This window comes from Bariatricus sp. TF06-38A, assembly GCF_027690675.1.
GTDB lineage: Bacteria > Bacillota > Clostridia > Lachnospirales > Lachnospiraceae > Allocoprococcus > Allocoprococcus comes.
Map to the genome: position 1 here is coordinate 1 of NZ_JAQFCE010000009.1, position 57,671 is coordinate 57,671.

The window sequence follows — 57,671 nt, forward strand, 5'->3', positions numbered from 1 at the left end:
GGCATAACCAAGAAGGTAGGACAGGGTAAGGAAGAATGGATGGAGTAAAGATTTAAATTTGTATGTGGTTTTGAAGGTACATGAAAAAAGTAAGGGAGCTGTAGACCGTAAGGGTTTGCAGTTTTTTTATTGCTTAGAGGTGATCAGCCTGGCAAAAAATGCAGAAGAGTCATTCATGCTGTTTAATAAAGATGCAGACTACCAGCTGCATCTTCCACAATTTGTACATGGTATGCAGTTCTTTTTTTTAATAACAGGATACCACGGCTTTACCTGCAGATCCGGTAAGTTATTGAGTTCTAAAATTATAGAATGATAATGATCAGAAAGAGTAATCCGGTCTGAATCATGCTGTTCGATAGTCAGCGGGTAGATGGTTTTTTGATCAGGAGACATACAATTTTGATGTAAAAGAGGGGTATAGATATCTGTACCAATTTGGATAAATTGATCGATGGTGATGATTTTGTAATCATCAGAAGATAACGAAATGATTGCAGGAGACACAGCCAAAGTGTCTCCTGCAGGAATTTTATAAGAGTCAGTAGTAAATTCTCCAATTGGAGTTTCTAGTTTCATCATGTTTTAGCACTTCCTTTAATATCTTATAAATGAAGATTACTCGTTTTTCAGTTCTTCTTTCATGGCGCTGTCTTTTCCCTGCATAAAATGGTCTTTTTTTAGGATTGCAAAAGCTCGCTCATAATCATTTTTACGCATATATTTAACCATTTTTTTCAAATTCTCATTCGTTGGAACGATCCGCATGCCATTTTTCAGCGAATACATACCCACTCTTACCAGCTCTGATAAATTGGATTCATAGAATTTGGTGATCCGGTCATTATTGAAAATGCTGACGATTTCCAGATGCATCTGCGTATCAGCAAGCTCCCACTTGTAAACATCGGAAGCAACCGCACACATATGTACCACTTTTTCTTCAATTCGATAGGAATATTCTTCCGCTTTTCCACCTTCAAAGATCAGTTTAAATGCACTGCCCTCTAAGAGTTCGCGGAGCTGATAAAGTTCATTGATATCTTTATCGGTGATTTCTTTTACAGTCATGGATTTATAATAATCGGTAACGATCAGACCTTCAGACTGCAGCATTTTGAGTGCAGTGCGTACTGGATTACGGCTCATACCGAGCTCTTCTGTCAGAAGTGCTTCGGTAAGAGGCATTCCTGGTGGATAAGTCAGATTCATAATGTTATTTTTGATAATTTCATAAGCCTGATCGGCAAGTGATTTCTTTTTTTCAGCCATGTGAAATCCCCCTCTGTCTGGTGAATATATTAAGTATAACACATTAAAACGGGGTTTGTAAAAAATAAAATTAGGTATATGTAAAGTTGCGTTTAATATAAGAGTACAGACTGATAATTGTATACAATGGTGCATGTATTTTCGACGAAAAACGGCATTTTCTATTGTGAAAATGTTGACTTTAAACAGAGGAAGTGATACATTGAATGCAGAAAGAAATTTGTATACAACTTAAATGATTGTATACAAATTAAAAACGAAAATGTATAAGGTTTTAAGTTCATCAGGAGGAGAAAGACTATGAAATTAGGATTTATCGGAACAGGTAATATGGCAGGAGCAATTATGGGAGGCGTTATTAAAAGTAACGTATTCAAATCGGAAGAAATCATCGGAGCAGATCTTTTTGCACCAGGTCGCGAAAAAGTAAAAGAACTTTATGGAATCAATGTAACTGATAGCAATAAAGAAGTAATTGAAAAGTCAGAAGTTGTTATTTTTTCTGTAAAACCACAGTTTTATGCAGATGTCATTCAGGAAGTAAAAGATCTGGTAAGACCGGAACAGCTTATTATCACGATCGCACCAGGAAAGACACTTGCATGGCTTGCCGAACAGTTTGGAAAAGATGTTAAGATTGTTCGTACAATGCCGAACACTCCGGCTATGGTTGGAGAAGGTATGACAGCTGCCACACCGAATGAACATGTAACAAAAGAAGAACTTGATTATGCATGCAAGATTCTTTCTGCATTTGGTAAAGTAGAAGTTGTGACAGAGCATATGATGGATGCAGTTGTTGCAGTAAGCGGAAGTTCACCGGCATATGTATTTATGTTTATTGAAGCAATGGCAGATGCTGCTGTTGCAGAGGGAATGCCGAGAGCACAGGCATACAAATTTGCAGCACAGGCAGTTCTTGGAAGTGCGAAGATGGTTCTTGAAACAGGAAAGCATCCGGGAGAACTTAAAGACATGGTATGCTCACCGGCAGGAACAACGATTGAAGCCGTAGGTGTATTGGAAGAACACGGATTCAGAAGTGCGGTCATTGATGCAATGAAGGCATGTGTTGATGTTGCAAAAGGAATGTAGATACGATATACTTGTTTACGGGGAAAAACATGTCCACGTAAACCTGAGAAGGACCGGGGCGTATGACGCAGCCGGTCTTTTTTTATCTATTAAGAAAGGTCTTTCCTGATAATAAAAAACGCTCCGCGTGGAACATGATACCATAGGAGGTAGATAGATGGCAGCAAAACAGAATGTAAAGCGGCGGATTGTAGATGCCGCATGGGAATTGTTCTATGAAAAAGGATATGATGATACAACAGTAGATGATATCATTCGTCTTTCTGAGACATCAAAAGGATCGTTCTATTATTATTTCAGCAGCAAAGATTCTCTGCTTGATACATTGTCAACTATTCTGGATGAGAATTATGCAAAGCTTGAAGATGAACTGGATCCGGAAATGAACAGTTTTGATAAACTGATGTATCTCAATTACCGGTCGCATTCATTTATGGAGCAAAAGATTGATGTAGCATTGTTATCATCCTTATATTCAACACAATTGATTGCCAAGGGAGACAGGAATCTTCTGGATCAGAACCGTACTTATTACAAGCTGATCAGCAGGATCATAGAAGAGGGGCATGTGCGAAATCAGATCAGCAGAGAGAAGAGTATCCAGGAGATTACCAAGTATTATTCACTCTGTGAGCGGGCACTGGTATCAGACTGGTGTCTGAATAGGGGAAATTATTCGCTTGGAGAATACAGTAAGGAATATATGCCGATTTTAATGGAACATTTCCGGGTAGATCAGCCTGAATAGAGAAAGGTTTTCATATGAAAGAGAGTCAGAGAAAAGGTTTAATTTCAGTACATGTTGCTGTGGCATTGTTTGGTTTTGTCGGACTGTTTGCCAAGCTGGTAGATCTGCCTGCAGTGATCATCGTGCTTGGAAGGGTATTTTTTTCATCTATTTTCCTCTGGATTTTTCTGCGTTTAAAAAAGCAGAAAATTCGCCTGGAGGAGAAAAGTGATTATTTGTGGATGGTCGGAGCAGGTGCAGTTTTAGCAATACACTGGAGTTGTTATATGCAGTCGATCCAGAGTTCGACGGTTGCAGTTGGTACGCTTACGGTATCAACTTTTCCGGTATTTGTTATTTTTCTGGAGCCATATCTGTTCCATGAAAAACTGAAGAAATCGGATGTGTTTTGTACACTGATGATGCTGGTCGGAGTATTCTTTATCGTACCCGCATTTCAGATGGATAATCAGATTACACAGGGAGTTCTGTGGGGACTTCTGAGTGCATTTACCTATGCAATATTGTCACTGATGAATCGCCGTTTTTCCAGCAGATATCCGGCAACACTGGTGTCGCTTTATGAACAGGGAACTGCAACGATCGTGTTGATCCCGATGATGTTTGTGTTGAAGCCGGTGATTACACTTGCAGATGCAGGCGTATTGATGATGCTTGGAATTATTTTTACAGCAGTTGCACATTCTTTATTTATCAGTGGACTTCGGACTGTGAAGGTAAGGATTGCCGGAATTTTATCCGGACTGGAACCGGTGTATGGGACTTTAAGCGCATTTCTGTTTCTGAAAGAAGTTCCAAGTTTCAGAGAGTGCCTTGGTGGTGTTATCATTCTGGCTGCTGTGTTTTTATCGACACTGAAACCGGAGGAGAAAGCATCTGATGCTCCGGCATGAGAATAAAGAGAAGTTTGAGGATTTTATCTGGCACTGGTTTCTGGTGATCGGATATTGTCTGGAAAATGTATAAAGACTTTCTAAAAACTATTTACGGACGGGAAAAGTTCCGTTACAATAGTTAGAGAAATCAATGAAAAGGAGATTGTATAAAATGGCAAATCCAGTAGTAACATTTGAAATGGCAAATGGCGATGTGATCAAAGCGGAATTATATCCGGAAATCGCACCGAATACAGTAAATAACTTTGTATCTCTTGTAAATAAGGGATTTTATGATGGACTGATCTTCCACCGTGTCATCAGTGGATTCATGATCCAGGGTGGATGCCCGGATGGAACCGGAATGGGTGGCCCTGGATACAGTATCAAAGGAGAATTTAAGCAGAACGGTTTTGCAAATGATCTGAAGCATGAACCGGGCGTTCTTTCTATGGCGCGTGCAATGCATCCGGATTCGGCAGGATCACAGTTTTTCATCATGCATAAGACTTCACCACATCTTGACGGCGCATATGCAGCTTTTGGTAAAGTTACAGAAGGTATGGATGTTGTAAATAAAATTGCTGAGACGGCAACAGACTACAGTGACAGACCGCTGGAAGAACAGAAGATGAAAAAAGTGACTGTTGAAACTTTTGGAGAGGCTTATCCAGAACCAGAGAGAGTTTAACAGGAGTTACAAAGCAGACAACACTTGGAGAGACAGAATAATAAAGACGGGGGAGCCGGTGAAAGACAGACTGAGAGGAAGCAAAAGAGCATCGCTCCTTTTTACCTGATACGGATCATGCCGTTGCAGGAAGTCATATTGATTTTTTTCAGAGACACTTGTGCATGGCAGGTGTTTCTTTTATTTCATAGGAAATTCCGAAGGAACTTCCTATGAAATAAAAGGCACTGCGTGCCGGAGATGCGCACTCGCACGAAGATGAAGAATGTCGCAAGCGACCGTGCTCGGCGCGAGAATGTGCCAAGGCACATTCTTTTTATACAAAATATTTAGGACAATTATGGAAAAAGAGAGGAAGAGAGTTAAATGAGAACAGCACTTACAATTGCAGGAAGCGATTCAAGCGGAGGAGCAGGTATCCAGGCAGATATCAAAACAATGATCAGTAACGGAGTCTATGCTATGAGCGCAATTACGGCTCTTACTGCACAGAATACAACCGGAGTTACCGGAATTATGGAGGTAACGCCGGAATTCCTAGGAGAACAGCTGGATAATATTTTCACGGATATTTACCCGGATGCAGTGAAGATTGGAATGGTATCTTCAAGTGGTCTGATCACAAAGATCGCAGACAAATTAAAAGAATATGATGCGAAAAATATTGTAGTTGATCCGGTTATGGTAGCAACAAGTGGAGCAAGACTGATCAGCGAGGAAGCGATTGATGCGCTGAAGAGCTGCCTGCTTCCGATGGCAACCGTTCTGACTCCGAATATCCCGGAAGCAGAAGTGCTTGCAGGTATGAAAATCCAGTCGCAGGCGGATATGATAAGAGCAGCAGAAGAGATCGGTACCAAATATCACTGTGCAGTTCTTTGTAAGGGTGGGCATCAACTGAACGATGCCAATGATCTGCTGTGGAGAGATGGTGGATATAAGTGGTTCTACGGAGAGCGGATCGACAATCCGAACACGCACGGAACAGGATGTACTTTATCCAGTGCGATCGCATCAAATCTTGCAAAAGAATATGATTTGGATGAGTCAGTAGAACGTGCGAAGAAATATATTTCCGGAGCACTTGCAGCAATGCTGGATCTTGGTAAGGGCAGTGGTCCGATGAATCACGGATTTGCAATTAAAAATGAATATACAGAAAGCAAAGTGGAGGAATAGAAGTATGAATGAAAAGAGAACCTCTATCTTTGAAAATGGACTGATCTGGTTTGGGGCAGGCGTGTCCCTTGCAGAGATCCTGACCGGTACTTACTTTGCGCCGCTTGGTTTTTCGAAGGGACTTCTGGCAATCATTGTCGGACATATTATCGGATGTACGATGCTGTTTCTTGCCGGTGTGATTGGTGGAAAGACAAGGCGCAGTGCGATGGAAACCGTAAAAATGAGTTTTGGAGAGAAGGGAGGAGTTTTTTTCTCTTTTCTGAATGTGCTCCAGTTAGTAGGATGGACGTCAATTATGATCTATGATGGTGCACTTGCAGCTAATGGAGTGCTTCATACCGGCAGATGGATGTGGTGCCTGGTGATCGGAGCCCTGATCATTTTATGGATCGTAATTGGAATTACAAATCTTGGTAAGATCAATACTGTTGCGATGGCAGCATTATTTATCCTGACACTGGTACTTAGTAAGGTGGTATTCGGTGACGGATCCCAGGTCGTAGCAGGCGGAGATGCTATGTCCTTTGGTGCGGCAGTTGAGCTTTCCGTTGCTATGCCTCTTTCATGGCTTCCATTGATTAGTGATTATACAAGAGAAGCAAAAGAACCGGTAAAGGCAACGGCAGTGAGTGCAATTATTTATGGAATTGTAAGCTGCTGGATGTATGTGATTGGTATGGGAGCAGCTATTTATACCGGCGAATCAGATATTGCTAATATTATGGTAAAAGCGGGACTTGGAATTGCCGGTCTTTTGATCATTGTCTTTTCTACCGTGACAACCACTTTTTTGGATGCATATTCCGCAGGGATTTCAGCGGAATCCGTGTTTGCAAAAATCAATGGAAAATATGCAGCGATTCTGGTTACTGTAGTCGGAATGATCGGAGCAATCCTATATCCGATGGACAATATTACGGATTTCCTGTATTTGATCGGATCGGTATTTGCACCGATGATCGCAATCCAGATTGCAGATTTCTTTCTTTTAAAAAGAGTAGACAGCCTTGGTGTGTCGCTGGATAAAATGAATGGAGGAATCTGGATTCTTGGATTTATACTTTATCGTATTCTGATGAATGTGGATATTCCGCTTGGAAATACACTCCCGGATATGGTCATTACCATCGTGATCTGTATTCTTGCAAGAAAATGTATAAAGACAGAAAAATAGCTTTGAAAGAAAATGGAAATGCCGTGTTGACATTTCCATTTTCTTTTGACAGAACATGTAGCGATCTACAGAAGAGAGGCGGAAAAATGAATGCTGATGCCTGGAAACGTGGTAAAAGTTTATAAGAAAGAAGTTTTGGATAATTTAGTTAGCGGATGGAATAAAGTGGGATTTTTATTCTGCAAAATATATATGGGAAAAAGAGTTGGGTAAAATGAAAAAAGAGCTTACGACATATGATCGGGGGAAATGTCGTAAACTCTTTTTTCTGTAATTTCATTAAAGGAGAAATGAAAATAAAAAGTATCAAAATACTGAAAACGTCTTATTTGGTTTTGATTCCTAATCAAGTGGGGCAATTGTGACTGACTAAGATGCCGCCCCACCGAGGAATTCTTATCTAGTTGTTATCTTCAAGCTGATATTATAATACCAAGAGGCTTGGAATTTGTATATTCGCAAAAAAAACAAAAGAAAAAAGCTTTGAAAAATAAAATTGTGCAAAATAACAGGGGTAAAATCAATTTATACAAAAGGTTATTTTGAATTTGGAAATTGATAATAAAATTTGCATAAATGCAAAAAAAATGAGTGCAAATGATTTTTCTATAAGAACAAATGTGTTTTCAAGAAGGAATTATGAATGCTTATTATAAATGTCAATATAAAAAATTTTTCGAACATGAGGAGACCGATATGAAAATCCTGAAATAGAAAAAGAGCTTACGACATATGATCGGGGGAAATGTCGTAAACTCTTTTTCCAATAATTTCATTAAAGGAGAAATGAAAATAAAAAGTATCAAAATACTGAAAACGTCTTATTTTGTTCGGTTAAGTGTTATCCTTAACTTGTTTTTATAATAGCATTTGCAGGGAGTTTTGTATATTCGCAAAAAAAACTAAAAGAACTGCAAAGTTAAAATAAAATTGTGCAAAATAACGAAGTGCAAAACAAGATTGACAAAAGAATGTAAAAAAAGGAAATTTTAACGGTAAAAATATATAATGTCTAATAATTAACAAGAAGTTACAGAAAGTTACAAGGAAAACTGTAATTTTTGAAAGTATATTCCGGAAGCAGGGTGGGAAAAACAGAGGAGGATACTGTTTGTGAATGCCGGAAAGATTCAGATAATGGAAAAAGAGCTTGCGCCATATGATCGGGGGAAATGTCGTAAGCTCTTTTTCTGTAATTTCATTAAAGGAGAAATGAAAATAAAAAGTATCAAAATACTGAAAACGTCTTATTTGGTTTCGTTAAGTGCTATCCTTAACTTGATATTATAATACCATGTGTATGCTCTTCTGTAAATTCGCAGAAAAGACAAATGTTACAAAAATGATACTGTAAAATTGTGCAATATAGCCAAAAACGGTGCAAAAAATGGAAAATGTGAAAGTTTTATAATCTTACGACTTCATATTTGATTTGCTTTTCCAATATGTTAAAATTAAAAAAAGCAGAAAATTTTACAGATAAGGGGAAAGATGATGAAAGAATTTGTTGAAATGCGGGATGTCCGTAAGATTTACCGTATGGGTGAAGTTGAGATTGCCGCAGCAGATGGAATTGATTTTCAGATAAAAAAAGGTGAATTTGCAGTTGTGGTAGGCCCAAGTGGTGCGGGAAAAACGACAGTGCTTAACATTCTGGGGGGAATGGATACGGCAACAAGTGGAGAGGTCTGGATCGATGGAAAGAATATTGTAAAGTATTCGTCGAGGCAGCTTACTTCCTATAGAAGGGATGATATTGGATTTGTATTCCAGTTTTATAACTTGATTCCGAACCTGACGGCGCTTGAAAATGTAGAGTTGGCACTGCAGATCTGTAAGGATCCGTTGGATGCGGAGATGGTTCTTAGGGAAGTGGGACTGGCAGATCGTATGAAGAATTTCCCGGCACAGCTTTCCGGTGGGGAGCAGCAGAGGGTATCGATTGCGCGTGCACTGGCAAAGAACCCGAAGCTTCTTTTGTGTGATGAGCCGACAGGGGCGTTGGATTACAATACCGGTAAGGCAATATTAAAGCTTTTACAGGATATGTGTCGTGAACGAGGGATGACAGTGATCCTGATCACACACAACTCAGCGATCACACCGATGGCAGATCGTGTAATTAAGATGAAGAATGGAAAAGTCGGAAGCATGAAGCTGAATGAAAGACCGGTTCCGGTAGAGACGATTGAATGGTAGGTGGACGTAAAGACCGATGAAGAAAAATATTTTACGCAAAGACTTTATAATAGAAATAAAAAAGACGATGGGACGGTTTGTATCAATCTTTTTTATCGTGGCATTGGGTGTCGCATTTTATTCGGGAATCCGTGCATCAGAGCCAAGTATGCGGATCACTGCAGATCAGTATTTTGATGATTCGGAGCTGATGGATCTGAAGGTAATGGGAACCATGGGACTTACCAAAGCGGATATCAAAGCGATTGGAAAGGTATCGGGAATTGAAGCTGTAGAAGGCGGATACAGCAAAGACGTGCTTTGCCCGGTTGGAGACAATGAAAAGGTTGTCCATATGCTGAGCATGCAGAAGAATTTTGATCAGGTTTCGCTTGTGGAAGGCAGGCTGCCGGAAAAAGCAGGAGAATGTCTGGTGGATGAAGATTTTCTGAGCTATACAGACCTGAAGGTTGGCGACACGGTAACTTTCCATTCCGGCGATGGAGAGGCATTGACGGATTCGCTGGTTACAGATACATATAAGATTGTCGGGATTGGGAACAGTCCGCTGTATATTTCATTTGGAAGAGGAAGCAGTACGATCGGAACCGGAGAGATCAGTGGATTTGTTGTAGTGGATAAAGCTTCTTTTGACATGGATGTTTATACGGAAGCTTATGTGAAGGTGAGCGGTGCAGAAGAGAAAACGGCATTTACTGATGAATACAATAATCTGTCGGATGCAGCAAAGGAAGCCGTGAGTGCAATCGAAGAAGAACGCTGTGCAGTCCGCAAACAGGAAATCGTAGATGAGGCAAATGAAAAGCTTGCTGATTCAGAGAAGACAGTGAATGAAAAATCGCAGGAACTGGAGGATGCGAAAAAAGAGCTGGAGAGTGGGAAAAGCAAGGCAGCCGAAGAACTGGAAAAAGCAAAGCAGCAGCTTACGGATGGAGAAGCAGGGCTTGCGGATGCAAAGCAGCAGATCGCAGATGGCGAGACACAGCTTGCCGATGCAAAAGCGCAGCTGAATGATAAGCAGGCACAGCTTGATTCAGCGGAGGCACAGTATGAATCCGGAAAAGCACAGTTGGATCAGAAAGAACAGGAGCTTGCAGATGCGGAACAGGTTTATCTGAGCAATTACTCGAAATATATGCCGATCATTACGGCGGGGAAGGAACAGATTCCAGCAGGAAAGTCACAGATCGCGGATGGGAAGAAACGGTTGGACGAGGGACTTGCACCGCTTAATCAGCTGAAAGACGGACTGGCTGGGATTGAAGATGAAATCAGCCAGTGTGATTCGGGGATTGCGGAATTGCAGAAGCAGATAAATGACGGAGATACATTATATCAGGAATACACAAAGATCTCAGAGCCTGATAGAACGCCAGAGCAGCGAGTATATCTGGAAAGCTGGAGTGGAGTCCGACAGGGACTGGAAGCAAAGCTTGCTGGTATAAAGGAGCAGAAAGCACCACTTGAAGGTAAAAAGAAGGACTTGCTAGTGCAGATGAACAAGGCAGGTTTTGCCACAGAAGCAGACCTGGAGGCACAGATTACCAGCCTGACTAAGCAAAAAGCAGATCTGGATGCAAAAGAGAAAGCACTTCTTCAGCAGGAGCAGACACTTGCCGCACAGGAAGAAGAGCTGTTAAGTGCAGGCAGACAGATTACAGATGGCAAGAGTCAGATCGCAGCAGCCAGATCCCAGCTTGACAGCACAAAATCGCAGATCACGGACGGAAAAGCACAGATCCTGTCTGCATGGGCACTTCTGAATGAAAAAGAGGGCACTTTAAATGCAAGTAAAGCACAACTTGCATCCGGTGAACAGGAGCTTGCGGATGGCCGGAGTGAATATGAGCAGGCAGCAAAAGAAGCGGAAGAACAGATCACGGACGGACAGGTGAAGATCACAGACGGAGAAAAGCAGCTTGCGGATGCAAAGCAGCAGATCGCAGACGCAAAGGCTGAGATCAAAAAAATCGAAAATCCGAAGTGGTATGTGCAGACGAGAGAGGATGCACTGACGGAATATCAAGGATACGGAGATAATGCAGACCGCATGCGTTCTATTGGAAAAGTGTTCCCGGTACTCTTTTTCCTGGTGGCAGCATTGATCAGTCTGACAACGATGACACGAATGGTAGAGGAGCAGAGAGTCCAGATCGGAACGATGAAGGCACTCGGTTACGGAAAAGCTGCAATTGCAGGGAAATACATTGGTTATGCTCTGATTGCAACGCTTGGCGGAAGTATTTTCGGAGTACTGGCCGGGGAAAAGATCCTGCCGTTTATCATTATTTATGCTTATATGATCCTGTATAAGCATCTGCCGGCGATCCTGGTACCGTACCATATGAGCTATGCACTCCAGGCTTCGGGAATCGCAGTTGCCTGCACACTGATCGCTACGATCGCATCCTGCTACAAAGAGCTGGCAGCAGAACCGGCAGAGCTGATGCGTCCGGCAGCACCGAAGCAGGGGAAGCGGATTCTTCTGGAGCGGATCGGAATTATCTGGAAGCATCTGAATTTTACATGGAAATCGACCGTGCGGAATCTGATCCGGTATAAGAAGCGATTCTTTATGACCATTTTCGGAATCGGAGGCTGTATGGCACTGATGGTAGTCGGATTCGGACTGAAGGACTGTATCTATGAGATCGTCAGCCTGCAGTATGAGAAGGTGCAGTTCTATGATGCGGCAACCTACATGAGTGACGACATATCCGAAGAGAACAGACAACAGCTCCATGATTATCTGGATCAGAATGCAGATATAAAAGAGACGATCGAAGCGCGGATGCAGAAGACCGATGTAAAATCTGCATCCGGTAAAAAGACACTTTATCTGATGGTGCCATCGGATAATGAAAAGATTGAGGACTTTTTAAGCTTCCACAGCAGGACCAATAAGGACGAGGTTTATTCACTGAAAAAAGACGAAGTGATTCTGACTGAGAAAATGGCATCCCTTCTGAATGTAAAGGTGGGAGATGAGCTTACAATCGAGGACGAGGACAGGGGAGACCAGACGGTGACGGTTGGCGCCATCTGCGAGAACTATATGGGCCATTACCTGTATCTGTCACCGGAAAAATACGAGGAATTATATGGTGTACCGGCAGGATATAACACGATCATCTACAGTGTAAAGGACGGAAAGGATGATCAGATCGAGAAGATCGGAACAAAGCTTCTGTCGATGGATGGAGTACTGAATGTAAGTTATACCAGCAGTATTGAAGGAAGGCTGGATGACATGCTGCGAAGCCTGAATCTGGTCATCGTGGTACTGATCGTATCTGCCGGAATGCTGGCATTTGTGGTACTGTACAATCTGAACAATATCAACATCACCGAGCGTCAGAGAGAGCTTGCAACCTTGAAGGTTCTGGGATTCTACGACGGAGAGGTTGCCTCTTATGTATACAGAGAGAATATCCTGCTGACGATCATTGGATCGGTTGTGGGTATGGTGCTTGGTAATCTGCTTCACCGGTATATCATCCTGACGGTTGAGGTGGAAGAGGCGATGTTCGGACGTCAGATACACTGGCAGAGTTATCTGTACAGTTTCTTGTTTACTGTAGCATTTTCTTTATTTGTAAACTGGGTAATGTTCTACAAGCTGAAGAAGATCGATATGGTGGAATCTTTGAAGAGCGTGGAGTAAAAGCTTTTGCAAGTGTATGTCAAAGATTTCTTATAGACGGTATACAAAGAATCGGAAAATATATTTCACAGAAAGTTTATATTCTTCACAGAATTATTAGCACTCTTGCCAAAAGAGTGCTAATTTTCTATTGACATTTAGAAATCAGGGTATTAAGATATTTCATAGACAGAAAAATACGGTATTTGAAACCGTAAAAAGATAGAATATGAAATTTAGGAGTGATAAAAATGGCAGCAAAAAAAGGTAGTCTTTCAATCAGCAGCGAAAATATTTTCCCGATTATTAAGAAATGGGTATATTCCGATCATGATATTTTTGCAAGAGAGCTTGTATCCAATGGATGCGACGCGATCACAAAATTAAAGAAGTTGGACATGATGGGAGAATATACACTTCCGGATGATTATAAAGGAAAGATCCAGGTTATTGTAAACCCGGAAGAGAAGACTTTGAAATTCATCGATAATGGTCTTGGTATGACTGCTGATGAAGTAGAAGAATATATCACACAGATCGCATTTTCAGGAGCAACCGAATTCCTGAACAAATACAAAGATAAGACAACAGAGGACGATATGATCGGACACTTTGGTCTTGGATTCTACTCTGCCTTCATGGTAGCTGATGAAGTTCATATTGATACCCTTTCTTATAAAGAAGGTGCAAAACCGGTACACTGGGTAAGTGAAGGCGGTACAGAGTATGAGATGGAAGAAGGGGATAAAGAGGAAGTTGGTTCTGAAATCACCTTATTCCTGAACGAAGATTGTGTAGAATTTTCAAATGAATACAGAATCCGCGAAGTCCTTGAGAAATACTGTTCATTCATGCCGGTAGAGATTTTTGTATCCAAAGCAAATGCAGAACCGGAATATGAGACGATCCCGGAGGATGAAGTCCTGGATACCGATACGGTTGTTGAACATATCCATGAAGACGCCAAGATGGAAGAAAAAGAAAATGAGAACGGTGAAAAAGAAATGGTTGAAGTTTCACCGGCATCCGACAAAGCAAAGATCGTGAAACGCCCGGTATCGATCAGTGATCCGGCGCCGCTGTGGACAAAGCATCCAAACGAATGCAGCAAAGAAGATTATATTGATTTCTACCGGAAAGTATTTATGGATTACAAAGAACCTCTGTTCTGGATTCATCTGAACATGGATTATCCATTCAACTTAAAGGGTATCCTGTACTTCCCTAAGATCAATACCGAATACGATTCCATTGAAGGAACCATCAAATTGTACAACAATCAGGTATTTATCGCAGACAATATCAAAGAAGTTATTCCAGAATTCCTGATGGTATTAAAAGGAGTCATTGATTGTCCGGATCTGCCGCTTAACGTATCACGAAGCGCACTGCAGAATGATGGATTCGTACAGAAGATCTCCGAATACATTTCCAAGAAAGTTGCTGACAAGCTTTCAGGAATGTGCAAGACAGATAAAGAAAACTATGAGAAATACTGGGATGACATCAGCCCATTTATCAAATTCGGCTGCCTGAAAGATGAAAAATTCTGCGAGAAGATGAGCGATTATGTTCTGTTCAAGAACCTGGATCACAAGTATATGACACTCAAAGAATGCATCGAAAAAAATGGCGGAAAAGCAGAACCGGAGGAAAAGACTGAGGGTGAAAATGCAGAGCAGTCAGCAGAAAAGAAAGAAACAGAGAAGACAACAATCTACTATGTAACAGATGAACAGCAGCAGAGCCAGTATATCAATATGTTCAAAAAAGAGGGACTGGACGCAGTGATCTTGTCACATAATATTGATTCTCCATTTATTACACAGATGGAGCAGAAGAACGAACATATCAAGTTCCAGAGAATCGATGCAGATCTGACTGATCACTTCAAAGAAGATGTATCTGAAGAAGAAAAAGAAGCATTCAAAGAAAAAACTGACAGTCTGGTCGAAATCTTCCGCAAAGCACTTGGCAATGACAAACTGGAAGTAAAAGTGGAAAAGATGAAAGATGAAAATGTGGCATCTATGATTACACTTTCCGAAGAATCACGCCGTATGCAGGAAATGATGAAGATGTATGGAATGTCAGGCATGGATCCGTCTATGTTCGGAACCAATGCAACCCTGATCCTGAATGCAAATCATCCGCTGGTAGAATATGTTGTAGCACATAAAGATGGCGAAAATACAGAAATGTTCTGCCATCAGTTATATGACCTGGCAATGCTGGCACACAAGCCACTCAGCCCGGAAGAGATGACAGAATTTGTGAAACGCAGTAATGAAATTATGATGAAACTGGCAAAATAATCTTGCTGTAGATACCCGGAAAAGCCTGAACCATTCAGATTCCCATTTTCGCTTATGCGAAAAGGTCTGAATGGTCAGGCTTTTTTGCTGTATTTGGAAATACTTTTCACAAAGTGTTGGTGAACTTCCTGGTCTTTTATAGTATAATATAACAAAAGAGAGGCGGTGGATACGATGAAGAATTATTCAAAGGATATAAGCAGACAATATCATATTCAGGTGGCCAACGGGGAAGTCGGCCGTTATGTCATTCTCCCGGGAGATCCAAAGCGCTGCAAAAAAATAGCACAGTATTTTGAAGATCCGGTGATGATTGCGGATAACCGGGAATTTATCACTTATACAGGAACTTTAGATGGCGTAAAGGTAAGTGTCACATCTACCGGAATTGGGGGACCATCAGCAGCAATTGCGATGGAAGAATTAGCCAGATGTGGAGCTGATACGTTTGTACGGATTGGAACCTGCGGTGGGATACAGCCGGAAGTAAAAAGTGGGGATATTGTAGTTGCTACGGGTGCCGTCAGAATGGAAGGGACTAGCAAAGAATATGCGCCGATCGAATATCCAGCAGTGGCAGACCTTATGGTGGTGAACGCACTGGTCAGTGCTGCGAAGGAAAAGGACTGTGAATTTTATACCGGAGTGGTACAGTCAAAAGATGCATTTTACGGACAGCATGAGCCGGAGATGATGCCGGCAGGTTATGAACTGATCAATAAATGGGAAGCCTGGAAGAAACTGGGATGTCTGGCATCAGAGATGGAGACGGCAGCACTTTACATTGTGGCAGCAAAGCTTCATGTACGCGTGGGTGCGTGTTTCCTTGTAATGGCAAATCAGGAAAGAGAAAAACTGGGACTTGAAAATCCGGTAGTACATGATACAGATATGGCAGTACAGGTGGCAGTGGAAGCCATCAGAAAGTTAATCAAAGAGGATCGGTAAATGAAAGAAACAATATATAAACGAATCTTTGTGATCGTTCTGGATTCGCTCGGAATTGGTGCAATGCCTGATTCTGAGAAATTCGGTGACAGGGATGTAGATACATTTGGTCATATTTTAGACAGAATGGGAACACTGGAGATTCCAAATCTTCAGAAGCTTGGTATGCTGAATCTGCATACCGGGGGAAAGATGTATGGAATCGAGAGTCCGATTGGAAAAATTACCAGACTGAAAGAGGCGAGTAACGGAAAAGATACGATGACCGGACACTGGGAAATGATGGGAATTTATACAGAAAAACCATTTAAAACCTTTACCGAACATGGATTTCCACCGGAACTGATCGCAGAACTGGAAAAACGTTGCGGGAAAAAAGTGATTGGAAACCGTAGTGAGAGCGGAACAAAGATCATTGAAGAACTTGGGGAAGAAGAAATTGAAACAGGAGCAATGATTGTCTATACCTCTGCGGATTCTGTATTGCAGATTTGTGGAAATGAAGAGACATTTGATCTGGCAAATCTGTACCGGTGTTGTGAGATCGCAAGAGAGATCACGATGAAGGATGAATGGCGCGTGGGACGAGTCATTGCAAGACCGTATGTAGGAAAGAAAAAAGGTGAATTTAAAAGAACCAGCAACCGCAGGGATTATGCACTTGAGCCGACCGGAAAGACTGCACTTGACGCACTGAAAGATGCGGGAAAGGATGTGATCGCAGTCGGAAAGATCCATGATATCTTTTGCGGGGAAGGAATCACAGAATCGTATCATTCCAACAGCTCCGTGCATGGAATGGAGCAGACCATTGAGATTTGCAAAAAAGATTTTGACGGACTGTGCTTTGTAAATCTGGTTGATTTTGATGCACAGTGGGGACACCGGCGCGATCCGGTTGGCTACGGACATGAGATTGAGAGATTTGATAAAAATCTTGGAATTTTGCTGGATGATCTGCGGGAGGATGATCTTCTTATTATTACCGCCGATCATGGAAACGATCCGACCTACACAGGAACCGATCATACACGGGAATATGTACCGTTTTTGGCGTATTCCAAAAAGATGGATGAGGGTGGCGTGATTATGGAGAAAAATACCTTTGCAGTGATCGGGGCAACGGTCACAGATAATTTTGGTGTAAAAATGCCGGAAGGAACGATCGGGCATTCGATTCTGAATGAACTTATTTAGCAAGAAAAAGCAGGAAAAAAGAGAATGAAAAAAGAACAAATTAAAAAAATGATAGAAATCGCGCTTTCTCAGCTTGCATATTCTTATACCCCTTATTCTGACTTTAAAGTGGGAGCTGCGCTGCTTGGAAAGAATGGACGGATATATACGGGATGCAATATTGAAAATGCGGCTTATACACCGACAAACTGTGCGGAGCGTACCGCATTTTTCAAGGCAGTCAGCGAAGGAGTAAAAGAATTTGATGCAATCTGTATTGTAGGGGGAAAGGGCGGTGTTGTGACAGAGTATGCACCGCCGTGCGGAGTATGCAGGCAGGTCATGATGGAATTCTGCGATCCGGAGACATTTCAGATCATTCTTGCAATAGATGCAAAGCAATATGATATCTATACCTTGAAAGAAATGTTGCCAAAAGGTTTCGGACCATCCAATCTTACAGAATGAAAAAGGACTTAGACTCTAAAAGAAGATTTTTGAAGAAAAGGAAAAAGAGAAGGAATGAAAAATGACACAGGAAACCTTGAAAGAATTACCAAAGATTGAGCTTCACTGTCATCTGGACGGTTCTCTTAGCAGACCATTTATTGAAAAAAGGCTTGGAAGAACTGTAAGACCTGAAGAACTCAGTGTTTCAGAAAACTGTACAAGTCTGAATGAATATCTGGAAAAATTTGACCTTCCCGGCAGATGTATTATGGATGAAGAGGGACTTTCCGGAGCTGCGTATGATCTGCTCTCCCAGATGAACGAAGAAAATGTCTGTTATGCGGAGATCCGTTTTGCTCCACTTCTGTCAGAGACAAAAAAGATGGACAGCCGGAAGGTGATCGAAGCAGTAATCAGCGGAATGGAGCAGGGGAAAAAAGATTTCGGAATCGAGTATGGTGTGATCGTCTGTGCAATGCGGCATCACAGCACTGAGGATAATATGCGGATGATCAAGACGGCAAGAGAATATCTGGGATCCGGAGTTTGTGCAGCAGATCTTGCAGGAGCAGAAGCATTGTATCCGATGTCTGAATTTATGGATATTTTTACAGAGACAAAGAAGATGGGAATGCCATTTACACTCCATGCCGGAGAATGTGGAAATCCACAGAATGTCATAGATTCGATAAACGTGGGAGCTGGAAGGATCGGGCATGGGATCGCGATGCGTGGCAACCAGGAGATCCGGAAAATGGTCAAAAAAGCAGGTATTGGTATCGAGATGTGTCCGATCAGCAATTTACAGACCAAATCTGTAAACAGCATGGCGGAATATCCGATGCGGGAATTTCTGGATGCAGGGTTAAAAGTATCGGTCAACACAGATAACCGAACGGTAAGTAACACCAGCCTTACGAAAGAACTGGAATTTATTCAGAAAAATTATGGAATCCGGGACGAAGAAATCCTTCAGATGATGAAAAATGCAATTGATACTGCATTTGCCGATGATTCTATAAAAGATAAAATTTGCAAAATGCTGAAATAAAGAAACTACAAACAGAGAGGATTGACTCTGAAGAATAATAGAAAAGAGGAATTCTGTATGAGCAATGAAATTTATGAAAAGCTGGAAATATGCCGGAAAAGCATTCTCCAAAAAACGAATTTTAAACCGGAAGTGGCAGTGATTCTGGGCTCCGGTCTTGGCGAATACGCATCAAAAATCAAGATAGAACAGATCATTCCATATACAGAAATTGAAGGTTTTCCGGTGTCGACAGTTGTGGGACATAAAGGACAATTTGTATTTGGTTATGTAAAAGAAGTTCCGGTTGTGATCATGCAGGGACGTGTGCATTATTATGAAGGGTATCCGGTAACAGATGTGGTGCTTCCGGTGCGGCTGATGGGAATGTTAGGCGCAAAGAAGCTGATTCTTACCAATGCATCAGGCGGAATCAATACCGGATTCCATCCGGGCGATCTCATGCTCATCACAGACCAGATTATGAGTGGAATCCCTAATCCACTGATCGGTGCCAATGTCGAAGAACTTGGAACCCGTTTTCCGGATATGAGTGAAGCCTATAGTGAACGGATGCAGCAGATCATAAAGAAAGAAGCCCAAAAACTCGGCATTCCTCTGAAAGAAGGTGTATACCTTCAGCTTACCGGTCCATCTTATGAAACTCCGGCAGAAATCCGTATGTACCGCACCTGTGGGGCTGATGCCGTAGGCATGAGCACCGCCTGCGAGACGATCGCTGCCCGCCACATGGGAATCGAAGTCTGTGGCATCTCCTGTATCACCAACCTCGCCGCCGGCATGACATCACAACATCTGAACCACCAGGAAGTCCAACAAACCGCCGACCGGGTGGCTGAGCAATTCCAGGAATTACTGACAGCAATCATTACCCACATATAAGAAACGGAACATATATTTGAATTTACCCAGAACCAGGTCCAAGGTTCCGGATTTTCCGGAACCCGCCGACTGTCCTCTTGCAATTCCAAGTTGAGGCATTGTGTAAGAATTTTGCCAACGAGGTCATTAACAGTAGAAAGACAAAGAGCATAAAATACCGCATACAGTATTTTATGCTCTTTGTCTCATCACTATTTTCAAAATTTTACTCAACTTCAAACGGAATTTCGTACTTCGCAAAAATCCGCTGCGCCATCTTGTCCCATGCTTGCTCCAGTGATTTGTCCAGCGTGAACAGGTTCATAGATGTTCCTGTCGTACAGCTAAGTTTTGTCCCGTCATATTTAAAATTCAGGTACAGTCCCTGCACATCTGCCGGAGCAAAGGAAAGATGTTCCTGTTCGAGAAGCCGTGCAATATTTGGTGCTGACATAGAAAGAACAAAATGAAATCCCAGCGGAGTACGCTTTCCTTTGATCAGAGAAAGGCAAAACTCGCGAAGTTCCTTCCAGAGAGCATATTCCCGGTCATCTAGAGCTTCTTTTTCTTCAGCACTGAAGAAATCTTTTTTCAGTCGTCCGTTAAATTGAAAGGTATTAAAAGTTGTGATATCTCCTTCAATAAATAAAAAGGAATCAAATGCAGGATGCAGTAAAAGTGCGTTCATGCATTTTTTTGTATCCAGAGAAAAAATAAGCATAGACTTCCTCCCGTCATCAGTGTAATAGTATCAGTATAGCATAAATCTTGAGATATGCATAAGAATTTGATACAATACGGAAAAGAAAAAGGATGGATAACAAGATGAAAATAGAATTAAACCGGGATCAGATCAAATACATTGCAGTGTTTACTATGCTGCTCAATCACGTTGCAAATATATTTCTGCAACCAGGAACCTTTGCCTGCGAAGCACTAAAGGATATCGGTTATTTTACAGCACCGGTCATGTGCTGGTTTCTGGTTGAAGGATACCGTTATACAAGGTCAGTAAAAAAATATGCCGGAAGACTGCTGATCTTTGCTGTCATTTCACAGCTTCCGTATTATCTGGCATTTGCGCGGAATCATCTGGCACCGTGGTATACTTTAAATATGATATTTACACTTTTTCTGTGCCTGTGTCTGATGATCGCAGAGGAAAAAATATCAGATCCGGGAAAGAAAAGTCTGGTTGTATTGGGAATTATAGCAGTAAGCAGTATCTGTGACTGGGCAATTCTGGCTCCATTGTATACGCTTTGGTTTTACCGGGCAGGAGAGGATCCAAAGCGCCGGAAAAAGGCTTTTTTTATTGCAGCACTTGTTCTGGGGATTACGGTGACAGCAGAACTTCCGGGAGTTGCAGGAATCGCAGCTGGAGCAGGGGCAATGATTGCAGTACTGGCAGCGGGAGGCTGTGTTTTGGTATTTTATAACGGAAAAAAATCACAGAAACATTTTCTTGTGAAAAAGTATTTTTTTTACGTGTTTTACCCTGCACATTTGGTGATTTTGGCATTATTAAAGATTTGACTTTTATAATAGAAGAAAGTAAAATGAATAGGTTAGAGTATTTATCACATGATTCAATGAAAATGAAACTCATATTTTAATAAAAGATAGGATGCATAGCATGAAGAAAAGAACGATGGAGAAAGAAAATCAGGCAGAAGAAAGAAGAAAAAAAATTCTGATGGAAATTGCAGGAACGGTTGTTGTACTGACTGTAATCGTAAGTATTGGTCTTTCGCATCTTGGAACAGATAAGGTGAATACATCAGCAGGAGTAAAAGCAATCAAGAAGCTGGAAAAAGCAGATGTATCTGAGGTGGAGACCAAAATTTCAAATATTGAGAAAGAAGAAAAACAGGCGACAGAGGACTGGCAGAACCGTCCGTTGTCCGAAAAATTTGCGCATGCGGTGATTCTCGGAGATTCGATCACAACCGGTTTTACCGTATATGATGTGCTTGATACTTCTAAGGTTGTAGCGGAAAAAGGAATGCACCTTGATCAGACCGGTGATCTGATCAGGACAGCAGCAGAGTTAAAGCCGGAAGTCCTCTTTCTGGCACTTGGACTGAATGACATTTCCGGAACAGATGGAGATACAGATGCATTTATTGAAAAATACAAAGCGGTACTTGCAAATGTGCGTGAGCAGATGCCCGATGCAGTGCTCTATATCAACTGTGTTCTTCCTGTTTCCGCTCAAAAAGAAGAAGAAGAGCCGGTTTATGCCAAGATTCCGGATTATAATACCGCACTTAAAGCAATGTGTGATGAAGAAGGAATTACATTTATCGATAATACAGAGATCGTAAAAGATGAGTATTATGAGCAGGATGGCGAGCATATGAAGGCGGAGTATTATCCAATCTGGGCAGAACATATGGCGGAGGTGGCCGGAATATGACAAAGAAAAAAGGGGAATTTACAGTTCTGCGTAATATCAGAGCTGGGATGGTAATTATTTTGCTTATCTATATCGGTCTGATCTTTCAGTCTAAGGGAGACAGCGATACACCGTTTGCAGATGTACAGAAAGCGGTTGTGGATGCGGCAGATGACAAGAACATGACACTTGCCGGAACCCAGGAGATCAAGAGATTCTATGGGATCAATCCAAAGGATTATGAAGATATAACACTGTATTATACGAATGAAACAATGGGAGTCAACGAGCTCCTTCTGGTGAAAACAAAGGACGAGAATGAGGCAGAGGCAGTTGAGAAAGCCGCAGAACAGCGAAAAAAGACACAGCTCGATAATTTTGAAGGATATGGGGCCGAGCAGGTAAAGCTTCTGGATGCTTCGATCATTAAGACGAAAGGTACATACGTGCTTTTTGTTATTTCACCAAAAGCTGAAACTGTAGAAAAGGCGTTTACAAAGAGCCTGAAGTAGATAAAAGGAAACGAAAAAGTTATGTTATTTAGTAGTCTGGTATTTTTGTTTACATTTTTGCCAATTACACTGTTGGTATATTATTTGGTGCCGCGTAAGGTAAAAAATGTGGTACTTTTGATCGCTTCCCTCATATTTTATGCGTGGGGAGAGCCGGTCTATATCTTCCTGATGCTGATTTCCATTCTGTTCAATTATTTTTGCGGAATGGACATTGCATTAAAAGCAGGAAGAAAATCGCAGGTGCGCAGTCTGATCTTTACGATCGTTGTAAACCTGTTTATTCTTGGATTTTTCAAATATTACGGATTTATCGTGACAAATTTAAATGCGATCCTTCCGTTCTATATTCCATATAGAAAACTGGAGCTCCCAATCGGAATTTCTTTCTATACTTTCCAGACATTGTCTTACATCATTGATGTATATAGGGGAAATGTAGACGTACAGGTAAATCTGATTGATTTCGGAACCTATGTTACAATGTTCCCACAGCTGATCGCAGGTCCGATCGTACAGTATGCAGATGTGGAGAGACAACTGCGTGAAAGAAAGGAATCACTGACGAAGTTTGGATACGGTGCCTGGTTCTTTGTGATAGGACTGGCAAAGAAGGTGCTTCTGGCGAATACGATTGGTTCGATTTATGAAAATATCGCGGCGATGGATGGAATGTCAGTAGTGACTGCATGGCTTGGATGTCTTGCCTACACTTTCCAGATTTATTTCGATTTCAGCGGTTATTCGGACATGGCAGTCGGACTTGGAAAGATGTTCGGATTTGAGTTTATGCAGAACTTCAATTATCCGTATATTTCCAAAAGTGTTACCGAGTTCTGGAGAAGATGGCATATTTCGCTGGGATCATGGTTCCGCGAGTATGTGTATATTCCGCTTGGAGGAAACAGGGTAACGGTTCCGCGGCATTTACTGAATCTTCTGATCGTATGGTTCCTGACCGGTCTCTGGCATGGGGCAAGCTGGAACTTTGTAGTATGGGGGCTCTTCTACGGAGTGATCCTCATTACTGAAAAATATTTTACAGGAAAAATACTTGCAAAGCTGCCGGAGGCAGTCCAGACACTTTACACAATGATTCTGGTCATGCTCGGCTGGGTACTGTTCTTCAGCCCGACACTCGGAAGTGCACTTACCTGGATCGGCAATATGTTCGGACAGGGTGCAACCGGATTTATGGACAGCCAGGCATTGTACCTGATCATGCGAAACTGGCTCTTCTGGGTGGCAGGGATCATAGGAAGTACACCGTTTATGCATCTGCTCGGAAAGCGGCTGGTATTTAATGAGGAAAGACCGCATACGGTTCTGGCAGGCTGCCTGATGACAGGACTGTTTGTGCTGTGTGTGGCATATCTGGTGACAGAAAGTTACAATCCATTTTTATATTTTAGATTTTAAGGAAAGACAATGGTAGAAGGAAAGAATAATAAACAAAAAAACAGAACAAAGTATTTTCTGCCAGGAGGGAAAAAACAGATCCAGGCAGTATGTGCGTTTTTATTTCTGGGAGTCCTTATTCTCAGCTGCGGAGTAAACCTTATGCATAAAGACAGGCAGATGTCAGAAAAAGAAATGCGTATGCTGGCGCAGAAACCGGAAATTTCTCTTTCCGGAATTGCTTCCGGAAGGTTTATGGAGCAGTACGAGGAGTATGTATCGGATCAGTTTGCAGGAAGAGATACCTGGGTAAGAATCAAGACATTTGCGGACAGTGTGGCGGGGAGGACAGAAGAAGGTGGTGTTTTCAAAGGAAAGGATCATTATCTGATGGAAGATGTTGCTGTGGCAGATGAAAGTGATCTGAAAGAGAATCTGGATGCAATGAAGAATTTTAAAGAGCGTTATCCGGATATCCAGATGCATATGATGCTGGTTCCGAATGCGGCAAATGTTATGGAGGACAAGCTTCCGGCATTTGCGGTGACTGCCAGTCAGAGCAGACAGATCAGCCGTGTAAAGGCAGAACTTGGAGATTCTTATGACTGGATCGATGCAGAAAAAGTACTGGATGCTCACAAGGATGAAGCAATTTATTATCACACGGATCATCACTGGACTTCTCTTGGTGCATGGTATGCATTCCAGGGAGCAAAGACACAGCTTGGACTGGATAAGAGTGAAGAAATTAAGATGAAAGCCTATGCGGTATCGGATTCTTTTAACGGAACGTTATCCGCAAAGAGTGGATATGAGACAGATTATAAGGAACCAATCTATATTTATCTGCCAAAGAGTGCGGATGCACCACAGGTTGCAGTCAATTATGTGGAAGAACAGAAAAAGAGTGCTTCTATGTATGATTCATCCAAACTGGATGAGAGAGATCAATATTCCGTATTCTTCGGTGGAAATCATGCAATGATCGATATCCAGTCAACACAGACAGAAAAACGCAGACTTCTGGTGTTCAAAGATTCATATGCAAACTGTTTTCTTCCGCTTCTGGCTCCGTATTACCGGGAAATCGTTGTGATCGACCCTCGTTATTATACCGGTAAATTAAGTTCTGTGATGTCAGATAAACAGTTTGATGATGTGCTGTTCCTGTATAATGCCAATACATTCATTGAAGATCGGATGCTGGCGGGGGTACTGGATGAGAATTAACAGGAGAAAAACATGGCAAATAAAATAGAAAAGCAGTTTCTGGACACGGAAAATAAAGGACCGGTCCGGCTGAACAAATATTTAAGTGAAGCTGGTGTATGTTCCAGAAGGGAAGCGGATAAACTGATAGCAGCCGGACAGGTGACGGTTGACGGTGTGCGTGCAGAGACCGGAATGAAGGTAGAGCCGTGGCAGGTTGTCCGGATTGGGAAAAAGCAGGTATCCAGACAGGAAGAGATGATCGTGCTTGCGGTCAATAAGCCGCGTGGAATTGTCTGTACTGAGGAAAGACGGGAGAGAGACAGTATTGTACGTTTCCTTAACTATCCGGTACGGATTACTTATGTAGGACGTCTGGATAAGGATTCGGAAGGGCTGCTTCTTATGACGAACAACGGCGACATTATCAACCGGATGATGCGTGCGGCAAATAAACATGAAAAAGAATATAAAGTTACAGTTGATAAGCCCGTGACAGATGAATTTCTCAAGGAGATGGCAGGCGGTGTCCCGATCCTGGATACTGTCACAAGACCATGCCAGGTAGAAAAGCTTGGAAAATATAAATTTAAGATCATTCTGACACAGGGACTCAACCGGCAGATCCGCCGGATGTGTGAGGCACTTGGCTACGAGGTAAAGGAGCTGCGGAGAGTGCGGATCATGAATATCGAACTTGGTAATTTAAAGCCGGGAGAATACCGGAAGGTTACGGATCAGGAACTGAATGAACTCTATGAGCTGATCAGGGATTCAAAGTCAGAGCCGACACCGTGGAACAATAATTAAAAGTGTGGATTTGGATATGGATAAGATGAAAAGGATGCAGGAGCTGGTAGAGCTTCTGAATAAAGCCGGAAAAGCTTATTATCAGGATGCGCAGGAAATTATGAGCAATTATGAGTATGATGCGCTGTATGATGAACTGAAAGGTCTGGAAGAAGAGCTGGGAACCGTTATGGCTTCCAGTCCGACGGTGAATGTAGGATATGAAGTATTAAGTGAGCTTCCGAAAGAACGTCATGAGTCACCGATGCTTTCTCTTGACAAGACAAAAGAAGTGGCAAGGCTGAAGGAATTTGTCGGAGACCAGATGGCTGTGATCTCATGGAAGATGGATGGTCTGACGATCGTTTTGACCTATCGTGACGGCGAACTTTTTAAGGCAGTTACAAGAGGAAATGGGGAAGTCGGTGAGGTCATTACCAACAATGCGAAAGTATTTAAAAACGTGCCGCTTCATATTCCGTATAAAGGGGAACTGATCCTGCGAGGGGAAGCAGTGATCGGTTACAAAGATTTTGAGCGGATCAATGAAGAAATTGATGACGTGGATGCAAAATATAAAAATCCACGGAATCTGTGCAGTGGTTCTGTCCGCCAGCTGAACAACAAGATCACGGCACAGAGAAACGTAAAATTCTATGCATTTACCCTGGTACGTGCAGAAAATGTGGATTTCCACAATTCCAGAAAAGAGCAGCTTGACTGGCTGGAACATCAGGGATTTGATGTGGTGGAGCATTATCTGGTGACAAGGGAAGAACTGGATGAGAAGGTTGCATTTTTTGCAGAAAAGATCGTAGAAAATGATTTTCCGTCAGATGGTCTGGTTCTTGTATATGATGACATTGCGTATGGGCAGTCGCTTGGGAGAACGGCAAAATTCCCACGTGATTCTTTTGCTTTCAAATGGGCAGATGAGATCCGCGAGACGCACCTTCTGGAGATTGAATGGAGTCCATCAAGAACAGGGCTTATTAATCCGGTAGCGATCTTTGAACCGGTAGAGCTGGAAGGAACAACGGTAAGCCGTGCAAGTGTACACAATTTAAGTATTATGGAGGAGCTGCATCTGGGAATCGGGGATACGATCGAAGTCTATAAGGCGAATATGATCATTCCACAGATTGCAAAGAATCTGACCGGCAGTGATAATATTGAGATCCCGAAAGTCTGTCCGGTTTGTGGTGGAGCTACGGAGATCCGTCAGATGAATGATGCAAAGTCGTTGTATTGCACAAATCCGATGTGTCAGGCAAAAAGAATCAAATCCTTTGCATTGTTTGTCAGCAGGGATGCACTCAATATTGACGGGCTTTCTGAGGCGACACTGGAGAAATTTATTGCGAGAGGATTCATTCACAAATACAGAGATATCTTCCATCTGGATTCCTATCAGGAAGAAATTCAGACGATGGAAGGCTTTGGAGAAAAATCCTATGCGAACCTGATCGCAAGCGTGGATAAGGCGAGAAGCACAACACTTGCTAAAGTGGTATATGGACTTGGGATTGCAGGAATCGGTCTCGCAAATGCAAAACTGATCTGCCGCCATTTTAAAAATGATGTGGAAAAAATGACAGGAGCATCGGAAGAGGAACTGAGTAATATCCAGGGGGTAGGTCCGGTGCTTGCGGCGGCATTTGTAAAATATTTTATATCAGAGGAAAGAAAAAAGGAATTTAAGCTCCTTCTCGGAGAACTGGAGATCCAGCCGGAAGAGATGGCAGAAGAACAGAAGTTTGCAGGTATGAGTTTCGTTGTCACTGGCAGCGTGAATCATTTTGCAAACCGGAATGAGGTAAAAGAACTGGTTGAGAAGATGGGTGGAAAAGTGACCGGATCTGTAACGAAGAAGACAAATTATCTGATCAACAATGATGTAGAGTCTGCTTCTTCCAAGAACAGAAAGGCGAAAGAACTTGGAGTGCCGATCATTTCAGAGGAAGAGTTTATAGAACTTGCAGGGGTGGAAATCGAATAAGAAGGACAGAGGAATCTGTCTGAATACGACCGAGAAAAGGAGGACCAGCCAATGGCAGAAAATGACCAGAAGGACAAGACAGTTGAGAAAGTAACCGGTGAGGTAGAAAATACAGACAAAAAAGAAAATAACGAAGATCGCTATGAAAAGGTCTGCTTCATCTGTCACAGACCGGAGAGTGTGACCGGAAAGATGATCGATCTTCCGAACAATATCTGCGTGTGTCCGGACTGTATGCAAAAAAGCTTTGATGCAATGAACAATATGAATTTTGGCGGGATGGATTACAGCCAGTTTATGAACATGGGACCGATGATGGGATTTGGAGACATGGATGCACAGATCCCGAAGAGCCAGCGTGTGAAAAAGAAAAAGCCGGAAGAAGAAAAAGAACCGATCCTGAATATCAAGGATATTCCTGCTCCGCATAAGATCAAAGCGAAACTGGATGAATATGTAGTAGGACAGGAATACGCCAAGAAGGTAATGTCGGTTGCTGTATACAATCATTATAAAAGAGTGGCAACGGATACAATGGATGAGATTGAAATCGAGAAATCCAATATGCTGATGATCGGACCTACCGGCTCTGGAAAGACGTATCTGGTAAAGACACTGGCAAAACTTTTGGATGTACCGCTTGCAATTACCGATGCGACCTCTCTTACCGAGGCCGGCTACATAGGGGATGATATTGAAAGTGTAGTATCAAAGCTCCTTGCAGCTGCGGACAACGACGTAGATAAGGCGGAACAGGGAATTATCTTTATCGATGAGATCGACAAGATTGCGAAGAAGAAGAATACCAGCCAGAGAGATGTCAGCGGAGAATCCGTACAGCAGGGAATGTTAAAGCTGTTAGAAGGCAGCGAAGTGGAAGTGCCGGTAGGAGCCAACAGTAAGAATGCGATGGTTCCGCTCACTACAGTCAATACAAAGAATATCCTTTTTATCTGTGGTGGTGCGTTCCCGGATCTTGAGCAGATCATCAAGGAAAGACTGATGAAGAATTCTTCTATCGGGTTTGGAGCGGATCTGAAAGACAAATATGATCATGATAAGAAAATACTGGAGAAGGTGACGACAGAAGATCTGCGTAACTTCGGAATGATTCCGGAATTTCTGGGACGTCTCCCGATCGTATTTACGCTTCAGGGACTGGATGAAGAGATGATGGTTCAGATATTAAAAGAGCCGAAAAATGCGATCCTCAAGCAGTATCAGAAGCTTCTGGCACTGGATGAGGTCAATCTGAAATTCGATGATGGTGCACTTCATGCGATCGCAAGAAAGGCAATGAAGAAGGATACCGGAGCCCGTGCACTGCGTGCGATCATTGAAGAATTCATGCTGGATATTATGTATGAGATTCCGAAGGATGACAGCATCGGGGAAGTGACGATCACGGAGGCATATATCGAAGGAACCGGAGGACCGCTGATCGAGCTGAGAAGCCAGTCTGTACCAAGGCTTGAGCATCAGTAAGTATAACAATAACCTGAGGATTGCGAGGGTGCAAAGCACGTAGCAATCTGGTATCAAAGGGGTCAAAATACCTTTTGACTCTAACATCATAACCTTCATATATCAAAAAAACATGACGGTCATACAAAAATAGAATGGGAAATATCCGTAAATTTAAGATTTACGGGTATTTTTTTGTTGAAAAATTGTATTAAAAGGTGTACATTAGACAATGTGTCTAAAAAAACAAGATATAAACAGGAGTGAGAGAGAATGGAGACTTATAAGTATTTACTGGATCTTGCAATTATTTTACTTTGTACCAAAGCACTTGGGCTTGCGACCAGAAAGGTACAGATGCCACAGGTTGTAGGAGCACTTCTTGCAGGAGTTCTTCTAGGGCCGGCGATGCTTGGAATCCTGACAGAGACAAGTTTTATACATAACGTTGCAGAGATCGGTGTTATCGTGCTAATGTTCTGTGCAGGTCTGGAAACTGATATACAGGAATTGAAGGCAAGCGGAAAAGCATCCTTCGTTATTGCACTGATAGGTGTTATCGTTCCACTGATCGGCGGTTATGCGACTGCAATGTTCTTTAACCGTCCGGGTGTGATCACATCCGATGCATCCTGCAGCGTATTTCTGCAGAATATCTTTATCGGTGTTATCCTGACAGCAACTTCCGTAAGTATTACGGTAGAGACATTAAAAGAACTTGGTAAATTAAAAACCAAATCCGGAAATGCGATTCTTGGAGCTGCGATCATTGATGACGTGCTTGGTATCGTTGCACTGACACTGGTAACAAGTATGGCAGATGAATCGGTAAAGATTTCAGTTGTATTACTGAAGATTGTTGCATTCTTTGCATTTGCAGGTGTGATTGGATTTATCTTTTACAAGGTATTTAAAAAGTGGACAGATCAGGCGGAAAAGGGACTCAGACGTCATGCGATCATGGCATTTGTATTCTGTCTGCTGATGGCTTATGTGGCAGAGAAATTCTTCGGTGTTGCAGATATCACCGGTGCATTTATCGCAGGGCTGATCATTTCCAATACAAGTAAATCTGATTTCGTGCTGAAGAAATTTGATACCATGTCTTATATGTTGCTTTCACCGGTATTTTTCGCAAGTATCGGACTGAAGGTAGAACTTCCGAAGATGAGTACTGCAATTGTAGGCTTTGCAGTGGTTCTTACCATTGTTGCGATCCTGACAAAGATCGTTGGCTGCGCCCTTGGTGCGAAGATGTGTGGATATAAGAATTATCAGTGTGCACGAATCGGTGTCGGAATGATCTCCCGTGGTGAGGTTGCGCTGATCGTTGCCAGCAAGGGAGAAGCACTCGGTATGCTGGGCGGCAATTTCCTCGGACCGGTTATCATCGTGGTAGTGATCACAACGATCATCACACCAATTCTTCTGAAAATCGTATTCAAGAGCGGTCCGAATGTAAGTACCCTGGAAAAAGGAAAAGAAGTGACTTCCTTCTACGAGGATATTGAAAAGAAACGTACCGAATAAAGAATGGATATGGAGTGCAAAATGCGTAACCGTCCAGTATCATAGTAATAAGAAAGAAAAATCCCTCATATATTTTCCAAAAGAAAGTATATGAGGGATTTTTATGCTACAGGAAGAATGTAAAGAAAAGATCCTGTCAGAAGAATACAGGGATTTTATGATGAGGGATACCGGTGCTCTTGGGAAAAACTTTCCTTTGGAAAACGGATGCCGGATACCGTTGAAATACGGTTTTGAGCTTTTTTATATTGACCAGAGTGAAGACAGAAAAAAGTCACTTGCCGATTATCCTTATACAATGGTTCCGAAGTGTTATACAACACTGGATATGGCAGCAATCCAGCAGGCGGGAATTGCTGCGGTTCAGAATATACCTGGTCTGGAACTGAGTGGTGAAGGAGTTCTGGTTGGGATCATTGATACTGGGATCAACTATCTGGATCCCATTTTCCGGAATCTGGATGGTTCGACCAGGATCCAGCGAATCTGGGATCAGGAAGAACAAAGTGGAACAGCGCCACGGGAAATCGGATATGGAAGTGAATATACGAAGGAACAAATCAATCAGGCAATCCTAAGTGAGAATCCCAAGGAAACCGTTCCGTCATTTGATACGGACGGACATGGCACTTTTGTTGCAAGTGTGGCATGCGGAGGAGCAAATCCGGAGAATCTGTTTATCGGGGCAGCACCGGAGGCAGAGATGGTGATCGTGAAGCTGAAAGAGGCAAAAGAATATTTACGGGAGTACTATTTTGTAGACCGGGATGCCGGATGCTATCAGGAAAATGATCTGGTAGCGGCGGTTTTTTATCTGCAGAAGGTACAAGAAGAGCTGAAAAGACCATTGGTGATCTGTCTGGCAGTTGGAACAAGCTTTGGAGGACATGGAGGATATTCAATCCTGTCAGAGTATCTGCAAAATGTAGCGGCGAGCGAAGGAATCGGGATTGTGACCGGAAGTGGCAACGAGGCAGATAAAAGGCATCATTATCTGGGAATTCTGGAACAGGAAAATAATCTGCCGGTCGAGATTAATGTAGGGAATAATACCAGAGGTTTTGTGATGGAACTATGGACAGAACTTCCGAATCTTCTGGCTCTTTCTATTGCATCTCCAACAGGACAGACAGTAGGACCGATCTCGCTCAAACGGGGAATAGGAGAGTATGTGTTTGTATTCGAGCAGACCAGGGTAATATTTAATTACCGGGTTCTGGTAGAGACGACCGGGGCGCAGCTGGCATTTTTTCAGTTTGAAAGACCGGGAAGCGGAATCTGGAAGATTATACCGGAAACACTGGAGCTGGGGAATGGAATCTTTCATATCTGGCTTCCAATGGAAGAGTTTCTGACGGGAAATGTCTATTTTATCCGTGCAAATCCGGAATATACGGTGATGGAACCAGGGGATACCGGGGCGGTGGTCTGTGCAGCGTACTATAATGGAAAGGAAAATAGCATTGCAGTCAGTTCGGGAAGAGGTTATACTAGAGATAACAGAATCAAACCGGATTTTGCTGCGCCGGGGATCAATGTGACAGGGATCAATTTAAGGGGGCAGTTTGTTGCAAGATCTGGTTCCAGTATAGCAGTTGGGATCACTTCCGGAGCACTGGCACTTTTTATGGAGTGGCTGGATAGGCATGGAGTGAATCTGGATGCATCACAGATGAAGAATCTGCTGATATTGGGAGCTTCACGGAAGACAGACATGAATTATCCGAACCAGGAATGGGGATATGGAGCATTGAACCTTTACCGTACTTTTGAGCAGATCAGGCGGTTCTGAAAAATACGCAGATGCGAAAGGGGAAAAAGTAAATGAGTGATTTTTTTGATACAATAGGAAAGCGGATTTCAGATACCGTGGATGATCTTGGAAAGAAGGCAGGAGATACGATCGATATTCAGAAAAAGAAAAATGAGATCTATGGTCTGAAGCGAGACAGCGAGCGGGATATGACAGAGATCGGACGATTAGTATATGAGCGTTTCAAACAGGGGGAAGTGGTAGATACCGATTTTATCGCACTCTGCGAAGCAATCGAAAAGCGTGAAGAACAGACAGAGGTATGCGAGCAGGAAATCGCGCGAATCAAAGGAGAATAATTATGGAAATCCTGAGCATTTTAACCGGAGCTTTTGTTGCCGGGGTCGATCTTGGAATTAAAAAATATACTGAAGAAAATGTAAGAGACGGGGAAGAACGCCGGATTTGGAAGGGAAAAGGAATCTACCGCAAGGTCCACAACAAAGGTCTGATGATGAATCATTTGGATTGCAGACCAAAGCTGGTAAAAGGCATGTCGGCGGCAGCACTTGGAATCCTGTTTTTCTGGGAGCAGCTTCTTTGGAAAGAACCAGGACGCAAACTGGCAAAGCTTGGAACATCGCTGATGCTGGGCGGAGCAGTTGGTAATACTTATGACCGTTTCAAAAGAGGTTATGTGGTCGATTATCTGTCTCTGAAAACAAAGAACAGGAAACTCTCGGATATCACTTTTAATCTCTCGGATCTGGCTCTTTTTGCAGGAGCGGTCCTGACGGTATGGAGTTCTTTATTTGGAAAAAAGAGATAAAAATGATTCAATGTATCTGAAAAAATACTTGACTATTTTTAAAGAGTTGAGGTATTATAAACCTTGCTGATATGGCGTTGTCTGGTATATGCCATATAGAAAAAAGAATAGAATCTCGGTTATATTGGAAACGATACATTCCTCCGGAATGATGAACGAACAACACATTTTCTGTTACGCTTATTATGAAGGAGGATATTTTTATGCCAAAAAACAAATTTCAAGACGTTATTTTCACAATTATCATGGTGTTCGTGATGGTTTATACCATGATCTGTTACAACATTGCTCTCAACGTAGGAGGAATGAACAACCAGGTATTTTTAAATGCATTCCACGAGCTGGTCATTATGGGACCAATTGCATTCATCCTTGATTTTTTCCTGATCGGACCATTTGCAAAGAAAAAAGCATTTTCCATTGTTAATCTGGAAAGAGATAATAACTTTCACCTGGTGATCGCCATTTCCGTAGTATCCATCATCGGAATGTGTCCACTTATGAGCCTCGCAGCAACCCTGCTCTTCAAGAATGCGGGAATCCAGTTCATATCCGTCTGGTTCCAGACCACTGCAATCAACTTCCCAATGGCATTCTTCTGGCAGCTCTGCTTCGCCGGTCCACTGGTAAGAAAGATTTTCGCATTATTATTCCCAGAAAAAGAAACATCCAAAATTGCCGATGGTCAGGAAGCCTAATTGAGGTAAAGTGTAAATCCATTTGAAAATATAAAACAATGATTTACGGCTTCAGTTCAAAATCCTGTCAAAGAAGTAAAACTCAGTCAATAACGTAAATAAAAAATAATCCCTGGTAGATGCGTCTTTGCACGATGGAAACGAGACTTAATCAATTGTGGAAGCCATTGCTGACACAATTGATGCTTTGAAAGGCTCGTTGGAATGGTTCGTGCAACTTAGCAGCTACCAGGGATTATTTTTTATGCCCTCTTGCAACTACCCCTCAAGTTCTTTCAACACTTTCCTGAATTGAAACGTAAACAAAACCGTCGTGAAGGATACAGCCAGGAAGTCTGCAATCGGTTCAGCCATATACACTGCATTGGTCTTGTTCCCGGTCAGAATATGCGGCAGCAGATAGATCAGTGGCAGCAACAGGATAAATTTACGTGTAACAGCGACAGCAATCGAAGCCTTTGCTTTTCCGAATGATGTAAATGCCATCTGGCATGCGATCTGGATTCCGAAAAGCAGCAGGCAGGCACAGTAAATCCGGAGTGCTGATTTAGTAAAACCAAGCAGTGCAGAATCGGAAGTAAACATTTCTGCAAACACCTGAGGGAAGAGCATAATAAATGCCCACAGAATTGTGGAATAGCAGAGGCTTGCTGTTAAAAGAAGCCTGAAAGCTTTTTTTACACGATCTCTGTTTTTTGCACCGTAATTATAGCTCAGGACTGGTTGTGCACCCTGTCCCAGACCCTGCAGTGGCAGCATTGCGAACTGCATGACACTGGTAAGGATCGTCATGGCACCAACTGCGATATCTCCTCCGTATTTCAGCAGAGAAGAGTTGAAACATACAGAGATGATACTCTCACTAGCCTGCATGATAAATGTGGCAAGCCCGAGAGCGACACAAGGAAGAATAATCTCCGGTTTCAGGATGAGATTCTTTTTCCGGATGTGCAGGATCGTCTTTTTTCCGCAAAGGAAAGAAAGAACCCAGATGCAGGAGACTGCCTGTGACAGAATTGTGGCAAGCGCAGCACCTCTGACACCCAGATGGAATGCAAAGATAAACAGCGGATCCAGAACAATGTTCATCACTGCTCCGATCAGAACAGAGAGCATACCTGTTTTGGCAAAACCCTGTGTGGTGATAAACATATTCATGCCAAGGGTAAGCTGGACGAAAATAGTGCCGACAGCGTAAATGTTCATATAATTTACAGCGTATTCAATCGTATTTTCACTGGCACCGAAGGCAAGAAGAAAAGTACGGTTACCAAACAGCAGGATGACTGTCAGGATTATAGAAATCAGAATCTGCAGGAAAAAGCAGTTACCCAGAATATGTTCTGCAGTATTAAGATCATTTTTTCCCATTGCAATCGAAGCATGCGGTGCACCACCGCCTCCAACCAGTGCGGCAAAAGCGGAAATGATCATAATCAGTGGCATACATACGCCGACTCCGGTAAGGGCAAGTGCCCCATTACCAGGAATGTGTCCGATGTAAATACGGTCAATAATGTTGTACAGCATATTGATGAGCTGTGCGGTGATCGTCGGAAGTGCCAGCCGGAACATCAGCTTTCCGACGGGTTCAGTACCCAGAAAATCTTTGTCTTTGTTCATGTCTAATAATCTCCTTTGTGATAAATAGTTGCTACGTTGGATGCCAGACGTTCATTCAGCGAGGCGAACATCTGGAATTCTTCTAATGAAAATCCGTCAAACAGATTGTGGTAAAAAGCAGACTGGAACGTGTCGATTGCTCCGGTAACATTTTCGCATGATGGCAGCAGGGAAAGATGCGTTTTCCTGCGATCCGTCTGGTCTGCTGTTTTTGAAAGAAGCCCCTTCTGACATAAAAGATCAACTGCCTGGGATACATTCCCTTTTGAGAGCATCCGTAGCTCGGCGATATCACCTGCGGTATCTTTTGTGGGGTTATTATGTAAGAAAGCAATGATCTTAGCCTCGATCAGCGAGAGATCATACTGGCGGCATAATTCTTTCAACTTCTGTTCATGCATTTTACCAATTCGCTGCATTAATACAAGCAGATATGTAATGTTCATCTATACACCTCCGTTTTTTTTATAAAAATGGTTCTAAAAAGAACCATTTAAACAATATCTTATATCAATTGAGATAAAATGTCAATAGAACGAAAATATGCAAGTTATTTGTTAAAATATAAACGGTATAATTGTATACGAAAATACATTTTTTTACTTTAACATATTGACGTGGAGAAAATTTGCTGTTACAATAATAAACAATTTATAGACCATAGTTCAAGGAGGACATAAGTACATGCTTACAGGATTTAAAAACGCAGTAGAAGTTGATTTCACATTGGAAGAAAATAAAAAGAAAATAGAAGAAGCATTCAAACAGGCTCATGCAGAAGCAGGTGCTGTTTACCCGCTGATCATCGGTGGAAAAAAAGTTGAGACAGAAAAGAAGATCGCTTCTGTATCACCGGCTACAAAGGAAGTACTCGGATATGCATGCTCATGCAGCAAAGAACAGGCTGATGAGGCAATCAAGGCATCTTACGAAGCATTCAAAAAATGGAGCCTGACATCTGTAGAAGAAAGAGTACGTGTATTAAGAAGACTTGCAGCACTTCTGATCGAGAACCGTTTCATCATGGATGCATGGAACGTCCTTGAAAGTGGAAAGAACTGGGGAGAAGCTGACGGAGAACTTTGCGAACAGCTTGACTTTATCAATTCTTATGTAATGCATATCCAGAATCTGGAAAAAGGAAAAGAGCTGGTTCCTACAGATGAACTTACAAAATGCGTTTACATCCCGCTCGGTGTAGGTGTGGCTGTTTCTCCATGGAACTTCCCGCTCTCACTGTTTGGTGGAATGATCGTATCTGCAGTTGTTACCGGTAACACGATCTGCTGCAAACCATCTTCAGACGCTCCGATCGTTGCATACAAATTCGTAGAACTCTGCCAGAAAGCCGGTATTCCGGCTGACGTAGTAAGTTACATTCCTGGATCAGGATCAGAGATTGGTGACTTCATCGTAGAACATCCGCTTACAAGATTTGTAAACTTCACAGGATCAAAAGCAGTTGGATGCAGAATCAATGAACATGCAGCCAAGATCGCTGACGGACAGAGATGGATCAAACGTGTTGTGGCTGAGATGGGTGGAAAGAATGCAATTATCGTAGATTCAACAGCAGACATCAAGAAAGCAGCAAATGGAGTTGCAAGCTCTGCATTTACATTCCAGGGACAGAAATGCTCTGCATGCTCAAGAGCAATTGTTCTGGCAGATGTATATGATGAGTTTGTAGATGAAGTTGTAAAATGCGCAGCAGAACTGAAGGCGAACCAGGGATCGGGCGAAAGCAATGCAGCGATGGGACCGGTTATCAACCAGGGCGCTTATAACAGCATTACCAATTACATCGAGATCGGACGTAAAGAAGGAAATGTTGTATTCGGTGGTACATACAGTGACGCAGAAGGATATTATATTGATCCTACTGTAATCCGCGATATCAAGAGAGATGCAAGAATTGCCAATGAAGAAATCTTTGGACCAGTCCTTGCTGTTATCAAAGTAGATTCTTTTGATGAAGCACTTGATGTAGCAAACCAGACAGAATATGGTCTGACAGGATCTGTATACAGTGAGACACGTGAAAATATTCAGAGAGCAAAAGTAGAATTTCAGGTAGGTAACTTATACTTTAACAGAAAATCTACAGCAGCAGTTGTACTTCAGCATCCATTTGGTGGATTTAACATGTCCGGAACAGATGCGAAGACTGGTACAGCAGATTATCTGACAAACTTCATGAACCTTAAATCAATCACAGAAGATCTGAATTCATAGGAAGAGCCGGACTTAAAAAGGACAGGGAATCAGAGTGTGTATAAAAGCGAAGTATTGGCTTGGCAGATTATAGAAAAACCGGAGGCTTGTGTAAAAAGACACATGAGCCTCCGGTTTTTATTATCAGAAATTCTATTTTTGATGCAAAGTGTCCAACAAGTGATACGGATGATTTGCTTAGCTGTCTGAAAAAGCTGACTGCAATTTACTCATCTTTAAATCCTTCACCCACTACATCATTCGATTCCATGATTACAAGGAAGGATTTTGGATCAATCGTTTTGATCAGCTTGCGGATTCCGTACATCTGCTTATTGTTGCAGGCGCACATTATGATGTGCTTATCATCTTTAGAATAACTTCCCATACCATTTAAAATTGTAGAGCCGCGTCCGAGAACCTCATCGATTTTAAAGCAGATTTCAGTGCTGTGTTCGGGATCGGTTACGATCAGGGCAAGCTTTCCTTCATCAATTCCGTACATAACTTTATCCATAACAAGAGAGAGCAGATAGCTGACGATCAGACCGTAGATCAGACTGTCCACGTCACGGGATACAATTACGGTTCCGAGGATCACAATTACTGCATCCAGTGCAAATGCAATATTTCCAAGGGAAAGGTGAGGGTTCAGTGCTTTGATCGACATCATGATAAAGTCAGAGCCGCCGGTTGAAGAATCACGCATATAGATCATTGCATAACCAAGTCCGGAAAGGACACCGCAGCAGATGGCAGAAAGAAGTCTGTCACCCTGATAAACCGGGAACAGCGGTGCGATCACGTCCATGATTATGGAAGTAATAATGATCGTCCGGACTGAATTCAGGAAAAATCTGCGGCCCAGAAGCCGAAAACAACAGATGGCGATCGGGATGTTAAGAATCAGGGCAACAGTACCGATCGGCAGTCCAAACAACTGGTAAAAGATCAGGGCGATTCCGTTTACCCCTACCATCGGAAATTTTGCGGCGGCAGCAAAATTATAGACACCGACAGCGATCAGGATTCCTCCGATAATGTCAGTTGCGATATCTTTTGTAAGTTCCAAAGCTTTGTTCTGATTCATGATAATAACCTCCTTGATGTTGATGGAATGTGATTTATAAAAAGCAAAGGCTTGCCAGAAAGACCAAAAAAAACACCTGCTAATTATATCTGGATATAATCGCAAATGCTCTTCATTTCTTTAGTATACGCGCCATAGGATAAGGATGTCAACGGTTGTTTAGGTTGTATTCGTAAAATAAATTTGTTATGATAATGAACAGAAAAAGTTGCAAATTACAGTGATAAAGTGAGGAACAGATTATGAAAATAGTTTTTTTGGATGTAAAAACAATTGGAGAAGATATTGATCTTTCTGGATTTGACAGGTTAGGTGAAGTCGTAAAATACGATTTTTCTACATCAGAAGAAGTACCGGAAAGAGTTCAGGATGCAGATGTGATTATTTTAAATAAAGTACAGGTCAATGAGCAGACGATTGGAAAAGCAGAGAATTTAAAGCTGGTATGTGTGACGGCAACGGGGACCAACAATCTGGATAAAGAATATCTGGAAAAAAGAGGAGTTGCATGGAGAAATGTAGCAGGCTATTCGACAGAAACGGTGGCACAGCACACTTTTGCAATGCTTCTCTATCTGCTGGAAAAGATACGTTATTACGATGATTATGTAAAAGAAGAGCGTTACATCAATGATACAATATTTACGCATTTTGCAGAGCATTTTACGGAGATCAGTGGAAAAACGTGGGGGATCATAGGTCTGGGAACAATTGGACGGAGAGTTGCGGATATCGCAAAAGCATTTGGAGCACAGATTATTTATTACTCTGCATCAGGGCGTTCGGCGCAGGAAGGTTACGAACAGGTAGATCTGGATACATTGCTTGCAAAATCTGACATTATATCCATTCATGCACCGTTAAATGAACATACAGAGGGCTTAATGGATAAAACAGCATTTGCAAAAATGAAAAAAAACTGTATTTTCCTGAATCTCGGACGTGGTCCGATCGTAGTCGAGCAGGATCTGTATGAGGCATTGGAAAATGACGAGATAGCTGCAGCCGGACTTGACGTACTTTGTCAGGAGCCGATGAGTGAGACGAATCCGCTGCGAAAAATAAAAGACAGCAAAAAACTGCTGATTACACCACATGTAGCATGGGCGAGTGTAGAAGCAAGGACAAAGTTGATGGGAATTATACTGGGACAGATAAAAGAATATTTTCAAATTTAAGAAACCGGAGTTGTCGCATGGATTTTAGTGATATGCGGCAACTCCGGTTTTGCTTAAAATATTTGTTTACTTGTTAAATCGGATTAAAGACGAAATACAACCCTTTACATCTCCGCGTATAATTTCACAAGCTCAACTGCGATATCCACAGCCTTGTCCATTCCTTCTGCCGTGATGTGTTCATATGGTCCATGGAATGCATGTCCCCCTGTTCCAAGGTTCGGGCAAGGAAGTCCCATAAAGCTGAGCTGGCATCCGTCTGTGCCGCCACGGATCGGAAGCACAAGCGGTGCAACACCCGCATTTTCACAGGCTTTCTTTGCATTCTCAATCAGATGCATGCATCCGGCAATAATCTCAGCCATATTCTGGTACTGGTCAGTAATCGTAAGCTTCACAGTGCCTTCTCCCCATTTTTCATTGAGGTTCTTCTCAATATGGCGAAGAGTTTCTTTTCTGGCTTCAAACAGATTCTTGTCATGATCTCTTACAATATAATGAAGCTCTGCTTTTGCCACATCTCCACTCATACCGGTCAGATGGTAGAATCCTTCATAATCCTCCGTTTCACGCGGGATTTCAAGTCCTGGAAGCATGTTATTGATTTCAGCGGCAACCAGGCACGCATTGATCATCGTATCCTTGCTGGAACCCGGATGCACAGCAAAGCCGGTAATTTCAAAATCTGCCTTGCATGCATTGAAGTTTTCATACTGAATTTCTCCTTCGGTATCGCCATCCAGAGTGTAGGCAAACTGTGCACCAAATTTTTCCACATTAAAATGATCAGTTCCACCACCGACTTCTTCATCTGGTGTAAAAGCGATTGAGACCGGTCCATGAGGAATATTTTCTTTGATCAGTGCTTCAGCCATGGTCATGATCTCGGCAACTCCGGCTTTATCATCGGCACCAAGAACAGTTGTACCGTCTGTTGTGATCAGGGTGCGTCCGGCAAGAGATGGAAGATGCGGGAAATCTTTTACGGTAAGGGTACGTCCACTTGTGCCAAGCGGCAGATCACCGCCATCGTAGTTCTTGTGTACGACCGGGATGATGTCATGGTCACAGTAATCGGAAACGGTATCCATGTGTGCGATAAATCCGATAGATAGTTTATTCTCATATCCCGGTGTGGCAGGAATCTTTCCATATACATAGCAGAATTCATCCAGACTTACGTCAGAAATCCCGAGGGCAGTCATCTCATCTGCCAGAATATGTGCCAGGTCGAACTGACACTGGGAAGAAGGAGAAGTCGTACTGTGTTCATCACTTGGAGTACGGACTACTACATAATTTAAAAGTCGTTCATATGCTCTCATAATCAAACCTCTTTTCATTAACATTTCTTATCCGAGTATAGCATTTTACAGGTGAATATGCAATTGTGGCAGCAGGTTCTTTTTTTGGGTGTGGCATTGCATAAAGGAACTTCTTTTCCGGTTGGAAAGGTAGATTTTATGGATCTTTATCCATTGACATTTCAGGAATTTTTGTGCGCATTAGGAGAGGAACGCTTCGTAAATATTCTTCAGGGAACGGATACCGATATGGTGACAACATTCAAATCTAAATATATAGACCGATTACGCGAATATTATTATGTAGGTGGCATGCAGGAAGTAGTACAGACGTATGTAGAAACGAAGGATTTTAATCAGGTCAGAGAGATACAGAAGAACCTGTTGAATTATTATCAACAGGATTTTTCAAAACACGCCGAGACTTCATTGGTTCCAAGACTGAATCTTGTATGGAATTCGATTCCGATGCAGCTGGCGAAGAAAAATAAAAAATATATCTATGGACAGGTGAGAAAAGGATCAAGGGCAAAAGATTTTGAGCTGGCAATACAATGGCTTTTAGACTGTGGACTGATTCATAAGGTACAAAGAGCAGGGAAGAACTTCGATTATTCCGTTGGAAGTGAAAGCGGAGGAAAATTTGAGAGCAAAAAGCCTGAAAGCGTTCTGGGAAAAACATAAGCCTAAATATGCCGTAAGAACGTCAATGTCAGATTACCGGGAACAGGAATGGATGACAAATATTCCTTTGTATAATATCGACAGGATCAAAGAATATCTGGAACAATAAAAAGCTGAAAATATGAAAAATTATGGAAATCTATAAGGGCTGAAAATAAAAATTGCACAAAACAAAGAAAAAAGTTTGAAAAACAGCAAAAATATTGATCAAAAAAGATGTGATTTTGGTTAATCTTGATAATCCATGAGTGCTATAATACAGCTGTAACAAGGAAATAGGTACTTTACCAGAAGTCAGTGATTGGAGGAAAAGATAAATGAATACTTTAAAAGCTGAAAAAAGAAACATGCAGACAAAAGCCAAAAAACTCAGAAGAGAAGGTTATGTAACCGGCAATGTATTCGGACGTGAGATTGAAGGCTCCATTCCGGTACAGATGACACAGAAAGAAGCGGAAAAGTTCCTGAAAGCTAATGGCAAAGGAAGCCAGATCATGTTGGATTTGGACGGAGAGCAGATGGATGTGCTGGTAAAAGAAGTCGATTATGATTCTATGGGTTCAAAAGTACTTGAAATAGATTTTCAGGCACTGGTAAGTGGAGAAATGGTACATTCCGTAGCAGAAGTTGTGATCCACAATCAGTCAAAGGTTGTCACAGGTGTTGTGGAGGAACTGCTTGGTGAAATTGAATACAAAGCACTTCCATCTGCACTTGTTGAAAAAGTAATTGTTGACGTTGGAGATTTGAAGGTTGGAGAAACCATTAAAGTCAAAGACCTTGACATCGCAAAGGATAAAGATGTCAAACTGATCACAGATCCGGAAGCAGATGTAGCAGGTGTGGCTGCCGTTCATAATGATGTTCCGGAAACAGATGAGGAAGAAGCAGCAGTTGAATAAAAAGATTTTGTAAAAAAGGCGGACGCTTTGCAGAAAGAACTGCAAAGTGCCCGTTTTTTGCTTCATAGAAAATCCCGAAGGAACTTCCTATGAAACAAAAGGCACTGCGTGCCGGAGATGCACATTCTTTCTATTTAATGAAATTCCTAATCTCATTTTTCAGCAGGAAATCATAACGGAATATTTACATAAAATCAGGAATCTTTATACAATCTTTATACTAAAAATACTATCATTGATTTACAAAACAGGAGAGGAAAAACAGTGAGAGGAAGGAAAGGTTATGTTCGAGATTGAGAGTATTATTTTATTTACAGGGATCCTGAGCTTTCTGCTGATCGCCGGATTGCATCTGATGCGTGAACTCGACATTTTTCTGAAGAAGGATAAAAAAGAGAGAGAGGAAGAAAGATATAGAGGAGAAAGGAAACGAAACAAATGACAGTAATATATAAAAAGATGACACAGACACAGATGATTGTTGTCGGGTATTTGTTGTTGATCCTTTTGGGAAGTATTCTCTTAATGCTTCCGGTTTCATCAAGGGATGGAAATATGACATCTTTTGCAGATGCATTATTTACCTCGACATCCGCATCCTGTGTGACTGGGCTGGTTGTACAGGATACATATCTGCACTGGTCTTTTTTTGGACAGCTTATCATTTTGATCCTGATCCAGATCGGCGGTATGGGATTTATGACAATTGGTGTCTGTGTGGCGATTCTGTTAAGAAGAAAGATAGGGCTTAAAGTCCGTGGAATTTTGCAGGAGAGTATCAATAGTATTCAAATTGGTGGAATTGTAAAGCTTACGAAGAAGATTATAAAAGGAACACTTTTTTTTGAAAGCATTGGAGCTGTATTGCTGATGATCCGGTTTATTCCGGAATTCGGAATAGGAAGAGGAATCTGGTACGGGATCTTTCATTCTATATCAGCCTTTTGCAACGCCGGGTTTGACCTTATGGGAGAAAATGGTGCCTATCAGTCACTGATCAGATATTCGGATGACTGGCTGGTAAATACAGTGATCATGCTGCTGATTATAATCGGTGGAATCGGTTTTTTAGTGTGGGATGATCTGTCTGTGAAAAAATTTCAATGGAAAAAATATCATCTGCATACAAAGATTGTATTATCAACAACAGGTTTTCTGATTATAGGAGGAGCAGTTTTATTCCTGATACTGGAAAAAAATAATGTACTGGCAGGGATGCCTGTGAAAGAACAGATACTCTGTTCTTTATTTCACTCGGTGACAGCCAGAACGGCAGGATTTAATACAACCGATACAGGAGCGTTGACGGAAGGCAGTAAACTTGTTACTATGATTCTGATGTTCATAGGAGGAAGCCCGGGATCTACAGCAGGTGGAATTAAGACGACAACCGTAGTGGTTCTTATTGTATTTGTGCGTGCAAATCTGATGGAAGCAGCCGGTTGTAATGTATTTAACAGAAGACTGGATGAAACTGCGATCAGAAAGGCCAGTGTTGTAATGTGTACGAATTTGTTCCTTATACTAACAGGAACGATCTTCATGGAAATTATGCAGCCGTTTTCTTTGTCGGATGTGATGTTTGAAGTCTTTTCTGCAATGGGAACAGTGGGAATGTCTGCGGGAATCACAAGAGATGTATGCATGGCATCAAGAATGATGCTGGTATTTCTGATGTTTTGCGGAAGAATAGGAAGTCTGACATTTGCGCTTTCATTGAAAGGGCACAGACATGAAGCACCGATCCGGAAACCGGTAGAAGAAATTACGATAGGATAGAATAAGGAGTAGAAAAATGAAATCAGTATTGATTATTGGACTTGGAAGATTTGGCCATCATCTGTGTATGGATATGGCAAATCGGGGAAATGAGGTAATGGTCATCGATAAAGATGAAAAAAAGACACCGGATTTGTTGGAATACGCAACAGCAGTACGGGTAGGGGACTGTACAAATGAAGAAGTATTAAGAAGTCTTGGAGTAGGAAATTTCGATCTTTGCTTTGTGTGCATCGGATCAAATTTCCAGAGCAGTCTGGAGATAACAAGCCTGGTAAAAGAGCTTGGAGCCAAACATGTTGTCAGTAAGGCAAACAGGGATATCCATGCAAAATTCTTATTGAGAAACGGAGCGGATGAAGTCTTTTATCCGGATCGGGATATTGCAGAACGACTGGCTGTAAAATACAGTGCAAATCATGTTTTTGACTATTTTGAACTCAGTAAGGATTATTCGATTTTTGAAATCCAGCCGAAGGATGCATGGATCGGGCGGACGATAGAAGAAGCGGATATAAGGGCAAACTATCATATAAATGTATTTGGAATAAAGAAAAATACAGAGGTGGTGGTCCTTCCGAGAGCGGATTATGTGATGCATGAGAAGGATCATCTGCTTGTAGTAGGTCTTACAAAGGATATTGACCGTCTGCTTGCAAGTATAAAATGATGAATGATGGGGGAAAGAAAATGACAAAAAAGAGAGTAAAATATATGGTGCAGTCGATTGCGATCATGGCGGTTGCAACATTTTTGTCTTTTTTTCTCCAGAGTTATGGAATTCGAAAAGAAAATATTCTGATGATCTATATTGTGGGTGTACTGGTCATAACAGTTACAACTACCGGTTATCTGTATGGAATGATGGCTTCTGTATGCAGTGTGCTGCTGTTTAATTATTTTTTTACAGTGCCGGTGCATACATTTGCGATGACGGATCAGAATGATGTGGTACGTCTGGTATTTTTCCTTATCACAGGATTCATTTCCGCAAGTATTATGGTACGATTTCATAATCAGGTGCGTATTGCAGAGGAAACAAGGGCACAGATGGAAAGAGAAAAGCTGAAAAGCAATATGCTGAGAAGTATATCCCATGATTTCAGGACACCTTTGACCGGAATTATGGGAGCTGCAGGACTCTTAAAAGAGGCGGATGAGTTGGATGCCGGAGTCAGAAAGGAACTGGCAGGAGAGATACAGGAGCAGTCTGTATGGCTGATGCGCCTGATGGAAAATATTTTGAATATGACAAAGCTGGAAAGTGAAGAATTTGAGATCCGGAAAAACCAGGAAGTAGTGGATGATCTGATCTATGAAGCCGTATCACATATCATAGGACTCCGGGAAAAGAGGAGGTTTGAAATTAAACTTCCGTCGGAGCTGATTGTTGTAAATGTAGATGGAAAACTGATGGTCCAGGTGCTGGTCAATCTTCTGGATAATGCGATGAAGCATACAGGGGAAAATGGATGGATCTGTATAGAAGCCAGATATGATGCAGGGAAAGTGTGGATCAGTGTAGAAGATGACGGAGACGGGATTCAGGAAGATCTGAAAGAAAATATTTTTGACGAATTTGTTACAAGGTCAGATGAAAAAGGGGACAGACAAAGAGGAATCGGACTGGGATTGGCTATATGTAAAGCGGTAGTAAATGCACATGGTGGAAATATTTGTGCAGAGAACAGAAAAGAAGGCGGAGCAAGGTTCATGTTCTGGTTGGAGGCAAGGCAGGTAAGTACAGATGGCAGATAAGCATAAAATTTTAATTGTGGAAGACGATAAATATATTATTAACTTTATCTCGATGAGTCTTAAGAAAGAAGACTATGATTATGTGATTGCGAAGACATGTGGAGAAGCAAATGCACTGTTCTATGCAAACAGACCAGATATGATCATTCTGGATCTTGGACTTCCGGATGGTGACGGGATTGAGATTATAAAAAATGTAAGAGAAATCTCGAAGATACCGATCATTGTGGTCAGTGCAAGACAGGAAGAGGAAGAAAAAATACAGGCACTGGATCTGGGGGCAGATGATTATGTGACAAAACCGTTTTATATGGGCGAACTGCTGGCCAGAATCCGTGTGGCGCTCAGAAAGAGTAACCAGATTCCGGAGGAAAAGAAAGAAAAAATCTTTCAGTGTGATTATCTGAAAGTGGACTGGGAAAAACATCAGGTATCGATAGATGGGAAAGAAGTTCATCTGACTCCGATGGAATATAAAATTTTGAAACTATTGATCGACAACAGGGGAAAGGTACTGACACATAATTATATTCTCAGCCAGATCTGGGGCAGTGCACAGGGAGTAGAAGCAGCCAACCTGAGGGTATTTATGGCAGCACTGCGAAGGAAGATAGAAAAGGATCCCGGAAATTGCAGATTTATTCTGACAGAAATCGGAGTAGGGTACCGGTTTAGAGAGGCTGCGGAGTAAAACAATTTGCAGACGATGAAATTAGTTAGAAAAAACGAATGTTATTCTTGAATGACTACCTACAGGACTGATATGATAATGATATAAATTATCAATAAATGGTTTTGCCAAAGGAGACAGATAGAGGAATGACATTAAAAGAATTACAAGTCGGAAAGACAGCTACGATTCTTTCCGTAGGAGGAAATGGTGCACTCAGGCAGCATTTTCTGGATATGGGATTGATCCAGGGAACAGAAGTAACGATTGTAAAGTATGCGCCGATGGGGGATCCGGTTGAGATCAGAATCCATGGTTATGAACTTACGATCCGTCTGGAGGATGCCGGACAGATTGAAATTACGCCGGCCCATGAGCCGCATTATAAGAAGAAGGAAGGCAGACAACCGTTAGGAGATGCACAGCATCCGGGGTATGGAGAAGCAGGCATTTTTCATGAGAAGAAAACAGAGCATCCGTTACCGGAGAATACGACACTTACGTTTGCATTGGTTGGAAATCAGAATTGTGGAAAAACAACGCTGTTCAACCAGCTGACCGGATCGAATCAGCATGTGGGAAATTTCCCAGGTGTTACGGTTGACAGAAAAGACGGTGTGATCAAGGAACATCCCAATACCCGTATTACCGATCTTCCGGGAATTTATTCTATGTCTCCGTACAGCAGTGAGGAAATTGTTACAAGAGAATTTCTGCTTCAGGATAAACCGAAAGGAATCATCAATATTGTAGATGCAACCAATATTGAACGGAATATGTATCTGACGATGCAGCTTATGGAACTTGAGATCCCAATGGTTGTTGCGCTGAATATGATGGATGAGATGCGTGTGAACGGAGGTTCTGTGCGTGTGAATGAGCTAGAAGCATTTCTCGGAGTACCGGTTGTACCAATCTCGGCAGCAAAGGGAGAAGGAATTGCGGAACTGGTAGAACATGCACTGCATGTCGCAAAATATCAGGAAGCACCGGAGGAAGTGGATTTCTGCTCTGCTGAAGGTCAGGAAAGTGCGGTTCACAGATGCATTCATGCGATCATGCATCTGATTGAAGATCATGCAAAGGAAGCAGGGATCCCGGTCAGATTTGCAGCAAGCAAACTGGCAGAGAATGATGAGCTTGTCCTGGAAAAATTAAAGCTGAGCCAGAATGAAAAGGAACTTCTGGAACATATCAATCTGCAGATGGAAGAAGAATGCAAGGTAGACCGTTCATCGGCAGTAGCGGGAATGCGTTTTAACTATATCCAGCGTGCCTGTGAAGATACGGTCTTAAAGCCACATGAGAGCAGGGAGCGGGTGCGAAGCAGGAAGATTGATCAGATTCTGACAGGAAAATATACCGGGATTCCGGCATTTATCGCAATTATGGGACTGGTATTCTGGCTCACATTTAATGTGATCGGAGCATTTTTGCAGGATCTTCTGCAACAGGGAATTGACCAGGTGATTGTAGCCTGCAGTCAGGCACTGGATGCGGCAGGAGTCAATGGCGTATTAAAGTCACTGATTGTAGATGGAATCTTTCAGGGGGTTGGAAGCGTGCTGAGTTTCCTGCCGATCATTGTTACACTGTTCTTTTTCCTTTCGATGCTGGAGGACAGTGGATATATGGCAAGGGTTGCGTTTATTATGGATAAACTTTTGCGAAAGATTGGTCTTTCCGGAAGAAGTATTGTACCGATGCTGATCGGATTTGGATGTACAGTACCGGGAGTTATGGCGAGCCGGACACTTTCTTCAGAGCGTGATCGTAAAATGACGATTATGCTGACTCCGTTTATGAGTTGTTCAGCAAAACTTCCGATCTATGCATTCTTTACAGCGGCGTTTTTCCCGGGGAAGGGTGCAATTGTAATGATTGGTCTCTATTTCTTCGGAATCCTGATGGGAATTCTTACTGCACTTGCAATGAAAGGGACGATGTTCAAAGGAGAACCTGTTCCGTTTGTTATGGAGCTTCCGAATTATCGTATGCCGGGAGCGAAAAATGTTGGTCAGCTTCTCTGGGAAAAAGCAAAGGACTTCCTGCAGAGAGCATTTACCGTTATTTTTGGTGCAACGATCGTGATCTGGTTCCTGCAGAGCTTTGATCTGCATCTGAATATGGTGACAGATTCACAGGCAAGTATCCTTGCAACGGTAGCAGGTATGATCGCACCTGTATTCATTCCACTTGGATTCGGTGATTGGAGAATATCAACGGCACTGATTTCCGGATTTATGGCAAAAGAGAGTGTCGTCTCCACTCTTTCGATTTTGTTTGGGTCAACAGCAGCACTGACAGCGGTGATAAATACAGCCGGTGCAGCAGCACTTTTGATTTTCTGTCTTTTGTATACACCGTGTGTGGCAGCGATTGCTTCTATTAAAAGAGAACTTGGTGGTAAATGGGCGATCGGTGTTGTGATCTTTCAGTGCGTGATTGCATGGGTTGCTGCATTTATTGTGCATGGAATTGTATGTTTGTTTTAAAACAAAAACTTCTGGAAACAGGAAAACTGCTTCCAGAAGTTTTTTATTGCAGATATTTTTTCAAGGCATCCAGATAAGTTGTCCCTAATCTGCTTAACATCCTTTTTTTATGTGTAATATACCCAATCCGCATATCACTTTCGTCAGCAAGAGGAACGGCAATGATATCTTTTCCATTCAACTTTTTGTCAATTACACCACTGCATACTGTGTAGCCATTTAGCCCGATCAGAAGATTAAATAAGGTGGCACGATCCCGTACACGGATATTTTTTTTGCGTTCAGATACAGAAAAGATTTCTTCTGAAAAATAAAAGGAATTGTGTTCACCCTGTTCAAAGGAAAGATATGGATAATCGTCCAGTTCTTCATTGGTGATTATTTTGTGATCGGCGAGAGGGTGACGTCTGCTGATAAATACATGTGGTTTAGCAACAAACAGCTGATGAAAAATAAGCCCGTTGGATTTTAAAATTTTTTCCAGAACCGTTTCATTAAAATTATTTAAGAAAAGAATTCCAATCTCGCTGCGCATTTTTGCTACATCTTCGATGATTTCGTATGTCTGGGTTTCGCGGAGACTGAAATCATATTCATCCTGTCCGTAGGTTTTGATCAGATCGACAAAGGCATTGACAGCGAAAGAATAGTGTTGCGTGGATACACAGAATTTCTTTTTCCCGCCGGAAGTTCCTTTGTATTTATCTTCGAGAATAGCGGCCTGTTCCAGCACCTGTCTGGCGTATCCTAAGAAATCTTCGCCTTCTTTTGAAAGGATGATCCCTTTATTAGTCCGGAGAAAAATGGTAATCTTCATTTCTTTTTCCAGTTCACGGATTGCGTTTGTCAGGCTTGGCTGGGAAATATAAAGACGATTTGCGGCTTCGGTAATTGTTCCTGTTTCAGCAACAGTTACGACGTATTTTAATTGTTGAAGAGTCATATTTTTCACTTTCTATAAAGAATATTGTTTTTGGGTTTGGAATATCAGAAAAGTATCTGGAAAATGTATCTTAGCGGAAAATACTTCTGGCCAGATATCCTGGTAATATTGTAGCATGGAAGCAGGGAGCGTGAAACATTTTTTTGATATTGTTATAGTTTTAAACTATGGCAAACTGCATTTTTTTTGTATTTTTCAGATGCAGAATACTCTGCTATACTTTCAAACATAAAAGACAGACAGTACGAAAGAGAAAAGGAGAGCTATATTATGAGTAAAAATACACCATTTCGTTATGATTATGTAGGAAGTTTTTTAAGACCGGAAACACTGAAAAGAGCAAGAAGAGATTTTGAAGAAGGAAAGATTTCAAAAGAAGAACTGAAAAAAGTAGAGGATGCTGTAATTTTAGACCTGGTAGAGAAGCAGAAAAAAGCCGGATATCATGTGATCACAGACGGCGAGTTCAGAAGAGCAACCTGGCATCTGGATTTTATGTGGGGATTTAATGGAGTGGGACATGAGCCGACCAAGACCGGGTTACCATTTCACGGAGAAGCTGCAATGCTCGATGATACGTATCTTACCGGAAAGATTTCCGTAGATCAGCATCCGTTTGTAGAGCATTTCAAATTTGTAAAGGCACTGGAAGATGAAAATACAGTAGCAAAGCAGACAATCCCGGCACCGGCACAGTTCCTGGAACAGTTTATTATGCCAATGTCCCTTCCAAATACCAATCAGTATTATCCGGATGTGGAAGAACTGGCAGAGGATATCGCAAATGGATATAAGAAAGTTATTCGTGACCTGTATGATGCGGGCTGTAGAAACATTCAGTTGGATGACTGTTCATGGGGAATGTGTGTAGATCCACATGCTGCAGCAATTTTCGGAACCGATGAAGCCGGACTTCAGAAAATCATGGAACAGCTTCTTGCTATCAATAACCGTGCAATTGAGGGAGCGCCGGAGGATCTGGTGATCAACACTCATGTATGCCGTGGAAATTTCCATTCTACTTATGCAAGCAGTGGTGCATATGACCGTGTGGCAGAAGTTTTATTCGCCCGTGAAAATGTAAGTGCATATTATCTGGAATTTGATGATGCACGTTCTGGTGGATTTGAGCCGTTGAAGAGTGTAAGTGGTGATAAAAAAGTGGTTCTCGGTCTGATCACAACCAAGTCACCAAAGCTGGAAGATAAAGAAGACGTAATTAAGAGAATCCATGAAGCAGCGAAATATGTCCCGCTCGACAGACTGTATTTGAGTCCACAGTGTGGATTTGCTTCCTGTGAAATCGGAAATAAACTGACAGAAGAAGAACAGTGGAAGAAGCTTGCACTGGTAAAAGAAATCGCGGAAGAAGTATGGGGCGAAGAAAAATAAGCCAGATATAAAAATTTAATAAATAAGATACATACAGCTCCTTTCAAATCGTGCTACAATAGAAGCAGATTTGAAAGGAGCTGAAAATTTATGAATGAAGTAATCAAAAATATGGAAGAACGCAGAAGTGTCCGTGGATACAAACCGGATATGATCAGAAAAGAGGATCTGGATACGATCATTGAGGCCGGAACTTATGCGGCAACGGGAATGGGAATGCAGTCACCGATCATCGTGGCAGTGACGGATAAAGCAACAAGAGATCAGCTTTCAGCAATGAATGCAAAAATTATGGGAACCGATACAGATCCGTTTTATGGTGCACCGGTAGTTCTTATTGTACTTGCAGATAAGGCAAGACCGACATATCTTTATGATGGAAGTCTTGTGATGGGAAATCTGATGAATGCAGCGCATTCGCTTGGAATCGGAAGCTGCTGGATCCACCGGGCAAAAGAAGAATTTGAATCCGAGGAAGGAAAGGCTCTTCTGAAAAAATGGGGAATCGAAGGAGACTATGAAGGAATCGGTCATTGCGTACTTGGATATGCGGCAGCAGAACTTCCTGCAGCAAAACCAAGAAAAGAAAATTATGTCTATTATGTAGAAGCATAGGAGTGTGACATATGGATTACGAAGGACAGATTTGCCGGGCCCCGATGGAAAGAAGCTCTTTCATGCTTCCGGTTATGGTTGGATGCTCATATAATCAGTGTAAATTCTGTAATTTATTCCGGCATCTGAAGTATCGGGAACTTCCGATGGAACAGATTGAAGCGGAACTAAAGAGAGTGCGGGAACTGCATGGGAAGCCGAAGAAGATCTTTCTGGGGGATGGTAATGCATTTGGTCTGAAGACAGAAAAATTGTATGAGATTCTGGATCTGATCGCATATTACTTCCCGGAATGTGAAGGGATTAATATGGATGCGACTGTTACGAGTATTTTACATAAAAGCCAGGAAGAGCTGGAAATGCTTGCTAGAAAAAAGGTAAAGCATCTGTATCTTGGAATCGAGAGCGGACTGGATGATGTGCTGAAATTTATGAAAAAAGATCATGATCTGGCACAGGCATATCAGGCAATCGACAGGCTTCATGAAGCAGGACTGATTTATGATGCACATATTATGACCGGAGTCGCAGGAAAAGGAAGAGGAATGGAAAATGCAGAAGCACTGGCGCAGTTCCTGAATAGGACCAATCCGGCGCATGTAGTGAATTTTTCCATGTTTCTGCATAAAGAAGTTCCGTTGTATCAAGATATACGGCAAGGTACTTTTGTTCCGGCAGATGAGCTGGAAACAATTCGGGAAGAATATCATCTGATCGAGAGGATCGCACCGGAAAAAGCAGGAGCAAATATTTTATATGATGGTTTTCATGACTTTATCCATGTGAGAGTCAGAGGACATCTTCCGGGGGATAAAGAAAAAATGCTTGCCAAATTAAATGGTATCATTCAGGAATATGAAGGTAAAGAACCGGTTTATTCCTTTGTACAGGGGGAATGCCCGGATCTGGAATACTGTGATGATGGTAAGGCAGTATGGGATATGGACCGGAAGACTTCATAGAATCCGCTGTACTATGAATCAGCAGAAATTGAGCGCGTCAGCAGGCGCGCTCTTGAACTTTGGAACAGAAAATATGTCATAAAAAATCCACTGTATCTGATCTTTCAGCTACAGTGGATTTTAATTTGATCCATCCATTGGATTATCCTCCTTATTCACTTCTTATCTATCTGAAACTATTATCTCAAATAGTTTTTTCTATGTAAATTTCAATAATTATTATGCCATTGGTCTGCACCTCTTGATTTCATTGATTTGATATTGTATAAATTATCTTGCCATTGGTCTGTACCTCTTGCTTTCATCAGATTTATTCTGGTTTTAAATTATGTTCCTTTTGGTCCATACCTCTTACTTTCATTAGATTTGTTCTGGTTTTAAATTATGTTCCTTTTGGTCCGTACCTCTTACTTTCATTAGATTTGTTCTGGTTTTAAATTAAGTTTCCGGTGGTCTGTACCTCTTACTTTCTTTAGATTTTGTTCTGGTTTTAAATTATGTTCCTTTTGGTCCGTACCTCTTACTTTCATTAGATTTGTCCGAGTTTTAAATTAAGTGTCCTTTGGTCCATACCTCTTACTTTCTTAGACTTTGGAGTTAAGATTAAGTTTCTGGTGGTCCGTCCTCCTTTTGTTTTGTTGATATTATAATATCGCATAAAATGCAAAATGTCAATAAAAATTCTGAAAAAAATAAAATTATCTTAAATATATGCAATAAATATGAGATATAGATAAAAAATAGAGAAATGTATAGATTAAACGAATAAATAGACAAACAATAATGCTCTTGGGAGAGCATTTAAGCTTGAAATGCGTGTGAGCAGATGATAAAGTGAATGTATTATAACTGAAAAGACGAAAGAAAGGATTGGTAGAACAAATGGAAATAAAAAACTGGATATATGAAGAATTCCCTGAATATACAGAAAAAGTAGAAGGTGCAGTCCGGATTTCGGCTACAGGAAATGAAATGGGCGTTTATTACAGACCGGATATTGAGTATGCAAAGATAGATGGAGTACCATTACATCTGCAGGTTCTGGAACCGTTTAGCAGAAATGAGCCAGAAAAATTCTATCCTTGCCTGGTGTTTGTACAGGGATCTGCATGGATGAAGCAGGATGTATATAAAAGCTGCCCGATGTATGCACGCCTGGCAGCAAAAGGATATGTGGTTGCAGTCTGTGAATACCGTCATTCAGGGATTGCTGCATTTCCGGCGCAGATCCAGGATGCGAGGAATGCAATCCGGTTTATGAAGAGGAATGGGCAGAGCTGGCATGCAGATGTGAAGAATATTTTCATCGGTGGATGTTCGTCGGGAGGTCATACTGCAGTATTTGCCGGAATGTTAAAAGAGAATGATCCGATGAATGCAAGTATTTATCCGGACACAGATGCTTCTGTGAAAGGAATCCTTGATTATTATGGTTCTGTAAATCTATTAGAAGATGATTATTATCCAAGTACAATAAATCACCATCTGCCGGACAGTCCGGAAGGAAGGGTGATGGGTGGTGCTGATATGCGGAAAGATGTTAAGCTCAGAGAGAAGGGAACGGCAGAGTGCTATATTACGCCGGATACTGATCTGCCACCGGTGATGATTGTGCATGGAACAAAGGACCGGACGGTAAGTACCGTGCAGAGCGTAAGCCTTTATCATAAATTGAAAGCATGCGGAAAAGATGCAGAGCTTTATCTGATTGAGGGCGCAGATCACGGTGGAGCGGAGTTCTGGACGGATGAGATGTGTGAAATTGCAGATTGTTTTATGAAAACATGCATGAATAAAGAAACGTAGTTTAAAAAGTTTAGATTATATAAACAGAGATTTTACCTTCCCCTGTTATGATATAAGATAACAGGAGGGAGGTTTTGTTATGTCACTGATCGTCTTTGGTGTTGCTTTTGGGTGTATTGAGACCGGCAGCGGCAGAATTTACATTTTATCTGGCAATTCTGTTTGGGATCATTGGTGTTATATAAGTTGTTTATGGATAAAATCCCAATTGTAAGTTCATGGTCTGCATGATAAGATGATACCATGAACTTACAAAGGAGAAGACTATGAATCACTATACTGGATATGAATTACTATGGCTCTTTTTCATTTATTCTTTTGGTGGCTGGGTATTGGAAACCATATCGGCAACTTTGAAACAGAAGAAGTTTGCCAATCGTGGTCTGGTTAACGGACCGTTTTGTGTGTTGTATGGTCTGACGGCAATTGCGATGACGATCGGCTTGCAGGAACTTCGTGGAGTCTGGCTGTTCATTTTTGCAGCTGTTTATGCGACTGTGGCAGAATGGGTCAGCGGTCATCTGATTGAAAAAGCGTTTAAGGCGAGATGGTGGGATTATTCAAACATCAAATGGAACTTGGATGGATATATCTGTCTTCCGGTTTCGCTGTTCTGGGGTGTTCTGGGTTATCTGACTGTGAGATGGTGTAATAGGATCACACTGGTTTTATTACATATTCTGCCGAAGCTTTTGATGCATATTGTGCTGCTGACACTGATTGTGGTACTTTTTATTGACATCTTTGGTTCTTTTATGCTCCTTACCGGAAAGAGTAAGAATCCGGAGCGGTGGATTGCAACCGATGCCGGGATGGATAAGCTAAGTGCGAGGATTGCGGGAAAGATTGTAGGAAGTCTGGAAAAGCGTCTGACGAAAGCGTATCCAAAGGCGAAGAAGATTGAAGAAGTAATTCGGGAGACGGATGAAGAAGAGGTATTCGCAAAGGGCTGCGGTTTTTATAAGATCGTGATGCTCTTTATGATTGGCGCTTTTCTGGGAGATATTACGGAGACGATTTTCTGCCGTGTGACGGCTGGTGTATGGATGAGCAGGAGCAGTGTGGTCTGGGGACCATTCAGCATCGTCTGGGGGCTTGCAATCGCACTGGTTACAGCACTTTTATACAGGTATAAGGACAAGGGAGACCGGTTTTTGTTTCTTACAGGGACATTGCTTGGTGGTGCTTACGAGTATCTTTGTAGTGTATTTACGGAACTTGTATTCGGAAAAGTGTTCTGGGATTACAGTAAGATTCCGTTTAATCTGGGAGGGCGTATCAATCTGTTGTACTGCTTTTTCTGGGGAATCGCTGCGGTTGTGTGGTTTAAAATTTTATTTCCACCAGTGGAAAAATGGATTGAAAAAATACCGGCAGTTACAGGAAAGATTCTGACCTGGTGCTTGCTGGTATTTATGGTCTGCAATATTCTGGTGTCCTGTGTGGCGCTGGTGCGATACGATGAAAGAGAAAATGGCGTGCAGGCGACGAATGTAGTTCAGAAGTGGGCAGATGTGCATTATGATGATGCGAAGATGAAGAGGATCTATCCGAATGCGAAGGTAACGAAATAGAAAAATAAATCAAAAACATATTGACAAATTTCTATATAAAGAGTAAGATGCAGTTAAAAGCCGGTGTGATAAATGGATTGCACCGGTTAAAAAATGAAAAACACATAGAAATATTTCTATATTTCTATGGGAAGGAAGAGAAAATGGAAATAATAAAAACCGGATGGGAATTTTTTCAGAATCAGATCCTTGGAATGCAATGGCTAAAAGATCTGATTGGAAAACTTCTTGTCAAAGCCGGATTGGGAGAGGGGAGATTTCCGGGCGAATTTCTTCACTTTTTCCTGTATGATATCATCAAAATTTTTGTGCTGCTTGCGGTGCTGATCTTTGTGATATCCTATATTCAAAGCTATTTTCCGCCAGAGAGAAGCAGAAAGATCATGGGGAGATTTCACGGGATCTGGGCAAATCTGATCGGGG

53 protein-coding genes (1 of these 53 running past the window's edge) are annotated in these 57,671 nt (G+C 41.9%); 45 read left to right on the forward strand and 8 right to left on the reverse strand.

All coding sequences use genetic code 11. From position 1 onward, the window contains the following. Positions 1-198: 198 nt before the first annotated feature. Positions 199-582, reverse strand: coding sequence for a hypothetical protein (locus PG418_RS08735; protein ID WP_498837303.1), 384 nt, complete (start codon positions 580-582; stop codon positions 199-201). Between the two features lie 36 nt (positions 583-618). Further along, positions 619-1,272 carry a GntR family transcriptional regulator gene (locus PG418_RS08740; protein WP_055158315.1) on the reverse strand — a complete coding sequence of 218 codons (654 nt, stop codon included), beginning with the start codon at positions 1,270-1,272 and terminating at the stop codon, positions 619-621. A gap of 300 nt (positions 1,273-1,572) precedes the next feature. On the opposite strand from PG418_RS08740, the gene proC reads away from it, so the two are divergent. The 15 genes from proC (at position 1,573) to PG418_RS08815 (ending at position 19,701) form a co-directional block, all read left to right on the forward strand. Next, complete coding sequence (gene proC, locus PG418_RS08745) at positions 1,573-2,367, forward strand: pyrroline-5-carboxylate reductase (protein ID WP_498837304.1); 795 nt, start codon at positions 1,573-1,575, stop codon at positions 2,365-2,367. Between the two features lie 157 nt (positions 2,368-2,524). Continuing rightward, positions 2,525-3,115, forward strand: a complete 591-nt coding sequence (locus PG418_RS08750; protein ID WP_022220832.1) for a TetR/AcrR family transcriptional regulator — start codon at positions 2,525-2,527, stop codon at positions 3,113-3,115. A gap of 14 nt (positions 3,116-3,129) precedes the next feature. Next, the gene (locus PG418_RS08755) at positions 3,130-4,008 is read left to right on the forward strand and encodes a DMT family transporter (protein ID WP_498837305.1); all 879 of its coding nucleotides are present in this window, start codon (positions 3,130-3,132) and stop codon (positions 4,006-4,008) included. 154 nt (positions 4,009-4,162) lie between these two features. After that, positions 4,163-4,681: a peptidylprolyl isomerase gene (locus PG418_RS08760; RefSeq protein ID WP_022220834.1), complete on the forward strand. Its 519-nt coding sequence runs from the start codon at positions 4,163-4,165 to the stop codon at positions 4,679-4,681. A 366-nt stretch (positions 4,682-5,047) separates the two neighbouring features. Then, positions 5,048-5,860 carry a bifunctional hydroxymethylpyrimidine kinase/phosphomethylpyrimidine kinase gene (gene thiD, locus PG418_RS08765; protein ID WP_022220835.1) on the forward strand — a complete coding sequence of 271 codons (813 nt, stop codon included), beginning with the start codon at positions 5,048-5,050 and terminating at the stop codon, positions 5,858-5,860. Positions 5,861-5,864: 4 nt separating this feature from the next. Then, positions 5,865-7,037: a putative hydroxymethylpyrimidine transporter CytX gene (cytX, locus tag PG418_RS08770; protein ID WP_498837306.1), complete on the forward strand. Its 1,173-nt coding sequence runs from the start codon at positions 5,865-5,867 to the stop codon at positions 7,035-7,037. Between the two features lie 90 nt (positions 7,038-7,127). Beyond that, positions 7,128-7,250: a hypothetical protein gene (locus tag PG418_RS08775; RefSeq protein ID WP_271817413.1), complete on the forward strand. Its 123-nt coding sequence runs from the start codon at positions 7,128-7,130 to the stop codon at positions 7,248-7,250. Between the two features lie 1,281 nt (positions 7,251-8,531). Further along, positions 8,532-9,236, forward strand: a complete 705-nt coding sequence (locus PG418_RS08780; RefSeq protein WP_498837315.1) for an ABC transporter ATP-binding protein — start codon at positions 8,532-8,534, stop codon at positions 9,234-9,236. A gap of 16 nt (positions 9,237-9,252) precedes the next feature. Next, on the forward strand, positions 9,253-12,900 hold the full coding sequence (locus tag PG418_RS08785) for an FtsX-like permease family protein (protein WP_498837307.1): 3,648 nt from the start codon (positions 9,253-9,255) through the stop codon (positions 12,898-12,900). A gap of 230 nt (positions 12,901-13,130) precedes the next feature. Then, entirely contained in the window at positions 13,131-15,194 is a 2,064-nt protein-coding gene (gene htpG, locus PG418_RS08790) for a molecular chaperone HtpG (RefSeq protein ID WP_022220840.1), read from the forward strand. A gap of 174 nt (positions 15,195-15,368) precedes the next feature. Further along, entirely contained in the window at positions 15,369-16,142 is a 774-nt protein-coding gene (udp, locus tag PG418_RS08795) for a uridine phosphorylase (protein ID WP_055261406.1), read from the forward strand. After that, positions 16,143-17,339, forward strand: coding sequence for a phosphopentomutase (locus PG418_RS08800; RefSeq protein ID WP_055261404.1), 1,197 nt, complete (start codon positions 16,143-16,145; stop codon positions 17,337-17,339). A 24-nt stretch (positions 17,340-17,363) separates the two neighbouring features. Continuing rightward, on the forward strand, positions 17,364-17,786 hold the full coding sequence (locus PG418_RS08805; RefSeq protein ID WP_055158364.1) for a cytidine deaminase: 423 nt from the start codon (positions 17,364-17,366) through the stop codon (positions 17,784-17,786). Positions 17,787-17,847: 61 nt separating this feature from the next. Continuing rightward, positions 17,848-18,819: an adenosine deaminase gene (gene add / locus PG418_RS08810; RefSeq protein ID WP_055261402.1), complete on the forward strand. Its 972-nt coding sequence runs from the start codon at positions 17,848-17,850 to the stop codon at positions 18,817-18,819. A 57-nt stretch (positions 18,820-18,876) separates the two neighbouring features. Then, a complete protein-coding gene (locus PG418_RS08815) occupies positions 18,877-19,701 on the forward strand; it encodes a purine-nucleoside phosphorylase (RefSeq protein ID WP_022220845.1) in 825 nt (274 codons plus the stop codon). Between the two features lie 205 nt (positions 19,702-19,906). On the opposite strand, the gene PG418_RS08820 is transcribed toward PG418_RS08815, so the two are convergent. Further along, entirely contained in the window at positions 19,907-20,401 is a 495-nt protein-coding gene (locus PG418_RS08820) for a DUF5721 family protein (RefSeq protein ID WP_022220846.1), read from the reverse strand. Positions 20,402-20,505: 104 nt separating this feature from the next. Between PG418_RS08820 and PG418_RS08825 the strand changes: the two genes are divergently transcribed. The 13 genes from PG418_RS08825 to PG418_RS08885 all read left to right on the forward strand — a co-directional run bounded on the left by PG418_RS08825 (position 20,506) and on the right by PG418_RS08885 (position 34,259). After that, positions 20,506-21,216: a TraX family protein gene (locus tag PG418_RS08825; protein WP_055158504.1), complete on the forward strand. Its 711-nt coding sequence runs from the start codon at positions 20,506-20,508 to the stop codon at positions 21,214-21,216. A gap of 100 nt (positions 21,217-21,316) precedes the next feature. Further along, positions 21,317-22,099: a GDSL-type esterase/lipase family protein gene (locus PG418_RS08830; protein ID WP_022220848.1), complete on the forward strand. Its 783-nt coding sequence runs from the start codon at positions 21,317-21,319 to the stop codon at positions 22,097-22,099. After that, complete coding sequence (locus tag PG418_RS08835) at positions 22,096-22,590, forward strand: DUF4358 domain-containing protein (RefSeq protein WP_022220849.1); 495 nt, start codon at positions 22,096-22,098, stop codon at positions 22,588-22,590. Before PG418_RS08830 ends, PG418_RS08835 begins: the two co-directional genes overlap by 4 nt. A gap of 21 nt (positions 22,591-22,611) precedes the next feature. Further along, positions 22,612-24,009, forward strand: coding sequence for an MBOAT family O-acyltransferase (locus PG418_RS08840; RefSeq protein ID WP_022220850.1), 1,398 nt, complete (start codon positions 22,612-22,614; stop codon positions 24,007-24,009). Between the two features lie 141 nt (positions 24,010-24,150). After that, positions 24,151-25,218, forward strand: a complete 1,068-nt coding sequence (locus tag PG418_RS08845; protein WP_055158522.1) for a DHHW family protein — start codon at positions 24,151-24,153, stop codon at positions 25,216-25,218. 12 nt (positions 25,219-25,230) lie between these two features. Beyond that, positions 25,231-26,007: a pseudouridine synthase gene (locus PG418_RS08850; protein WP_022220852.1), complete on the forward strand. Its 777-nt coding sequence runs from the start codon at positions 25,231-25,233 to the stop codon at positions 26,005-26,007. A 16-nt stretch (positions 26,008-26,023) separates the two neighbouring features. Continuing rightward, positions 26,024-27,985 (forward strand): NAD-dependent DNA ligase LigA, encoded by a 1,962-nt coding sequence (gene ligA, locus PG418_RS08855; RefSeq protein WP_195368025.1) that lies wholly within the window; start codon positions 26,024-26,026, stop codon positions 27,983-27,985. 51 nt (positions 27,986-28,036) lie between these two features. After that, the gene (gene clpX / locus PG418_RS08860) at positions 28,037-29,470 is read left to right on the forward strand and encodes an ATP-dependent Clp protease ATP-binding subunit ClpX (protein WP_173692537.1); all 1,434 of its coding nucleotides are present in this window, start codon (positions 28,037-28,039) and stop codon (positions 29,468-29,470) included. A gap of 252 nt (positions 29,471-29,722) precedes the next feature. Beyond that, positions 29,723-30,979: a cation:proton antiporter gene (locus PG418_RS08865; RefSeq protein WP_055158512.1), complete on the forward strand. Its 1,257-nt coding sequence runs from the start codon at positions 29,723-29,725 to the stop codon at positions 30,977-30,979. Between the two features lie 103 nt (positions 30,980-31,082). Beyond that, complete coding sequence (locus PG418_RS08870) at positions 31,083-32,771, forward strand: S8 family peptidase (protein WP_022220856.1); 1,689 nt, start codon at positions 31,083-31,085, stop codon at positions 32,769-32,771. A gap of 32 nt (positions 32,772-32,803) precedes the next feature. Further along, positions 32,804-33,091, forward strand: coding sequence for a hypothetical protein (locus PG418_RS08875; RefSeq protein WP_022220857.1), 288 nt, complete (start codon positions 32,804-32,806; stop codon positions 33,089-33,091). Positions 33,092-33,093: 2 nt separating this feature from the next. Continuing rightward, on the forward strand, positions 33,094-33,561 hold the full coding sequence (locus tag PG418_RS08880) for a signal peptidase II (RefSeq protein WP_498837308.1): 468 nt from the start codon (positions 33,094-33,096) through the stop codon (positions 33,559-33,561). Positions 33,562-33,764: 203 nt separating this feature from the next. Next, entirely contained in the window at positions 33,765-34,259 is a 495-nt protein-coding gene (locus PG418_RS08885; RefSeq protein ID WP_055158518.1) for a DUF2798 domain-containing protein, read from the forward strand. Positions 34,260-34,517: 258 nt separating this feature from the next. Here PG418_RS08885 and PG418_RS08890 read toward each other — a convergent pair whose 3' ends face one another. Both PG418_RS08890 and PG418_RS08895 read right to left on the reverse strand, forming a co-directional pair. Next, a complete protein-coding gene (locus PG418_RS08890; RefSeq protein WP_022220860.1) occupies positions 34,518-35,882 on the reverse strand; it encodes an MATE family efflux transporter in 1,365 nt (454 codons plus the stop codon). A gap of 2 nt (positions 35,883-35,884) precedes the next feature. Continuing rightward, entirely contained in the window at positions 35,885-36,328 is a 444-nt protein-coding gene (locus tag PG418_RS08895) for a MarR family winged helix-turn-helix transcriptional regulator (RefSeq protein WP_173692541.1), read from the reverse strand. A gap of 238 nt (positions 36,329-36,566) precedes the next feature. On the opposite strand from PG418_RS08895, the gene PG418_RS08900 reads away from it, so the two are divergent. Then, positions 36,567-38,117: an L-glutamate gamma-semialdehyde dehydrogenase gene (locus PG418_RS08900; RefSeq protein ID WP_008374262.1), complete on the forward strand. Its 1,551-nt coding sequence runs from the start codon at positions 36,567-36,569 to the stop codon at positions 38,115-38,117. A gap of 205 nt (positions 38,118-38,322) precedes the next feature. On the opposite strand, the gene PG418_RS08905 is transcribed toward PG418_RS08900, so the two are convergent. Next, positions 38,323-39,186 carry a YitT family protein gene (locus PG418_RS08905; protein ID WP_022220861.1) on the reverse strand — a complete coding sequence of 288 codons (864 nt, stop codon included), beginning with the start codon at positions 39,184-39,186 and terminating at the stop codon, positions 38,323-38,325. 242 nt (positions 39,187-39,428) lie between these two features. Here PG418_RS08905 and PG418_RS08910 point away from each other — a divergent pair, with 242 nt between their 5' ends. Beyond that, on the forward strand, positions 39,429-40,364 hold the full coding sequence (locus PG418_RS08910; protein WP_173692542.1) for a D-2-hydroxyacid dehydrogenase: 936 nt from the start codon (positions 39,429-39,431) through the stop codon (positions 40,362-40,364). A 104-nt stretch (positions 40,365-40,468) separates the two neighbouring features. Here the strand turns inward: PG418_RS08910 and pepT are convergent, their stop codons facing one another. Further along, the gene (pepT, locus tag PG418_RS08915) at positions 40,469-41,689 is read right to left on the reverse strand and encodes a peptidase T (RefSeq protein ID WP_498837309.1); all 1,221 of its coding nucleotides are present in this window, start codon (positions 41,687-41,689) and stop codon (positions 40,469-40,471) included. Between the two features lie 90 nt (positions 41,690-41,779). Here pepT and PG418_RS08920 point away from each other — a divergent pair, with 90 nt between their 5' ends. The 9 genes from PG418_RS08920 (at position 41,780) to feoB (ending at position 49,956) form a co-directional block, all read left to right on the forward strand. Next, positions 41,780-42,352 carry a DUF8612 domain-containing protein gene (locus PG418_RS08920; protein WP_498837316.1) on the forward strand — a complete coding sequence of 191 codons (573 nt, stop codon included), beginning with the start codon at positions 41,780-41,782 and terminating at the stop codon, positions 42,350-42,352. Continuing rightward, positions 42,294-42,461, forward strand: coding sequence for a hypothetical protein (locus PG418_RS08925; protein WP_498837317.1), 168 nt, complete (start codon positions 42,294-42,296; stop codon positions 42,459-42,461). Before PG418_RS08920 ends, PG418_RS08925 begins: the two co-directional genes overlap by 59 nt. 208 nt (positions 42,462-42,669) lie before the next feature. Continuing rightward, complete coding sequence (locus PG418_RS08930) at positions 42,670-43,254, forward strand: 50S ribosomal protein L25 (RefSeq protein ID WP_270246585.1); 585 nt, start codon at positions 42,670-42,672, stop codon at positions 43,252-43,254. 283 nt (positions 43,255-43,537) lie between these two features. Continuing rightward, complete coding sequence (locus PG418_RS08935; protein WP_008374277.1) at positions 43,538-43,696, forward strand: hypothetical protein; 159 nt, start codon at positions 43,538-43,540, stop codon at positions 43,694-43,696. Further along, positions 43,693-45,033: a TrkH family potassium uptake protein gene (locus PG418_RS08940; protein ID WP_055297535.1), complete on the forward strand. Its 1,341-nt coding sequence runs from the start codon at positions 43,693-43,695 to the stop codon at positions 45,031-45,033. The genes PG418_RS08935 and PG418_RS08940 overlap by 4 nt, the downstream gene beginning before the upstream one ends. Positions 45,034-45,049: 16 nt before the next feature. Next, positions 45,050-45,703: a potassium channel family protein gene (locus PG418_RS08945; RefSeq protein ID WP_173690323.1), complete on the forward strand. Its 654-nt coding sequence runs from the start codon at positions 45,050-45,052 to the stop codon at positions 45,701-45,703. A 20-nt stretch (positions 45,704-45,723) separates the two neighbouring features. Continuing rightward, complete coding sequence (locus PG418_RS08950) at positions 45,724-46,791, forward strand: sensor histidine kinase (RefSeq protein WP_227084649.1); 1,068 nt, start codon at positions 45,724-45,726, stop codon at positions 46,789-46,791. Beyond that, positions 46,781-47,482, forward strand: coding sequence for a response regulator (locus tag PG418_RS08955; RefSeq protein ID WP_498837310.1), 702 nt, complete (start codon positions 46,781-46,783; stop codon positions 47,480-47,482). The genes PG418_RS08950 and PG418_RS08955 overlap by 11 nt, the downstream gene beginning before the upstream one ends. 128 nt (positions 47,483-47,610) lie before the next feature. Continuing rightward, a complete protein-coding gene (gene feoB, locus PG418_RS08960) occupies positions 47,611-49,956 on the forward strand; it encodes a ferrous iron transport protein B (RefSeq protein ID WP_498837311.1) in 2,346 nt (781 codons plus the stop codon). A gap of 43 nt (positions 49,957-49,999) precedes the next feature. Here feoB and PG418_RS08965 read toward each other — a convergent pair whose 3' ends face one another. Further along, positions 50,000-50,899 (reverse strand): LysR family transcriptional regulator, encoded by a 900-nt coding sequence (locus PG418_RS08965; RefSeq protein WP_008374293.1) that lies wholly within the window; start codon positions 50,897-50,899, stop codon positions 50,000-50,002. Positions 50,900-51,169: 270 nt separating this feature from the next. Here PG418_RS08965 and PG418_RS08970 point away from each other — a divergent pair, with 270 nt between their 5' ends. The 6 genes from PG418_RS08970 to PG418_RS08995 all read left to right on the forward strand — a co-directional run. Then, entirely contained in the window at positions 51,170-52,291 is a 1,122-nt protein-coding gene (locus PG418_RS08970; protein WP_055261396.1) for a 5-methyltetrahydropteroyltriglutamate--homocysteine S-methyltransferase, read from the forward strand. Positions 52,292-52,381: 90 nt separating this feature from the next. After that, a complete protein-coding gene (locus tag PG418_RS08975; RefSeq protein ID WP_022220868.1) occupies positions 52,382-52,906 on the forward strand; it encodes a nitroreductase in 525 nt (174 codons plus the stop codon). Positions 52,907-52,917: 11 nt separating this feature from the next. Then, positions 52,918-53,868: a radical SAM protein gene (locus PG418_RS08980; protein ID WP_055297537.1), complete on the forward strand. Its 951-nt coding sequence runs from the start codon at positions 52,918-52,920 to the stop codon at positions 53,866-53,868. A gap of 882 nt (positions 53,869-54,750) precedes the next feature. Further along, positions 54,751-55,674, forward strand: coding sequence for an alpha/beta hydrolase (locus PG418_RS08985; RefSeq protein WP_055261392.1), 924 nt, complete (start codon positions 54,751-54,753; stop codon positions 55,672-55,674). Between the two features lie 266 nt (positions 55,675-55,940). Continuing rightward, the gene (locus PG418_RS08990) at positions 55,941-57,248 is read left to right on the forward strand and encodes a putative ABC transporter permease (RefSeq protein ID WP_055249209.1); all 1,308 of its coding nucleotides are present in this window, start codon (positions 55,941-55,943) and stop codon (positions 57,246-57,248) included. A gap of 143 nt (positions 57,249-57,391) precedes the next feature. Continuing rightward, positions 57,392-57,671, forward strand: the beginning of a protein-coding gene (locus PG418_RS08995) for a permease (RefSeq protein ID WP_055249211.1). Its footprint extends 722 nt past the window's final position; only the first 280 of its 1,002 coding nucleotides appear in the window; it begins with the start codon at positions 57,392-57,394; its stop codon lies off the right edge, out of view.

Bases quoted from the DNA above. Each gene is read 5' to 3' on its own strand.
- cytX (WP_498837306.1), top strand. From the start codon at position 5,865: ATGAATGAAAAGAGAACCTCTATCTTTGAAAATGGACTGATCTGGTTT.
- PG418_RS08825 (WP_055158504.1), top strand. From the start codon at position 20,506: ATGAAAATAGAATTAAACCGGGATCAGATCAAATACATTGCAGTGTTT.
- PG418_RS08830 (WP_022220848.1), top strand. From the start codon at position 21,317: ATGAAGAAAAGAACGATGGAGAAAGAAAATCAGGCAGAAGAAAGAAGA.
- PG418_RS08945 (WP_173690323.1), top strand. From the start codon at position 45,050: ATGAAATCAGTATTGATTATTGGACTTGGAAGATTTGGCCATCATCTG.
- PG418_RS08990 (WP_055249209.1), top strand. From the start codon at position 55,941: ATGAATCACTATACTGGATATGAATTACTATGGCTCTTTTTCATTTAT.
- PG418_RS08760 (WP_022220834.1), top strand. From the start codon at position 4,163: ATGGCAAATCCAGTAGTAACATTTGAAATGGCAAATGGCGATGTGATC.
- PG418_RS08875 (WP_022220857.1), top strand. From the start codon at position 32,804: ATGAGTGATTTTTTTGATACAATAGGAAAGCGGATTTCAGATACCGTG.
- htpG (WP_022220840.1), top strand. From the start codon at position 13,131: ATGGCAGCAAAAAAAGGTAGTCTTTCAATCAGCAGCGAAAATATTTTC.
- PG418_RS08905 (WP_022220861.1), bottom strand. From the start codon at position 39,186: ATGAATCAGAACAAAGCTTTGGAACTTACAAAAGATATCGCAACTGAC.
- PG418_RS08800 (WP_055261404.1), top strand. From the start codon at position 16,143: ATGAAAGAAACAATATATAAACGAATCTTTGTGATCGTTCTGGATTCG.
- PG418_RS08895 (WP_173692541.1), bottom strand. From the start codon at position 36,328: ATGAACATTACATATCTGCTTGTATTAATGCAGCGAATTGGTAAAATG.
- PG418_RS08880 (WP_498837308.1), top strand. From the start codon at position 33,094: ATGGAAATCCTGAGCATTTTAACCGGAGCTTTTGTTGCCGGGGTCGAT.
- PG418_RS08850 (WP_022220852.1), top strand. From the start codon at position 25,231: ATGGCAAATAAAATAGAAAAGCAGTTTCTGGACACGGAAAATAAAGGA.
- PG418_RS08985 (WP_055261392.1), top strand. From the start codon at position 54,751: ATGGAAATAAAAAACTGGATATATGAAGAATTCCCTGAATATACAGAA.
- PG418_RS08890 (WP_022220860.1), bottom strand. From the start codon at position 35,882: ATGAACAAAGACAAAGATTTTCTGGGTACTGAACCCGTCGGAAAGCTG.
- PG418_RS08785 (WP_498837307.1), top strand. From the start codon at position 9,253: ATGAAGAAAAATATTTTACGCAAAGACTTTATAATAGAAATAAAAAAG.
- pepT (WP_498837309.1), bottom strand. From the start codon at position 41,689: ATGAGAGCATATGAACGACTTTTAAATTATGTAGTAGTCCGTACTCCA.
- ligA (WP_195368025.1), top strand. From the start codon at position 26,024: ATGGATAAGATGAAAAGGATGCAGGAGCTGGTAGAGCTTCTGAATAAA.
- PG418_RS08755 (WP_498837305.1), top strand. From the start codon at position 3,130: ATGAAAGAGAGTCAGAGAAAAGGTTTAATTTCAGTACATGTTGCTGTG.
- PG418_RS08775 (WP_271817413.1), top strand. From the start codon at position 7,128: ATGCTGATGCCTGGAAACGTGGTAAAAGTTTATAAGAAAGAAGTTTTG.
- PG418_RS08815 (WP_022220845.1), top strand. From the start codon at position 18,877: ATGAGCAATGAAATTTATGAAAAGCTGGAAATATGCCGGAAAAGCATT.
- PG418_RS08840 (WP_022220850.1), top strand. From the start codon at position 22,612: ATGTTATTTAGTAGTCTGGTATTTTTGTTTACATTTTTGCCAATTACA.
- PG418_RS08735 (WP_498837303.1), bottom strand. From the start codon at position 582: ATGATGAAACTAGAAACTCCAATTGGAGAATTTACTACTGACTCTTAT.
- PG418_RS08780 (WP_498837315.1), top strand. From the start codon at position 8,532: ATGAAAGAATTTGTTGAAATGCGGGATGTCCGTAAGATTTACCGTATG.
- add (WP_055261402.1), top strand. From the start codon at position 17,848: ATGACACAGGAAACCTTGAAAGAATTACCAAAGATTGAGCTTCACTGT.
- PG418_RS08940 (WP_055297535.1), top strand. From the start codon at position 43,693: ATGACAGTAATATATAAAAAGATGACACAGACACAGATGATTGTTGTC.
- PG418_RS08910 (WP_173692542.1), top strand. From the start codon at position 39,429: ATGAAAATAGTTTTTTTGGATGTAAAAACAATTGGAGAAGATATTGAT.
- PG418_RS08965 (WP_008374293.1), bottom strand. From the start codon at position 50,899: ATGACTCTTCAACAATTAAAATACGTCGTAACTGTTGCTGAAACAGGA.
- PG418_RS08845 (WP_055158522.1), top strand. From the start codon at position 24,151: ATGCATAAAGACAGGCAGATGTCAGAAAAAGAAATGCGTATGCTGGCG.
- PG418_RS08835 (WP_022220849.1), top strand. From the start codon at position 22,096: ATGACAAAGAAAAAAGGGGAATTTACAGTTCTGCGTAATATCAGAGCT.
- PG418_RS08950 (WP_227084649.1), top strand. From the start codon at position 45,724: ATGACAAAAAAGAGAGTAAAATATATGGTGCAGTCGATTGCGATCATG.
- udp (WP_055261406.1), top strand. From the start codon at position 15,369: ATGAAGAATTATTCAAAGGATATAAGCAGACAATATCATATTCAGGTG.
- feoB (WP_498837311.1), top strand. From the start codon at position 47,611: ATGACATTAAAAGAATTACAAGTCGGAAAGACAGCTACGATTCTTTCC.
- PG418_RS08870 (WP_022220856.1), top strand. From the start codon at position 31,083: ATGCTACAGGAAGAATGTAAAGAAAAGATCCTGTCAGAAGAATACAGG.
- PG418_RS08805 (WP_055158364.1), top strand. From the start codon at position 17,364: ATGAAAAAAGAACAAATTAAAAAAATGATAGAAATCGCGCTTTCTCAG.
- PG418_RS08970 (WP_055261396.1), top strand. From the start codon at position 51,170: ATGAGTAAAAATACACCATTTCGTTATGATTATGTAGGAAGTTTTTTA.
- PG418_RS08930 (WP_270246585.1), top strand. From the start codon at position 42,670: ATGAATACTTTAAAAGCTGAAAAAAGAAACATGCAGACAAAAGCCAAA.
- PG418_RS08975 (WP_022220868.1), top strand. From the start codon at position 52,382: ATGAATGAAGTAATCAAAAATATGGAAGAACGCAGAAGTGTCCGTGGA.
- PG418_RS08935 (WP_008374277.1), top strand. From the start codon at position 43,538: ATGTTCGAGATTGAGAGTATTATTTTATTTACAGGGATCCTGAGCTTT.
- PG418_RS08900 (WP_008374262.1), top strand. From the start codon at position 36,567: ATGCTTACAGGATTTAAAAACGCAGTAGAAGTTGATTTCACATTGGAA.
- PG418_RS08820 (WP_022220846.1), bottom strand. From the start codon at position 20,401: ATGCTTATTTTTTCTCTGGATACAAAAAAATGCATGAACGCACTTTTA.
- PG418_RS08955 (WP_498837310.1), top strand. From the start codon at position 46,781: ATGGCAGATAAGCATAAAATTTTAATTGTGGAAGACGATAAATATATT.
- PG418_RS08980 (WP_055297537.1), top strand. From the start codon at position 52,918: ATGGATTACGAAGGACAGATTTGCCGGGCCCCGATGGAAAGAAGCTCT.
- proC (WP_498837304.1), top strand. From the start codon at position 1,573: ATGAAATTAGGATTTATCGGAACAGGTAATATGGCAGGAGCAATTATG.
- PG418_RS08750 (WP_022220832.1), top strand. From the start codon at position 2,525: ATGGCAGCAAAACAGAATGTAAAGCGGCGGATTGTAGATGCCGCATGG.
- PG418_RS08740 (WP_055158315.1), bottom strand. From the start codon at position 1,272: ATGGCTGAAAAAAAGAAATCACTTGCCGATCAGGCTTATGAAATTATC.
- clpX (WP_173692537.1), top strand. From the start codon at position 28,037: ATGGCAGAAAATGACCAGAAGGACAAGACAGTTGAGAAAGTAACCGGT.
- thiD (WP_022220835.1), top strand. From the start codon at position 5,048: ATGAGAACAGCACTTACAATTGCAGGAAGCGATTCAAGCGGAGGAGCA.
- PG418_RS08865 (WP_055158512.1), top strand. From the start codon at position 29,723: ATGGAGACTTATAAGTATTTACTGGATCTTGCAATTATTTTACTTTGT.
- PG418_RS08885 (WP_055158518.1), top strand. From the start codon at position 33,765: ATGCCAAAAAACAAATTTCAAGACGTTATTTTCACAATTATCATGGTG.